This is a genomic window from Nostoc sp., from assembly GCF_036917315.1.
Taxonomy (GTDB): domain Bacteria; phylum Cyanobacteriota; class Cyanobacteriia; order Cyanobacteriales; family Nostocaceae; genus Nostoc.
The window spans coordinates 1-57,671 of sequence record NZ_JBALDR010000008.1 but is presented as its reverse complement, the minus strand read 5'-3'; the positions used below and the strand labels follow the sequence as shown (position 1 = coordinate 57,671).

At 41.6% G+C, this 57,671-nt stretch carries 53 protein-coding genes, 1 tRNA gene and 2 pseudogenes (1 of these 56 running past the window's edge); 32 read left to right on the top strand and 24 right to left on the bottom strand.

Annotation, left to right across the window (positions count from 1 at the left end; translation table 11 throughout):
- The 4 genes from V7K84_RS03740 to V7K84_RS03725 all read left to right on the top strand — a co-directional run.
- Positions 1–113, top strand: the end of a protein-coding gene (locus tag V7K84_RS03740) for a ligand-binding sensor domain-containing protein (protein ID WP_334836506.1). The gene continues 994 nt to the left of window position 1, outside the view; 113 of the gene's 1,107 nt are visible here — the last part of the coding sequence; its start codon lies beyond the left edge, outside the window; the stop codon is at positions 111–113.
- 102 nt (positions 114–215) lie between these two features.
- Entirely contained in the window at positions 216–995 is a 780-nt protein-coding gene (panB, locus tag V7K84_RS03735) for a 3-methyl-2-oxobutanoate hydroxymethyltransferase (protein ID WP_334836505.1), read from the top strand.
- 490 nt (positions 996–1,485) lie between these two features.
- Complete coding sequence (gene dapB / locus V7K84_RS03730) at positions 1,486–2,322, top strand: 4-hydroxy-tetrahydrodipicolinate reductase (protein ID WP_334836502.1); 837 nt, start codon at positions 1,486–1,488, stop codon at positions 2,320–2,322.
- A 17-nt stretch (positions 2,323–2,339) separates the two neighbouring features.
- Positions 2,340–3,026 (top strand): phosphate ABC transporter permease, encoded by a 687-nt coding sequence (locus V7K84_RS03725; protein ID WP_334836500.1) that lies wholly within the window; start codon positions 2,340–2,342, stop codon positions 3,024–3,026.
- A 193-nt stretch (positions 3,027–3,219) separates the two neighbouring features.
- On the opposite strand, the gene V7K84_RS03720 is transcribed toward V7K84_RS03725, so the two are convergent.
- The 3 genes from V7K84_RS03720 to V7K84_RS03710 all read right to left on the bottom strand — a co-directional run bounded on the left by V7K84_RS03720 (position 3,220) and on the right by V7K84_RS03710 (position 6,275).
- The gene (locus V7K84_RS03720) at positions 3,220–4,632 is read right to left on the bottom strand and encodes a right-handed parallel beta-helix repeat-containing protein (protein WP_334836498.1); all 1,413 of its coding nucleotides are present in this window, start codon (positions 4,630–4,632) and stop codon (positions 3,220–3,222) included.
- A gap of 101 nt (positions 4,633–4,733) precedes the next feature.
- On the bottom strand, positions 4,734–5,363 hold the full coding sequence (locus V7K84_RS03715; protein WP_334836496.1) for a precorrin-8X methylmutase: 630 nt from the start codon (positions 5,361–5,363) through the stop codon (positions 4,734–4,736).
- 105 nt (positions 5,364–5,468) lie between these two features.
- Complete coding sequence (locus tag V7K84_RS03710) at positions 5,469–6,275, bottom strand: TPM domain-containing protein (RefSeq protein ID WP_334836494.1); 807 nt, start codon at positions 6,273–6,275, stop codon at positions 5,469–5,471.
- Positions 6,276–6,635: 360 nt separating this feature from the next.
- Between V7K84_RS03710 and V7K84_RS03705 the strand changes: the two genes are divergently transcribed.
- From V7K84_RS03705 to V7K84_RS03695, 3 genes are all read left to right on the top strand, one after another.
- Positions 6,636–6,956: a DUF2281 domain-containing protein gene (locus tag V7K84_RS03705; RefSeq protein WP_334836492.1), complete on the top strand. Its 321-nt coding sequence runs from the start codon at positions 6,636–6,638 to the stop codon at positions 6,954–6,956.
- A 124-nt stretch (positions 6,957–7,080) separates the two neighbouring features.
- Complete coding sequence (locus V7K84_RS03700; RefSeq protein ID WP_334836489.1) at positions 7,081–7,266, top strand: hypothetical protein; 186 nt, start codon at positions 7,081–7,083, stop codon at positions 7,264–7,266.
- 17 nt (positions 7,267–7,283) lie between these two features.
- Positions 7,284–7,394, top strand: a complete 111-nt coding sequence (locus tag V7K84_RS03695; RefSeq protein WP_334836587.1) for a hypothetical protein — start codon at positions 7,284–7,286, stop codon at positions 7,392–7,394.
- Positions 7,395–7,428: 34 nt separating this feature from the next.
- Here the strand turns inward: V7K84_RS03695 and V7K84_RS03690 are convergent, their stop codons facing one another.
- The 3 genes from V7K84_RS03690 to V7K84_RS03680 are packed head-to-tail and all read right to left on the bottom strand — an operon-like array spanning position 7,429 to position 9,010.
- Complete coding sequence (locus V7K84_RS03690; RefSeq protein ID WP_334836488.1) at positions 7,429–8,112, bottom strand: hypothetical protein; 684 nt, start codon at positions 8,110–8,112, stop codon at positions 7,429–7,431.
- Positions 8,109–8,648 carry a DUF948 domain-containing protein gene (locus V7K84_RS03685; protein WP_334836486.1) on the bottom strand — a complete coding sequence of 180 codons (540 nt, stop codon included), beginning with the start codon at positions 8,646–8,648 and terminating at the stop codon, positions 8,109–8,111. The genes V7K84_RS03690 and V7K84_RS03685 overlap by 4 nt, the downstream gene beginning before the upstream one ends.
- 11 nt (positions 8,649–8,659) lie before the next feature.
- Positions 8,660–9,010: a YtxH domain-containing protein gene (locus V7K84_RS03680; protein WP_334836484.1), complete on the bottom strand. Its 351-nt coding sequence runs from the start codon at positions 9,008–9,010 to the stop codon at positions 8,660–8,662.
- A gap of 687 nt (positions 9,011–9,697) precedes the next feature.
- On the opposite strand from V7K84_RS03680, the gene V7K84_RS03675 reads away from it, so the two are divergent.
- From V7K84_RS03675 to V7K84_RS03650, 6 genes are all read left to right on the top strand, one after another.
- Positions 9,698–11,089, top strand: coding sequence for a malic enzyme-like NAD(P)-binding protein (locus tag V7K84_RS03675; RefSeq protein ID WP_334836482.1), 1,392 nt, complete (start codon positions 9,698–9,700; stop codon positions 11,087–11,089).
- 371 nt (positions 11,090–11,460) lie between these two features.
- A complete protein-coding gene (locus V7K84_RS03670; protein WP_334836480.1) occupies positions 11,461–13,749 on the top strand; it encodes a PhoD-like phosphatase in 2,289 nt (762 codons plus the stop codon).
- An 80-nt stretch (positions 13,750–13,829) separates the two neighbouring features.
- Positions 13,830–14,303 (top strand): hypothetical protein, encoded by a 474-nt coding sequence (locus V7K84_RS03665; RefSeq protein WP_334836478.1) that lies wholly within the window; start codon positions 13,830–13,832, stop codon positions 14,301–14,303.
- 100 nt (positions 14,304–14,403) lie between these two features.
- Positions 14,404–14,637 (top strand): hypothetical protein, encoded by a 234-nt coding sequence (locus tag V7K84_RS03660; protein ID WP_334836476.1) that lies wholly within the window; start codon positions 14,404–14,406, stop codon positions 14,635–14,637.
- Positions 14,627–14,806: a hypothetical protein gene (locus V7K84_RS03655; RefSeq protein WP_334836474.1), complete on the top strand. Its 180-nt coding sequence runs from the start codon at positions 14,627–14,629 to the stop codon at positions 14,804–14,806. The genes V7K84_RS03660 and V7K84_RS03655 overlap by 11 nt, the downstream gene beginning before the upstream one ends.
- Before the next feature lie 151 nt (positions 14,807–14,957).
- A complete protein-coding gene (locus tag V7K84_RS03650) occupies positions 14,958–16,499 on the top strand; it encodes an ArnT family glycosyltransferase (protein WP_334836472.1) in 1,542 nt (513 codons plus the stop codon).
- 221 nt (positions 16,500–16,720) lie between these two features.
- Here the strand turns inward: V7K84_RS03650 and V7K84_RS03645 are convergent, their stop codons facing one another.
- Entirely contained in the window at positions 16,721–18,754 is a 2,034-nt protein-coding gene (locus V7K84_RS03645; protein ID WP_334836469.1) for a DMT family transporter, read from the bottom strand.
- Positions 18,755–18,798: 44 nt separating this feature from the next.
- Positions 18,799–20,106: a mannosyltransferase family protein gene (locus V7K84_RS03640; RefSeq protein WP_334836467.1), complete on the bottom strand. Its 1,308-nt coding sequence runs from the start codon at positions 20,104–20,106 to the stop codon at positions 18,799–18,801.
- A gap of 1,081 nt (positions 20,107–21,187) precedes the next feature.
- On the opposite strand from V7K84_RS03640, the gene V7K84_RS03635 reads away from it, so the two are divergent.
- Positions 21,188–22,384, top strand: coding sequence for a 1-deoxy-D-xylulose-5-phosphate reductoisomerase (locus V7K84_RS03635; RefSeq protein WP_334836465.1), 1,197 nt, complete (start codon positions 21,188–21,190; stop codon positions 22,382–22,384).
- Between the two features lie 444 nt (positions 22,385–22,828).
- Positions 22,829–23,026 (top strand): hypothetical protein, encoded by a 198-nt coding sequence (locus V7K84_RS03630; protein ID WP_334836463.1) that lies wholly within the window; start codon positions 22,829–22,831, stop codon positions 23,024–23,026.
- Positions 23,027–23,092: 66 nt separating this feature from the next.
- Here V7K84_RS03630 and V7K84_RS03625 read toward each other — a convergent pair whose 3' ends face one another.
- Positions 23,093–23,593, bottom strand: coding sequence for an acyl-CoA thioesterase (locus V7K84_RS03625; RefSeq protein ID WP_334836461.1), 501 nt, complete (start codon positions 23,591–23,593; stop codon positions 23,093–23,095).
- Between the two features lie 116 nt (positions 23,594–23,709).
- Here V7K84_RS03625 and V7K84_RS03620 point away from each other — a divergent pair, with 116 nt between their 5' ends.
- On the top strand, positions 23,710–25,779 hold the full coding sequence (locus tag V7K84_RS03620; protein WP_334836459.1) for a CHAT domain-containing protein: 2,070 nt from the start codon (positions 23,710–23,712) through the stop codon (positions 25,777–25,779).
- Positions 25,780–26,072: 293 nt separating this feature from the next.
- Here V7K84_RS03620 and V7K84_RS03615 read toward each other — a convergent pair whose 3' ends face one another.
- From V7K84_RS03615 to V7K84_RS03605, 3 genes are all read right to left on the bottom strand, one after another.
- A complete protein-coding gene (locus V7K84_RS03615) occupies positions 26,073–26,417 on the bottom strand; it encodes a DUF1815 family protein (RefSeq protein WP_094350113.1) in 345 nt (114 codons plus the stop codon).
- A gap of 1,034 nt (positions 26,418–27,451) precedes the next feature.
- A complete protein-coding gene (locus V7K84_RS03610) occupies positions 27,452–27,667 on the bottom strand; it encodes a DUF2839 domain-containing protein (protein WP_289796446.1) in 216 nt (71 codons plus the stop codon).
- 173 nt (positions 27,668–27,840) lie between these two features.
- Complete coding sequence (locus V7K84_RS03605) at positions 27,841–29,397, bottom strand: ATP-dependent DNA helicase (protein WP_334836456.1); 1,557 nt, start codon at positions 29,395–29,397, stop codon at positions 27,841–27,843.
- A gap of 146 nt (positions 29,398–29,543) precedes the next feature.
- Here V7K84_RS03605 and V7K84_RS03600 point away from each other — a divergent pair, with 146 nt between their 5' ends.
- Complete coding sequence (locus tag V7K84_RS03600; RefSeq protein WP_334836454.1) at positions 29,544–30,506, top strand: M48 family metallopeptidase; 963 nt, start codon at positions 29,544–29,546, stop codon at positions 30,504–30,506.
- Between the two features lie 110 nt (positions 30,507–30,616).
- On the opposite strand, the gene V7K84_RS03595 is transcribed toward V7K84_RS03600, so the two are convergent.
- Together V7K84_RS03595 and V7K84_RS03590 are read right to left on the bottom strand one after the other, a co-directional pair.
- The gene (locus V7K84_RS03595; RefSeq protein ID WP_334836452.1) at positions 30,617–31,495 is read right to left on the bottom strand and encodes a CPBP family intramembrane glutamic endopeptidase; all 879 of its coding nucleotides are present in this window, start codon (positions 31,493–31,495) and stop codon (positions 30,617–30,619) included.
- Positions 31,496–31,659: 164 nt separating this feature from the next.
- Positions 31,660–32,097 (bottom strand): AbrB family transcriptional regulator, encoded by a 438-nt coding sequence (locus tag V7K84_RS03590; protein WP_094350106.1) that lies wholly within the window; start codon positions 32,095–32,097, stop codon positions 31,660–31,662.
- Between the two features lie 148 nt (positions 32,098–32,245).
- Here V7K84_RS03590 and V7K84_RS03585 point away from each other — a divergent pair, with 148 nt between their 5' ends.
- Together V7K84_RS03585 and V7K84_RS03580 are read left to right on the top strand one after the other, a co-directional pair.
- Complete coding sequence (locus tag V7K84_RS03585) at positions 32,246–32,407, top strand: hypothetical protein (protein ID WP_289796451.1); 162 nt, start codon at positions 32,246–32,248, stop codon at positions 32,405–32,407.
- Between the two features lie 1,161 nt (positions 32,408–33,568).
- Entirely contained in the window at positions 33,569–34,573 is a 1,005-nt protein-coding gene (locus V7K84_RS03580) for a succinate dehydrogenase/fumarate reductase iron-sulfur subunit (RefSeq protein WP_334836586.1), read from the top strand.
- A gap of 107 nt (positions 34,574–34,680) precedes the next feature.
- Here V7K84_RS03580 and V7K84_RS03575 read toward each other — a convergent pair whose 3' ends face one another.
- The 4 genes from V7K84_RS03575 to psbX all read right to left on the bottom strand — a co-directional run bounded on the left by V7K84_RS03575 (position 34,681) and on the right by psbX (position 37,177).
- Complete coding sequence (locus tag V7K84_RS03575; RefSeq protein WP_334836585.1) at positions 34,681–35,205, bottom strand: TolB family protein; 525 nt, start codon at positions 35,203–35,205, stop codon at positions 34,681–34,683.
- Positions 35,206–35,280: 75 nt separating this feature from the next.
- Complete coding sequence (locus tag V7K84_RS03570; protein ID WP_099100803.1) at positions 35,281–35,841, bottom strand: TolB family protein; 561 nt, start codon at positions 35,839–35,841, stop codon at positions 35,281–35,283.
- Positions 35,842–35,888: 47 nt separating this feature from the next.
- Positions 35,889–36,809, bottom strand: coding sequence for a Ycf66 family protein (locus V7K84_RS03565; protein WP_334836449.1), 921 nt, complete (start codon positions 36,807–36,809; stop codon positions 35,889–35,891).
- A gap of 248 nt (positions 36,810–37,057) precedes the next feature.
- Positions 37,058–37,177 carry a photosystem II reaction center X protein gene (gene psbX, locus V7K84_RS03560; RefSeq protein ID WP_099100805.1) on the bottom strand — a complete coding sequence of 40 codons (120 nt, stop codon included), beginning with the start codon at positions 37,175–37,177 and terminating at the stop codon, positions 37,058–37,060.
- Positions 37,178–37,484: 307 nt separating this feature from the next.
- Here psbX and V7K84_RS03555 point away from each other — a divergent pair, with 307 nt between their 5' ends.
- Positions 37,485–37,778 (top strand): YggT family protein, encoded by a 294-nt coding sequence (locus tag V7K84_RS03555; protein ID WP_094350101.1) that lies wholly within the window; start codon positions 37,485–37,487, stop codon positions 37,776–37,778.
- A 78-nt stretch (positions 37,779–37,856) separates the two neighbouring features.
- Here V7K84_RS03555 and accC read toward each other — a convergent pair whose 3' ends face one another.
- Positions 37,857–39,200 carry an acetyl-CoA carboxylase biotin carboxylase subunit gene (gene accC, locus V7K84_RS03550; RefSeq protein WP_334836447.1) on the bottom strand — a complete coding sequence of 448 codons (1,344 nt, stop codon included), beginning with the start codon at positions 39,198–39,200 and terminating at the stop codon, positions 37,857–37,859.
- A 437-nt stretch (positions 39,201–39,637) separates the two neighbouring features.
- Here accC and V7K84_RS03545 point away from each other — a divergent pair.
- The 8 genes and pseudogenes from V7K84_RS03545 to V7K84_RS03510 all read left to right on the top strand — a co-directional run bounded on the left by V7K84_RS03545 (position 39,638) and on the right by V7K84_RS03510 (position 46,700).
- Positions 39,638–39,718, top strand: a tRNA-Leu gene (locus V7K84_RS03545).
- Positions 39,719–39,915: 197 nt separating this feature from the next.
- Positions 39,916–40,539, top strand: coding sequence for a chorismate lyase (locus V7K84_RS03540; RefSeq protein WP_334836445.1), 624 nt, complete (start codon positions 39,916–39,918; stop codon positions 40,537–40,539).
- 268 nt (positions 40,540–40,807) lie between these two features.
- Positions 40,808–40,906: pseudogene (locus V7K84_RS03535) on the top strand (Uma2 family endonuclease); the annotation flags it as partial.
- A 31-nt stretch (positions 40,907–40,937) separates the two neighbouring features.
- The gene (locus V7K84_RS03530) at positions 40,938–41,501 is read left to right on the top strand and encodes a Uma2 family endonuclease (protein ID WP_334836443.1); all 564 of its coding nucleotides are present in this window, start codon (positions 40,938–40,940) and stop codon (positions 41,499–41,501) included.
- 752 nt (positions 41,502–42,253) lie between these two features.
- Positions 42,254–44,023, top strand: a complete 1,770-nt coding sequence (locus V7K84_RS03525) for a DUF3352 domain-containing protein (protein WP_334836441.1) — start codon at positions 42,254–42,256, stop codon at positions 44,021–44,023.
- Positions 44,024–44,219: 196 nt separating this feature from the next.
- On the top strand, positions 44,220–45,281 hold the full coding sequence (gene ccsB / locus V7K84_RS03520) for a c-type cytochrome biogenesis protein CcsB (protein ID WP_334836439.1): 1,062 nt from the start codon (positions 44,220–44,222) through the stop codon (positions 45,279–45,281).
- A 276-nt stretch (positions 45,282–45,557) separates the two neighbouring features.
- On the top strand, positions 45,558–45,866 hold the full coding sequence (locus tag V7K84_RS03515) for a KGK domain-containing protein (RefSeq protein ID WP_322638021.1): 309 nt from the start codon (positions 45,558–45,560) through the stop codon (positions 45,864–45,866).
- 152 nt (positions 45,867–46,018) lie between these two features.
- Positions 46,019–46,700 (top strand): annotated as a pseudogene (locus V7K84_RS03510) (Uma2 family endonuclease).
- 417 nt (positions 46,701–47,117) lie between these two features.
- Here V7K84_RS03510 and V7K84_RS03505 read toward each other — a convergent pair.
- Both V7K84_RS03505 and V7K84_RS03500 read right to left on the bottom strand, forming a co-directional pair.
- Positions 47,118–48,800: a tetratricopeptide repeat protein gene (locus tag V7K84_RS03505; RefSeq protein WP_334836437.1), complete on the bottom strand. Its 1,683-nt coding sequence runs from the start codon at positions 48,798–48,800 to the stop codon at positions 47,118–47,120.
- Positions 48,757–50,109: an ATP-binding protein gene (locus V7K84_RS03500; protein WP_334836435.1), complete on the bottom strand. Its 1,353-nt coding sequence runs from the start codon at positions 50,107–50,109 to the stop codon at positions 48,757–48,759. The genes V7K84_RS03505 and V7K84_RS03500 overlap by 44 nt, the downstream gene beginning before the upstream one ends.
- A gap of 168 nt (positions 50,110–50,277) precedes the next feature.
- On the opposite strand from V7K84_RS03500, the gene V7K84_RS03495 reads away from it, so the two are divergent.
- On the top strand, positions 50,278–50,862 hold the full coding sequence (locus V7K84_RS03495) for an Npun_F5749 family FMN-dependent PPOX-type flavoprotein (RefSeq protein WP_334836433.1): 585 nt from the start codon (positions 50,278–50,280) through the stop codon (positions 50,860–50,862).
- A gap of 114 nt (positions 50,863–50,976) precedes the next feature.
- Here the strand turns inward: V7K84_RS03495 and cysE are convergent, their stop codons facing one another.
- The 3 genes from cysE to V7K84_RS03480 form a co-directional block, all read right to left on the bottom strand.
- Complete coding sequence (gene cysE / locus V7K84_RS03490) at positions 50,977–51,741, bottom strand: serine O-acetyltransferase (RefSeq protein WP_334836431.1); 765 nt, start codon at positions 51,739–51,741, stop codon at positions 50,977–50,979.
- Positions 51,742–51,900: 159 nt separating this feature from the next.
- Positions 51,901–52,392 carry a hypothetical protein gene (locus tag V7K84_RS03485; RefSeq protein ID WP_334836429.1) on the bottom strand — a complete coding sequence of 164 codons (492 nt, stop codon included), beginning with the start codon at positions 52,390–52,392 and terminating at the stop codon, positions 51,901–51,903.
- A 322-nt stretch (positions 52,393–52,714) separates the two neighbouring features.
- Positions 52,715–54,376: a DUF3352 domain-containing protein gene (locus tag V7K84_RS03480; RefSeq protein ID WP_334836427.1), complete on the bottom strand. Its 1,662-nt coding sequence runs from the start codon at positions 54,374–54,376 to the stop codon at positions 52,715–52,717.
- Between the two features lie 158 nt (positions 54,377–54,534).
- Between V7K84_RS03480 and V7K84_RS03475 the strand changes: the two genes are divergently transcribed.
- The 3 genes from V7K84_RS03475 (at position 54,535) to V7K84_RS03465 (ending at position 57,257) form a co-directional block, all read left to right on the top strand.
- Positions 54,535–54,867: a rhodanese-like domain-containing protein gene (locus V7K84_RS03475; RefSeq protein WP_334836424.1), complete on the top strand. Its 333-nt coding sequence runs from the start codon at positions 54,535–54,537 to the stop codon at positions 54,865–54,867.
- Positions 54,868–55,333: 466 nt separating this feature from the next.
- Positions 55,334–56,458: a heat-inducible transcriptional repressor HrcA gene (gene hrcA / locus V7K84_RS03470; RefSeq protein WP_334836422.1), complete on the top strand. Its 1,125-nt coding sequence runs from the start codon at positions 55,334–55,336 to the stop codon at positions 56,456–56,458.
- Positions 56,459–56,582: 124 nt separating this feature from the next.
- Positions 56,583–57,257, top strand: a complete 675-nt coding sequence (locus tag V7K84_RS03465) for a DUF2834 domain-containing protein (RefSeq protein ID WP_334836419.1) — start codon at positions 56,583–56,585, stop codon at positions 57,255–57,257.
- Positions 57,258–57,671 lie beyond the last annotated feature (414 nt).

The window sequence follows — 57,671 nt, the reverse complement described above, 5'->3', positions numbered from 1 at the left end:
CACCTGATATCGGCAATAAATTATGGATTGGCACTAGTGAAGGTCTAGCTTGGTTAATGCCCAAAACCGACAGTGCAAAACCCCATATTGCTTTCAGTCGCGCTGTTAAATGATTAGTCATTTGTCCTTTGTCTTCTGTCCTTAGCAAATGACTAACGACTTAATGACAAAGGACAAAAAATCCAAAATCCAAAATCTAAAATCTAAAATTGGCAATGGCAATCACTACCCAGCAATTAATTCAATGGAAACAACAGGGACGTTCAATTGTCGCGTTGACCGCTTGGGATTATGCGATCGCTCAACTCCTCGATGCAGCTGGTGTAGACTTAATCCTCGTGGGTGACTCTATGGCAGTAGTTCTAGGGTATGAAACAACACTGCCAATTACTTTGGATGAAATTATCTATCATGCAAAATCTGTGCGCCGTGGGGTTAAACGGGCATTAGTAGTTGTAGATTTACCTTTTTTGACGTATCAAGAAAGTCTGCAACAAGCCATGCACTCAGCTGGGCGGGTACTAAAGGAAACCGGCGCTCAAGCGGTAAAATTGGAAGGTGGCTATCCAGCAATGGCCGAAACTGTGGCTCGTCTAGTACAAGCTGGAATTCCGGTCATGGGTCATGTAGGTTTGACACCACAATCAATACATCAACTGGGTTTGCGCCAACAAGGTAAGACGCAAGAAGCCAGTGAGAGGATTTTACAAGAAGCGATCGCTCTCGAACAAGCTGGTGTATTTTCTCTAGTGTTAGAGCATATACCCGCAGATTTGGCAATGCAGATTTCGCAAAAATTAAGTATTCCCACAATTGGTATCGGTGCGGGAATTCACTGCGATGGACAAGTTTTAGTTACTTCAGATGTCCTTGGACTGGCAGAAAAGCATCCACCATTCGCCAAAGTTTACACAAATTTGCGCGAGACGATTACCAAAGCTGTGCAAGATTATGCCGTGGAAGTGCGAGAGCGAAAGTTTCCTGAGAAAAGTTAAAGAAATGAGCTGCTAATCGAGAACATAAAAAACCCCGACTTGATAGCCGAGGTAGATGGGAGAAGTCCAAATGTCGATGGGATATTTTAAAACCGAAGTCTGTTTTTCTTAGTTAACACCCAATGCAACCAAAACTAGATAGGTAATAGATAAGGTGCAATTTTAAATATGCAGCTTACTTTGGGGCTTTGATAAGTTATGTAAATAAATATAACAATAATATTACAAATAGTCAACTAGACTTGACAAACAAAGGTTGATATATTTGATAAGGAATACTTATCAAAGCAGTACATCAGCAAATGAAACGGGTTACTGGGTAAGATAGTGCAATGAAAAGGAGAACCGATCTTTTGGTGAGTATAAAAACTAAGCTATTAGCTGCACAATTCAGGGTAGGTGGAATTAAGCCAGAGATTTGAGAAGCTAGCTACTAGATCGCGAAAGTCTTTACAATTCCCTTGTTGACTCAAAAAGTATTTCTCGACCTATGACGAATCAAGCTCCTATCCCGGTTATTGTCAACGGTGCTGCTGGCAAAATGGGCCGTGAGGTGGTTAAGGCGGTGGCACAAGCGCCTGACTTAAACTTAGTGGGTGCAATTGACTACAGTTTAGAACATCAAGATAAAGATGCCGGGGAGTTGGCGGGTTTAAGCGAACCTTTGGAAGTGCCGATTACCAATCAATTAGAACCGATGTTGGGGTATGTGGCTGGTGACAGACAGTCTCCTCCAGGGGTGATTGTAGACTTTACCCATCCCGATTCAGTTTATGACAATATTCGCAGTGCGATCGCTTACGGTATTCGTCCAGTAGTCGGCACCACTGGCTTAAGTCCAGAACAAATTCAAGACTTGGCAGATTTTGCCGACAAAGCTAGCACTGGTTGTCTAATTATTCCTAATTTTTCCATTGGGATGGTGCTATTGCAACAAGCTGCGATCGCAGCCTCAAAATATTTTGACCATGTGGAAATTATCGAACTGCATCACAACCAAAAAGCTGATGCACCCAGTGGTACTGCAATTCAAACGGCGCAGTTATTAGGAGAATTGGGTAAAACTTTTAACCCTGCTGTTGTAGAAGAAACGGAGAAATTAGCAGGAGCGAGGGGAAGTATCGCAGATGAAGGGATTAGAATTCATAGCGTGCGCTTGCCGGGATTGATTGCCCATCAAGAAGTGATTTTTGGCGCAGCCGGACAGATTTATACTTTACGACATGATACGAGCGATCGCGCTTGTTATATGCCAGGAGTGCTAGTAGCGATTCGCAAAGTCTTAGCGCTAAAGTCGTTAGTATATGGATTAGAAAAGATACTTTAAACACACTCTCAGCACTAATGTTAGTACCACTGACTCGCCAGAAATTTGAACAAGTTGTCCCCCTAATTGCCACTGGTTTGCAGTATAAGTACTACTGGGGAAAGTTCTCAAATTTTTTGCAACGGCTGTTAATTTCTGTAGTTGCGGTAGTTGTTATTTTAATTGCAACAGTTGTTTTCAAGCTTGAGTTTGCTTCAATAGTATTTGTGCTAGGGGTAATTAGCGCTTTTTTTTGGCTGTGGTATCCAGTGTTTCAAGCAAGTATGCGGAATTTACAATGCCGCCGTTACAAGTACGGCGGCTTTTTCCGTGGTCGAGTCCTAGATTGGTGGATTACAGACCAGTTGATGGGTAAAACCGAAACAGTCAACAACAAAGGCGAATTGGTGATTATAGAAAACCGAGAAAAACAGATAAACTTAGAGATAGGTGATGACACAGGATTTACCATTGAATTTGTAGCACCATTGCGTCCTGCCCACAAAGTTATTACTCGCGGTCAAATTGCAGAAATGGTAGTGATGTCAAATCGCCCAGATTTGAGCAGTATTGATGAATTCAGCGATATATACTTTCCCAATCGTAACTTGTGGGTTAGCGATTATCCTTATCTGCGGCGGGATTTCTTTAACGAAGTCGGTCGCCGCTTGCGTGAAGACCAACAACAAAAGCCGCGTCGGCGGCGTCGTAGAGTAGAGGATTGAAGAGGTAATCAGTATAAGCTTCTCTTTCAGAAACGTGCAATAGATAGGCCTACACCCTGCATTTACGCAGGGTGCGAGTAATTTAATAATTACGAGCCGAATATCGCAAATATCTCGGCATCGCAAAACTTCTCAATGGTCGTCCCGGAGCTTCGAGCATTTAGATTCGGGATAAATCTCTCCTGCTTTCTTGCTAACGAGAGCATCCCACTTGGATGAGTTTTCCTTGCAAACGATAAGTCACTGTCCCGCAGGCAAAACCTGCCGACTTAGGTTCTACATAAGGTCGTGTTGGCGGATTTTGTTTATCTAACCGCGATTTCCAATCGCCGGATATTTTTTCTAGAGTAGGATACTTGCTTAAAAATTGTGAGCCTGCAACAATATCGTGAGAGCCTTTAACATTTATTTTAGAACTATTAATGTAGATATTATAATCATAAATAACATTTTTATTTTTAGTCTTATTATTAATATTTTTTCCAGGAAAAGCATAAAGAATGTTCCTAAGAATTCTGACATCAGATGATGTATGAGCAAATATTTGCCCGCCATTAAGTTCTGGACTCTGGTTATTTAAAACAGCTGTGTTATTTACAATATCAACATGTTCGCTTAAAAATGCATGAATACCCGATCCACCATTATTAAATGCAAGATTATTTTTAACTAAAGTGTATCCTTTATATACACCCAGTTTTGGGTTTTCATCATTTTTTGTACTATCGATAATAATGCCATTACCATCTGTGATCTTTCCAACTGCTATCCAAGGGATGTACATACGATTGTTGTAGGTTTTGTTGTTAGTAACAAACACTTTGTATCCCCGCTTGTTGTCAAAATTCCAACTGCTCAATACCGAAATGCCACTGTTACCATAAACGCTATACCAGGCATTATTGAACACTTCGTTATTATCTATTGTCACATAGTCCGATTGAATAGCGGAAATGCCTGCTCCTCCACACCCATGTACCTTGTTGTTGACAATACGTATATGGTGACTATGACCATCTTTTCGTCCATCTACGTTAATGCAGTTTCCATTCGTTAGCGGGTTTAATTTGTTAGTTTTCTGACTTATCGCATAATCAAGGGTTATGTTGGCATTGTTTCCTATCACCTCCAACCCATTTATCTCAATATATGACGCTCCCTTGTGAATAAAAATTCCCTGCCATCCATTGTGTTGAATTTTCGGTTGATGTCCAGGATATGCTTTAAACTTAATCCATGCATTTGCTGTTCCAGAGCGAGTAATAGATACTACGTCCCCACTTGATTTTGCATTCCTGTAGACTCCGTTCATAATCAATACTGTATCGCCGGGGTTAGTCAGATTTGCTGCCTTTTGAATTGTTCTAAAGGCGGATGAAGTAGAGACTCCGCTATTTGTGTCATTTCCAGCACCACTAACATAGTATGTTTTTGGAGTTGCCCTAATACTGATTAGCTCGCGGCTGGATAGGAGCATTTCCTTGTGAGTAGATACCTGATGAACATTTTTAACTAAAGATACTTTTATTCCTTCTCCATCAGTTAGAAGACTTAATACCACAGGAATTGCAAGATATGCGCTTAAACTGAAACCTTGAATTACCACAAGAAAAGGCTCCTTGAACGGCACGACTTAACAAAAATATCAGGATATTCAATGATTGATGAATACTCTTTTGGATACAAAATACAATAGAGCCGACTTTCCTAGCTCCCCCGATTTCCATCTTGTCCATAGGCTTGCCAAGCTAAGTCTACCAACCCATCAACGATCGCAGCTGCTACAACTGCATTACCTTTGCGGTTGTCAATTATAATGTGAGGCACTAGAGAGTCTTGTAAACGCTCTTTAGCTTCATCAACATTTACAAATCCCACTGGAGTTGCGATTATTAAAGCAGGTCTAATTTCCTCAACTTCAATTAAATCCACCAGTGCAGTCAGTGCCGTTTGCGCTTGACCCACCACAAAAATGCCCTCTGGATAACGCTTTGCTAAGGTTTCTATTCCCCATGCTGCGCGAGTTTTTTCTTTTTGAGGGCGTGTGAGAGCTTCCATGCTGCAATACACTGGATTCGCAAAGGTATTTTGAATATCGTAAGCAATACCTACTTGTACCATCGGGACATCTACCACAATCGTGGTACGTGCGGCTAGCGCTGCTGCTCCAGCTTGCAAGGCACGCTCAGAAAAGCGAATCAAAGACTTATACTCAAAGTCAGCCGTGGCGTAGATTACCCGACGCACAATCTCATACTCTGCGGGTGAAAAGACATGATCGCCAATTTCACTATCAATGATTGCTAAACTTTGAGCATCAGTTACGTGCCATTCCATTTTTGTTGAGCTTCTCAAATATTAGCTTTCAGCTTATCAGCTTCAGAGAGTTAAGAGTTAGGAGTTAGGAGTTATAAGTTAATTAAACTACTCACTCCTAACTATTCACTCATTACTAGAAGAAGACCGACTGAAAATAGGAGATAGATAAGCAACCAAGACGCCAATGAGAAACCCAGAGATATTGCGAACCAAAGGCAACCAGTCGCTTGTACGTGTCACAACTGGCCCAATGCCGAAGGCAATAAACAAGATTCCCCACAAAGGTGAGAAAATTAAAGCCCATTGCCAAGCAAAAACTTGGCCTTTATCGCGGGGTTGAGCTGCAAATCCACAAATCACCCCACCAATAACTGAGCTAATCAAGGTGAGAATCCATTGCTCTCGTGGCAGTCCGGGGACAACATTGCAACCCCCTTTGAGCAAACAGCCTTTAACCGATTCTAAGGCTTGCAGAATGGCTTGGTCTTCGCCTTGTTCGCGGACAAAATACAAATTACCGAAGCGGGTTTGCAGTTCTATCCAAAAAGTCCGGGGTAAAAGTTCATAAACAGCATCGCCGACGCTAAAACTGAGGATGTTACCGCCACGAGAATCGGCAACTAGTAGAATACTTTTGTCATCCAAACCCCAATATTTGATAACCGCACGACCTGGGGTGCGGTCATATTGGGTCAATACTCGCAGTTTCCAGCCCGTATCAGATTCAAACTGCTCTAAATCTTTGACAAGCTTTTCTTCTTGCAGTACAGGCAAAGATTTAGCTAAATCTACAACTGGAGTAAAGGTGTCAGGAAGTAACTCAGGATTGTCATAAGCCAGTGCTGGGGGAGAATGCATCACCCAAATTGACCCAGCCAGGAAAAATACTGCAATAGATACTAGAATTCGTCGCCAAAAACAAGATTGCATGGACGTTTTTATACAAATATTAACGGTAAAAGCGAACAAGTTGTTTTAAAAGAGTACTAGAAAAATGATAGTTCTTTACACTTGTTTACTTTACTCTAATCTAGGGGATCAAAGCAAAAGGTTTTTGGGGAGTGTGGAAATCTCGTAAAGCAAAACGCGATTTTTGTCAACTAGTTAAAATACTCAAAACATCCTGAATTAAAATGATAATCGTGTCTGGGGAGAGGGGAGGAGGCTATAGACACTAGAATCATCTACCCTCTTTTTAATTATTATCGTCAAAGTTTTTAACAACTCAAAATTGACTAAGCCATAGCAGAGTTCCCCATACAATAAAAGGGGAATAATTAGAGGTGAGAGATGACTAACAAAGAATTATTAATCCAAGAAATAGAAACTTTACCGCCGGAGTTGCTAGCAGAAGCACTCGATTTGATCCGTTCTATTAAGGTTAAATATACACAAAAGGACTTAGAATCAGATACGCTTAAACTTATCCCTTTAAGGGATTCTACAGAAACTTCTACTGATAAAGAACAACTTACATACCGTCCTGCTTCTGGACGCTCCATCCTTCGACACGCTGGCACTTGGGAAGGTGACGACTTTGAAGAATCCCTTCAAGCAGTATATAATAACCGTGGTAAAGCTAAATTTGATGACGACAACCTATTTGAATAATCTATTTACTTGATATTATTGTAGTGCGATTATTTTAGGTGAGCCAAATGTTATCCGTCGCGTGAACGAAGTTTGAGAAAATAACATTGCTACTTGCGTAATTGTCCAGGGTTAAATGACATTCATGATGGAAAAATCCCAACGCAAGGAAAATAATCTGGTTCGCTTGACAGAATTTTTAAAAGATATTCGTGTATACCACATAACAGAAGAAACAGCAACAATTTACGGTCAAATTAAAGTAGCTTTATTCGATAAATTTGCACCCAAAGATAAAAATAAGCAGCGAAAAACTAAAATTGTTGATTAGGTTTTGATGAAAATGACATTTGGATAGCTGCTATTGCACTTCAAAATAATTTAACTGTTGTTTCCAGTGATAGTGACTTTTTGCGAATTCAACAGGTGAGAAGCTTTTCGCTGTCATCTTGGGTTTAATGTATAGCATAGAGTAATAGCTGCATAATTACCTTTACAGTACCCATCGTTTAGCTATAGTTAAAATACAGCTATCTCCAATTAAAATATATGGTGCAAAGGCTGTGTTCTCATTCCGGTCATTAACAAGAGAATAAAAAGTAATTTCATGATTGGATTTGTGGAACATTCTTTGTATTATTGTCTCAAAGAAAATTTTAAAATCAGGCTCGTTCCTAAACCTAGAATTTATGAACTCCTCAAATTTATCTTGACTAAAATATTCTGCTCGACGATAAATGTCTAATTCATCCCAATAATGTGTATCCAGTATATTTCCTACCTCTGGATATAAATATTTACCAAAATCACACAAATTGACAACATTACGAGTGCGAATGCAGCCTTTATCAAAACTGCAATATCGGCTAGGTTTTGCAAATACAAATAAATCCCCTATCGAACTGTCCCAAGATTTATATTGGCTATTCACGCTATTTACAAATTTGCAAACAACCTCGTATGTCCTTGGTTCATGACAAAAATTTGGAAACAAGCACATTTCTCCTAAAAAGACCGCTTGATTCAAATATGCTTCACCCGTTTTCCCAAATTGCTGAATACAATGCCAAAGTTTATCCATAAACACAAATGGCTTTTTTAAACTGATGAAATACCACACTTTAACACCGCAACAAGGAAGATAACAATGGCCAATGCCCTTTTTTTGTTTGGTCAATCTTCCTCATCAAAATTGTTTTCCCAGCTAGCAGCCTCGTTATAACCGTCATTAGCGCGGTACACTTCTGCTTTGCTCCGACGATTTTCATGCCTCAGCACTTCTCGTTCTCGCAACGTTAGTGGTGGTTTTTCATTGTTTGGCAAGCGATCGCTCGTCCGCCTTACGGGTTTTTGGCGCGTGAAGTTTTTCCAAGCAGCTTTCGCGCCAATAAAGATGCTGCGCGTACCTACTTGTAGATTTTGAGCCTGTTTTCTTGCACTATCAAGACTTTGGTCAACTTGCTTCACGACTTGACCAGCACTTTTTACACCTTCACTGACATCATCAGTTAAGTCAGTGATTTCTAAGCCAGTCACGCGGATAGCTTCTAAGGTGGGTGGTAACTCCCGCGAGAGAGTATCAAATAGCTTTTCTGCACTGCGAGCCGCGCGTGCTAACTCCTGCAAAGCCGGTATCGCCGCCACTAAAACCGCAGTCAGGCTTGTGGCGACTAAAAGTAAAGAAAGTCCCAACCAAAACAGGGGTTCAATCACGGTTATGTCATTTATGAGCGTTCTAATGGCTGGGGAAGCGAATCTGAGTCTTCAACAGATGTTTGTCGCTTCAAGACTTGGCTTTCTCGCTGACTGGCATCTACACCTGCTGCGATCGCTTCCCGTAATCTATCTAAAGTCTCATCCCAGTTTCGCAGTGCGCTAGCAGAGAGACGATCTGCCTGAATTTGCACACTCATTGATAAGTCTTCTGCCAATTCTGGGATAGCATTAGCAGATTTTTTCAAAATTTTACGCGTTTCGCGCCCTGTGCGTGGAGCCACCAGCAAACCGGTTAAAGCACCGATAGTAGCTCCCAGCATCAAACCGCCAATAAATACTCCAGAACGGTTATTAGACATCTTATTGTTTCTCTCCTTACACCCATTTTAGGTGGGTTTTCTCCCCTTGTAAGACTCAACTGATTTTATTCAGTTAATCTATGGTGACAAAATATCAGCCAGAAAAGTTGCTTTTATTCATTAATACCAATACCTGAGCCAATTTCGGTATAGAAGTAATCCACGAGCACAATGCTCATAATTTCCCGCTGGATTTGGCAGCCGGTGAGGCAGTACCAGTAGCAATGATGTCTACAACGGTCACTCACTAAGCGCAGCCGTACCACTTGCCTACGGCACGCTCCGCGAACGTGGAAGCAAGCTACGCGCAGCGTCTCCAAGAGTTGTGCGGGCTACGCCTACGCACCTGTAATTAACGGTTAATTGTAAGTTAAAATTCACTGCGCTCTCCGTATAGAGGGCGCTGTTTTTATCATGAAGCTATAGTTATATAAATATTTACATAGATAAAATATAAAAAAATATCTGGTGTATTTGGGTACAATTACTAAATTGTTACTCATTTATATTAGTAAATGCATTGGTATAAATAAAAATAATTATCAAAACTGTAAGCAGTGGGTAAACTAACTACTGATGATTATCCCAAAAGTTTACATACATTGTGTTTCTACAGATTACAAATCTCAGATTTTAGTTTTTGTCTCAATTCAATATAAAATCTAAAACTTAAAATCCAAAATCAACATGGCAGACCTAACTCCTAATTCTAGTTTTAGTTTGACACTGCGCTTGCAGATTCCCAATCGTGTAGGGATGTTGGCGTCGGTAACACATGCGATCGCAACCTGTGGTGGTAATCTCGGTCAAATTGATTTAATCGAGCAAACCCGCAAAGAGTCCACCCGCGATATTACTGTGGATGCTGCTAGTACTGAACACGCTGAAACCATTGTGCAAGCAGTCAAAGCATTGCCAGATATTAAGTTACTCAGTGTTTACGATCGCACCTTTAATTTGCATCGCGGTGGCAAAATCAGCATTACCAGTAGAATTCCCCTGAAGAGTGTGTCTGATTTAGCAATGGCTTACACGCCCGGAGTCGGTCGAATTTGTACTGCGATCGCTCAAGACCCAGAGGAAGTTTACAAGTTAACCATCAAACAAAACACTGTTGCCATTGTTACCGATGGTAGCGCCGTTTTGGGTTTGGGAAATCTCGGCCCAGCTGCCGCCTTACCAGTCATGGAAGGCAAAGCAATGCTATTCAAGGAATTTGCAGGGCTGGATGCTTTTCCCATCTGTCTCGCCACCCAAGATACAGAAGAAATTATCCAGGCAGTTAAGAATATCGCTCCAGTATTTGGAGGGGTGAATTTAGAAGATATCGCTGCACCTCGCTGCTTTGAAATTGAAAGAAGATTGCGCGAAGAGTTAGATATCCCCGTTTTTCACGATGACCAGCATGGTACAGCAATTGTCACCTTGGCTGCGTTATTTAATTCTTTGAAACTGGTACATAAATCCTTAGCAGAAATCAAGATTGTGATTAACGGTGCTGGAGCGGCGGGAGTGGCGATCGCTCGGTTACTCCGTAAAGCTGGGGCAGAAAAAATCTGGATGTGCGATTCTAAAGGGATTATCTCTAACAATCGCACCGATTTGACAGAAGAAAAACTTGAGTTTGCTGTGAAAGGTCAGGGTACATTGGCGGGTGCAATGCAAGGGGCAGATGTGTTTATTGGAGTCAGCGCACCAGGAGTTTTGACACCAGAAATGGTGCAATCGATGGCCAAAGATCCAATTGTGTTTGCAATGGCAAATCCGATTCCAGAGATTCAGCCAGAATTAATCAGTCAAGATGTTGCTGTCATCGCGACCGGTCGCAGTGATTACCCAAATCAAATCAATAACGTCCTTGCTTTTCCTGGGGTATTCCGTGGTGCTTTAGATTGTCGGGCACAGACAATTACCATCAAAATGTACCTCGAAGCCGCAAGTGCGATCGCCTCTTTAGTCAAGCCTTCAGACTTGAATCGGGAACATATTATTCCTTCAGTCTTTGATGAGCGTGTTGTCACTGCTGTTGCTGCTGCTGTGCAACGTGCCGCGCGTGAAGAAGGTATCGCGCAAAATTGATTAAAAGAGAATTCAGAATTCAGAATTCAGAATGCTTTTCCATTGGAGACTTAGACCAGTCACTACTAAATTCAAAATTTGGTGCGATGTTTCACCGTTTATTCAAACGCTCCAATTCAATTCTGTAGCTTGCTTCCCTGAAAGGGTATTCTGGCTTCTGACTCCTGAATTCTTTCTTTTCAACTAAAATAATTACTCTTATGGGATGGGCATCTTGTCCGTCCCTGAACTTTTAGGCTGCAATCAATTTGCGCTATAAACTGATGTTAAACAGATGAGAATTGATGCATGATTGGTGATTAGATGAGTTGGGGCTACCAATTTAGGAGCAAAGTAACACATCTAAAACACCATCATGTCAACTGTTTGCAATGAAGTATCAAGTTGGGGACGAGTTTTTACAAGAACTACCACTGATTTTAGCCGGGCCAATCCTCAAACATACTGAGCCAGAGTCGGTGACAGTATGGGTGGCACTAAAACAATCTTGTCAGGTAGAACTTAAGGTTTATGACACAACAAATGATGGTGAAGCACTAGGAAATTGCTTATTGTCAGGGGAACGTTCTAGTGTTGCTTTGGGTAAGTATCTTCATATAGTTGCGATCGCGGCTCGGTCTACAATTGGACATCGCCTAACTGGAGATCGCATCTATGCATACGACCTCCAGTTTACTGTTGCTGACCAAACCACGGAAACTCTGCAACAAGCATTATGTTCAAACTCCTCTCCTACAGTTAGCATCAGCTACTTCGATCATCAAAAACCAACCTTTGCTCTACCGCCAAACCGTCTTCAAGATTTGCAAATTGTCCATGCTTCGTGCCGTAAACCTCATGGTCATGGGTTTGATGCATTGCCAATTCTCGATACTATGATTCAGGCATCAGCAAATCAACCCCAGCACCGACCTCACCAGCTGTTTCTCACGGGAGATCAAATTTATGGAGATGATGTAGCAGATCCGTCGTTGTGGGTTGCCACTACGCTTGGTGATGTCCTCTTGGGTTGGGAAGAACAACTTCCGGTGAATGGAGTGTACTGTACTCCCCAGCAGCTACCCCCGGGAGAACGGGCTGATGCTGCGACAAATCAAGCTGGTTTGACCGCAGGATTACATAATAAAGCTGAGAAAGTCAACAGTCATCTTTTCAGTCTGGGTGAATATTACGCTACTTATTTACTAGCTTGGTCGCCAGTGTGCTGGCCGACAAAATTTCCCAAAGGACAACAAGTAACACGCGATCGCCATGCTATCAAAGACTGGAATCGCGCAGTCAAGCATTTGCGACAATTCATTTATACGCTTTGGAAAGTGCGCCGCGCCCTTGCCAATATCCCCATGCACAGCATCTTTGATGACCATGATGTTAGTGATGACTGGAATTTGAACCAAGCTTGGTGTTTGCGAGTGCTGGGGCGGCCATTAGGGCGAAGAATAGTCCAAAATGCATTGTTAGCCTATACGGTATTTCAAGGATGGGGCAATACACCAGAGCAATTTGCAGAAGGAAAACCAGGTGAAAAGCTGTTGGCGGCTGCACAAGCTTGGTCAGCTTCTCAAGGAATGGATGCAAAGGCTGATGAGGCGATCGCTCGTTATGTAGGAATGCCAGCCAACGATCCCCACACAGGTTTACCTGTTTTAGTCCGAGACGGTTCAGTATTTATTCTGGATCGAGATCCTGAAGCGCTGACTTGGCATTACATAGTCCGCAGCGATTGCCATGAAGTAATTGTGCTGGATACACGTACATGGCGAGGTTATCCAGCCGATCAAAAACCAATTGCCCCACCGATGCTGTTGTGTCCCAAAGCCTTTGAGCAACAACTACTTTTACCTTTACAAGAAATAGATGAACAAACTCAGATTAAAACTACATTTGTGATTGCGCCCACAAATGTATTTGGATTACAAGTGATTGATTGGATTCATCATTGGCACTTAAAACAGGAGAAAGTTTTTTCAACAGATGTTGGAGATGCCTGGAATATTAATGTTGAAGCATTGGCGAAATTCCTAACTACTTTGTTTGAGGAACGTCAACAAGTCGTGATTCTATCTGGGGATATTCACTACAGTTCTGTTGCTCACTTATCTTATGCACGCACCCATTCCAAATTACAATCTGTCTTAGTACAGTTAACCGCTAGTGCATTGAAGAATGAAGAGATGTTGACGCGGCTGATTCATACACGATTGAAAGATTGGCTCCTCCCAGAACAGGTACGACATTGGATCGGCTGGAGCAACCCACCCAATATGGTAGAAATTTCCGATAAACAATTACACCATAATCGTCAGCTGCTGAATGACTCTGACTGGCATTGTGTACTAGAGTGGATACCTCGAAACAGCGTTCGGACTTCTACCTACACAGCAGATATATTATCCTTGATAGCTCCTTGGAAACGGGCCGAAAATGCCAAATGGAAATGGTTACAACCCCTGATTTTTTGGAAATCTCGTTGGTTTCAAGAGGGACGAGAGGTAGTTGGATTGAATAATTTAGCTCTGGTTCACTTTGAGTTAGCAGATGAGAGTAATTCTTGCAAAGTTATTCAAGATTTGTACTGGTTTTCTTGTTGGTATCCAACCCAAATTGTTTACAGCCGTTTTGAGAGCCAGTTAACGCCCAATCAGTCATTGTTAAAATGACCAGCTTTGCTCTGCGAATGAAAATTTTGATTGTATATGTGGGCACTCTAGATGAAAAAACTTACTAGAGAGTGATTTCTATGTCTACGACCCCAATTAGTGCAACGTTGGCACAAACAGACAGAGATGCTGTATTGCAAGCGATCGCCACGATTAAAGAAAAGCTATCATTTTTGGTTGATTTGAGTGCCGACGATCGCAAGACTTTACCCAAGATGGGAGATAAGAGTCGAGCCTTTGTCAGCAAAGCATTAGAGGTGGCGGCGCAGAATCCAGAGTTTTTACCGCGATCGTTTGACTTAGAAGAGATGCAGAAGGACGTGCAATTATTTGAAGCGTTGTATCCGGTGTTGTTGTCGTTGACGCAGTTACAAGAGTTGGTAGATGATACATCTCTTGCAGTCGGTAGTGAAGCTTATGCAGCCGCGTTACAGGTGTATAACTACGCAAAAGCCAGTGGACAGGGCGCGGGTTTAGATGCAGTAGTTGTAGAAATGGGACAACGATTTGCTCGTAAACCTGGAAAATCCAAGTCTCAAAAAGCAGCGTTGTAGAAAATAGTTGACTATTTGCACTTAAAATGTGCAACGTTGAGGCTCAGAATTTGGATGTTGGAGTTAAAAGCACGACATTCCAAGTTCTGAGCTTTATTTTTTGAGTTCAAAGGCTCAACGTTCAAGCAAAAAGGTGCAACTTCCGAGTTCAAAGGCGCAACGTTCAAGCAAAAAGGTGCAACTTCCGAGTTCAGAGGCTCAACGTTCGAGCAAAAAGGTGCAATTTCCGAGTTCAGAAGCTCAACGTTCGAGTAAAAAGGTCGAAGTTCCGAGTTCAGAGGCTCAACGTTCGAGTAAAAAGGTGCAACTTCCGAGTTCAGAGGTTGAAAGTTGAGACTTTGAGAGCGATCGCAGATCGAGGCAGTAAACGTATTCAAGAATCACAGGTATTACCTGGGTTGGTAATTGCAATTTTAGAAGAAGCCTTACGCCGAAGTCGTGAAATAAGTCAGTCTGAAGTTTGCGCTTGGTTACTAAGCCAGTTTCAGCAAAATGAGGGTTGAACTTTGGCAGTTTGGAGCATTGTTAATTACTCACAGCTTCCATCAGATTTACGATTGGATTCCGAGTATTATCAGCCTGAGTATCTATTTTAGGAGAAGAAAATCTCAAATCTTCATCCAAGATACTTACAAAATTTAGCAATTTTTAGATATGCGTCTATTCCGAGAAAAAGAATGGTTATTTAGCCTACTGGTAATATCTCTATTTCTATGGCTGATATTTTTGGGAAACTCCCCCTTGCGAGATTGGGATGAAGGTACTGTGGCACAGGTTGCCCGTGAAATTTGGCGTGCCCCATTTGGTTCAATGCATTGGCTTTATCCCACATTGGGAGGAGAACCCTATCATAATAAGCCACCCCTGATGCACTTATTAATTGCTTGGACTTACTCGATCGCAGGTGTGAATGAGTGGACAACGCGTCTACCGGGTGCAGTGTTAACTGCCTTGGGAGTGCCTTTGCTTTACTTAGTGGGATGTTTGCTTTTTAACCAAAGTTTACCAGCTCTGTTTAGCGCTTTAGTTTACCTGACAATGTTGCCTGTGCTGCGTCATGGAAGGCTAGCAATGCTAGATGGTGCAACTATTACCTTTTTCTTGCTGCTGTTATTTTGTTTGCTAAAAGCACGTCATAATCGTCGGTATGCTCTAGGTGTGGGATTTTGTCTAGGGTTAATCATTCTCACGAAAGGGATGATAGTTTTACCGCTAGGAGCGATCGCTTGTTTATTCCTGATTGCAGATCGGCAGTTTGCTTTGTTAACAAGCCCCTATTTATTAGTGGGAATGTTTTTAGGAAATGCACCTGCGATCGCTTGGTTTGTTGCCCAATGGCAACATTATGGCGAAACTTTCTTCCAAGTGAACTTTCAAACACAAACCTTTGATCGCCTTACACAACCTGTTGAAGGTCATAGGGGGCCACCTTGGTACTATTTAATTGAGTTAATTAAGTATAGTTTTCCCTGGCTATTATTTTTACCAGGAGGTTTTTATCTAGCTTGGAAAAAACGTCATACTTCCTGGGGTAGTTTAATTATTATTGGCACAATTATTTACTTAGGAACTATCTCTTTAATGACAACTAAGCTCCCGTGGTATGTTATGCCTGTATATCCATTTTTAGCTTTGGCAATAGGTGCTAAACTTAGCGAAATTTGGCAGTACGATCATTTTAAGGTGCGAAGTTTGACAATATTTCTGGCTATTATTGCTGTTGCTGGTTTAGGAGGTTGCGTTTACTTTATTCTTGCAAAGAAAGAGCCTACTTTAATAGTCATGAGCATTGTTTTGGCAATAAGCATGAGCATCACAGTATGGCTAATTAGACAACGCGATCGCAACTTTATTCCAGTGTTATTTTCTGGGATGTACTTAGTTTTAGCACTGTTAATGAGTTCGCAATCATGGATTTGGGAATTAAAGGAAGCTTTTCCAGTTAAACCAGTAGCAGAATTAATTCGGGCAAATGTTTCAACAGGAACACAAATTTATACTTCTTTTGCTTATGGGCGTCCCAGTTTAAACTTTTACTGTGATTGCAAGGTAACTACTGCACCTGTGCCAACTTTACAACAAATGTTATCTAATAAATCTTATTTACTGTTAGACAATGGGGCTTTGCAGCAAATTAATTTAACTGGTAGTAAAATTATCGGATCGGCTCAAGGATTTACACTGATTTCACCATAGTGTAACAGCTTATCTTTGTTTACTACCCCCGGATTTCTCACCACACCTTGAATGGAGGAGTAATAAGTAGTGAGTAAGGAGTAATGAGTAAGAATCTACAAGTTCTTGCACTGGTATTGCACCTGTTGCAATATGCTTATTACTCATTACTCATTACTCATTACTCATTACTCATCATCAAACGCCTGAAGCTTGTGAGAAATGCGGGTACCGTCATTCTACTACGAGCCTTCGTTTGTTACTTGAAGAATCGATTGACTAGATTGGGCTAGATAGATACCCGCTAAAACTACGGCAAAAGTAGCCCAGTCAAACAAACCTACTTGTTCTGCAAAAATGAACCAAGCAAAAATGGAAGCTAGAACTGGTTCTAGAAGAAGTGTGACGGCGACAACGCCTGAAGATATTCTACTGAGGCTATAAGCTAAAAGTCCCTGACCCAGCACTTGACAGAAAAGAGCTTGGAAAATGATGAAAAACCAACCCGTCCAGGAATAGGGGAATAGTCTATTTTCGAGAAATGGTAGCACTGGTAGTAGAAACATTGTTGTCACTCCACAGCGCCACAGCATGATAGTTGCAGTACTAAATCTGGTTCGGAGTCTTTCTATCAGCAGCATACACGCAGCCATGAAAACCGCAGTTAGCAATGCTAATGCATCACCTAGTATTTGATCGCTTGCAAATTGCACCTTATTGAGTTCAAACGCGATCGCTCCTCCCAAGGCTATGACCAGACCAATCACGAATCTGTTGTCGAAACGCCGACCAAATAACAAATACCCAGCCAAAGCAACAAATAAGGAGTTCAAATTAGACAGTAAAGCCACGTTGGCAACACTAGTTTGACTCAGCGACCAAGCCCACAATAGAAGGTAGGTTCCAGCAGAGGTTCCCATTGCCAACAATAGCCACACTTCTTGACTTGTAAAAGGCTTTTGTTCTATAGATTGGTTATCAAGCAAGTCAGGAGTAATACTATATCCTGCCTCACTTTGACTTCTTTCGACTTCACTCAAGGCAAGTTGCTCAGTGACCACCTGACTCCTGCCACCTTCAATAGATTTTTGGTAGCGGAAAGCCTCAAGTCCATTCCACAAACCAAAGACAACTGTCGCAATCCAACTGCGATGAAATACTACAGCATTTGCACCAATTTCTTGTTGACACAATTTGGTCAGAGATGGTGCTAAAGATATGGGAATTAGAGCAAACAATAATGAGACAGTTCCTAATAAAGCTGGTGTTTCAGAGAATTGTTGCTTTAGTAATGACAGTTTAATCGTCATACTTTTAACGAAAGTGTTAACTATATTTTTGACTGATTCCTGGAACGGGTAATTAACAGCAGCTTGGCTAGATACGGCTAAGTATAAACCCATTAAAACTACAGCGAAACCTACCCAATTCGAGAAAGTTAATTTTTCTGAAAAGATTATCAGAGCGAAAATGCCGCTAAAAACTGGCTCTAACAGATGTACCAAGGAGACAACTACAGAGGAAAACCTAGCAAGGCTATAGGTCAAAAGCCCATGACCTAAAACTTGGCAAGTCAGCGCCAGGAAAATTACCCAGATCCACCCACCGACTGTAGAGGGGAAAAGCCGATCTTGAGTTAACAAAAGTATGGGGAAAATAGCTAGAGCCGCGATCGCGCAGATCCACAATTGAATTGTAGCTGGAGAAAATTTGGTTCGTAATTTCTCTACAATCAGCAGGTAGGCACTCAATAAAATCGCCGAAACGATCGCAGCCAAGCTTCCTTGAACCTCATCTGTGGCAATTTGCAACTCCTCAAATTCAATAGCGATCGCTCCCCCAAGGGCGATGACCATGCCAATCAGGAATTGCTTCTCAAAACCCTGACGAAATAACAGCCACACTCCTAAGCTAGTAAATATGGGAGCCAAATTATGCAACACACTAGAAATTGCAACGCTAGTTTGAGTCAGCGACCAAGCCAACAAAACTAAGGTGGCAGCCCAAAGAATACCAGCACCTAGCAATAGCAAAATATCCTGACTGGTGTAGGGCTGCTGTTCTACAGGTTTGTCTCCAGAAAATCGCTGCCATATTGCCTTGTATCCATGCCAGAGCAAGAAGACCACACTAGCAAGCCAAAGGCGATTAAATACAGTAGCACTGGGGCTGAGTTCAATTTCGCTCAATTTCATAAAAATAGAGCCAAAAGATATGGCACCTACACCTAGAAATAATGAAGCGATCGCTATCTTCGTTTGATTAAATACACTCATTAGGAAATTTAAATGCAACTTCTCATAGATATGGATCGAACCCTCTAACCAACCCAATGCTCTTGGGCAAATCCTACAGCTATTTTGGCTAGTAGTGTCACAAAAGCGCCCAATATTAAATATCCCTGACGAGGATGACGAGATAGCAGCACACCAATTGCTATGTTCAAAGGCACAATACCGTAGGCAAGACGGCTTAAGGAGATAGTGCCTCCAGAAGCTAGCAGCAAACCAATACCACAAAAGCCATAAATAACTGTAACTGGGGTCAGTTGCGTGTGTAAGCGCCACAACATATAGCCACCACCTAAGACCATGAACAAATTGAGGAAGTTATTGATCCACTGTTCGCTTGCCAGAATCAACAAAAATAAGACTAAACCATAAAACCCATAAAATAATTTTACAGAACTAAAACGTTGACGGAAATGCCATAAAAGATAGCCACTAGAAACGATCGCGCCAAATAATAAGAGATACCAGGGGTCTTGAATCGCACCAGAGGAGTTTTGAACCCAGCCAAATTGCCAATTTTTACTGCCAACGGCAATTTGCATAAACATATTTAACCAACCCTGCCAATCAAATCCTAGAGTTGGTCGCCATCCCCGCTGTGCTTCAATAAAAGCTAAAGGGTCGCCAAAATAAATCGCACAATACAAACTGAATAGAAGTATGCCAATAGCAGTAGTAAAAGCAGCTATATAGGCAATGGGTGGTCGGCGTTCTTTCCAGGCTGCGATCGCCAATGCTGGAATTAGTGCCATACCTGTAGGACGTGTTGCTGTCGCCATCGCTCCCCAAATGGCAGTCCAGCCATACTGCTTTTGATCGAACGCCCGCAAAGCCGCTGTACTCAAAAACAAATACAGCCCCTCTGTGTAAATCACTCCCGTAAACATCGAAGCTGGATACAAAGAAAGCACAGCAGTTACCCAGTGCGCTGCATTGATGCCATAATGCTCCTTGACCCAAAAGTATAAACAGTAAAGCGCTGCAAAAAATGCCAAGTTGTTGACTAAGGTGCCTGCCAATTCAAACGGTAAGCCCAACTTCATCAAAAACCAGATGCTTAAGGGAAATAGGGGAAAGAAGGCTAGATTATGTTGCTTGCCGTCATTCACAAATTCATAACCAGAAGTTGCGATCGCACGGTAATGTATACTATCCCAGGCATCAAAAACCCCCCAGCTAAAACGAGGCAAAAATTCTTCTGCTGGTAACGGTAGCTTTGGCGCAACCAGCAACATAGCTGTCCAGATGAATATTCGACTGGCAAGCCATATTGCTGCTGGAAACAGGAAATCATTTTTCCATAAAACTTTTTTTATAACTATCTGAACTTTGGCCATAAGGTTGAGTGCTTCAACAAACTCCTTTGTGCATCCTTTTACCTATGGCTGTAACACAGCAATTTTTGAGTAATATTTTGCATATTAAATCCTCCACCAACACAATCAACAAACTGGACAGATTAAAAACTACTTAAAAGTATTCACTATCTAGTTACTTTTGCCAATTTTATCGAAGTTTATCTTTAAAATATACTATTTATAAATACAATTTTTGTCTACCCGTATGAAAATTGGACTGCTTTAGAGCGTATTTTAAAAGCTGATGAAATAGTTGATGATTTACGCATTATACACAATACATGTATATGATAATACCTAGCACTGAATACACTTATTACTCCTCAACTATCAAGACGGTTCGGTTAAGCCCAAAAAATGAAAATGTCTAGGTTGGATTGAGGAACTAAACCCAACATATTGTGAGGTTTATCGGGTTTCACTACCTTCAACCCAACCAACAAATACGCTTAACTGAAGCGTATTGCCTAAACTATAGAAAGGGCTTTTAGCTCTTTTTGCATATATTCCCTGCTCTCATCTTCTTGAATTTGTAAACTCCAATCACGAATTATATTTCCTTCCTTTTATCTTCTTGGAAAATTGGGATGCTAGCGTGCTTAAACCTAATTTTTTAAGTAAGAAATATTTAAAGCTATCCCACTAATCATTTTTGTGTTACAAAGCTTAAGTTTGTTAAAGAATGAAAACGAAAAATCAAGATTTTCAGGCATATTTTACAAAGACAAGTAGGGATTTTTCAAATAGTGGGATAGGTTCAAGAACACTCAGATGATTGCTCAACGTTGACGGTTGATCGAGCCGCCATTGTTCGGCGAGCGGACAGTCCACCAGTATTCGTGAGATTTTAAGATAAAGTGCCTTTTGTCAATCAGTTTAAATACTCAAAACATTGATAAGAAAAATGATAATCGCCACTTTGGAGGAAGATAGAGAACAGGGGGATATTTTATTTCTTTGCGTTTCTCCTTTGCATCAATGTATCGATTATAGTGATTGCTGTGATTAAAGAGTCCCCAGCAATTTATAGTGAGAGTTGTCTGTAAATCCTTAAGCAATTGTGAAAGCGATTACTCTCGTTGGTTCTACTGGTTCTATTGGGACTCAGACTTTAGATATTGTCACTCAGTACCCAGACCGGTTTCGGATTGTGGGATTGGCAGCTGGGAGCAATGTTGAAATGTTGGCTGCTCAAATTCGGCAGTTTCGGCCAGAAATAGCAGCAATTTGCTCAGAAGAGAAATTACCAGCGCTCAAAGAAGCAATCATTGACCTCGATCCCCAACCGATTCTACTGGCAGGTGACGCCGGAGTGATAGAAGTCGCCCGTTACGGCGATTCCCAAACCGTTGTCACTGGTATTGTTGGTTGTGCTGGTTTGCTACCCACGATCGCAGCGATTGAAGCTGGTAAAGATATTGCCTTAGCAAACAAAGAAACCCTGATTGCTGGGGCCCCTGTGGTTCTACCCTTAGTCGAAAAACATGGTGTAAAATTACTCCCTGCCGATTCCGAACATTCCGCAATCTTTCAATGTCTCCAAGGTGTTCCCAAGGATGGCTTGCGGAAAATTTTGCTGACTGCATCTGGTGGGGCTTTCCGCGACTGGGATGTAGAAAAGTTAGCAGATGTAACCGTTGCTGATGCCCTCAAACATCCTAATTGGTCGATGGGGCGGAAAATCACGGTAGACTCTGCTACTTTGATGAATAAAGGACTGGAAGTAATTGAGGCTCACTTCTTGTTTGGCTTGGATTATGACAATATCGAAATTGTCATTCATCCCCAGAGCATTATTCACTCACTAATTGAACTGCAAGATACTTCCGTTTTAGCTCAACTTGGTTGGCCAGATATGCGCTTACCCTTGCTGTATGCTCTATCTTGGCCCGATCGCATCTACACCAACTGGGAACGACTAGATTTAGTCAAAGCTGGAAATTTAACCTTCCGCGAACCAGATCACCAAAAGTATCCTTGTATGCAGTTGGCTTATGCTGTGGGTAAAGCTGGTGGTTCGATGCCAGCTGTGTTAAATGCTGCCAATGAGCAAGCTGTAGCTTTATTTTTAGATGAAAAAATTCGGTTTTTAGATATTCCTCGGTGTATCGAATTGGTGTGCGATCGCCATCAAAATGATAACCGTGCTAATCCCTCTTTAGATGACATTTTGGCAGCGGATAAATGGGCAAGGCAAGAAGTTTTAACAGCGACTGAAAAGTTAGAAACTCACTCGCGGATAATTTCTCTGCGATAAAAAACTTCAGTTCACATTGGACTGAGGATTAGAAATTGATGCCTAGTCCCCAATCTCTAATCCCCAGCCTCTTATCCAATTAATATGGAAATCATTTCACTTGATAGCAAAGACATACTCACCGAACTATCAAAAGTAAACCAATTGAAGATAGTCGGTGGCTTCCGGATCGGCCATAATTTTTATGTATATCTATAATATTGATATTCAAAAAAAAATTAAAAAATTTACAAAAACTTTGCAAAAAATCAGCATAGTACGTAAATAGTTATCTCATTTTTAGGTAAGATATCCCCAGGCTAATTATCACAAAAAACCATTTTAGTGAATATTAAAAATTGGTTTTATTATCTTTTATACCAGTGATTCTTACCACAACAAAATCTTACCCTTTCTGAATGGGCCCACTCTCAAACAAGGGCAATTATTAAGGAATTAATATATATGATTATTACGTTGATTATAGCTTGGATAGTCTTCATAATATTATGGAAGTTGCTGAAAGCAACCGTGAGCACTGCATTAACTCTTGCGGCAATCCTTGTTTTATTAAATATTAGTTTTGGCATTACTCCCCAACATATTTGGCATTACGTAACGCAGTTTGCTCAAAATCTGTCGCAGCTTTCAACTGGAAAGTAACAATCTATACTTCACTTTTGCTAATCAAAGGTGAAGTATAAAACATGAAATGACAACCTTTCTTGGTCAATCATTATTTAATGCTAAAATCTTGGCTAAGGCATTCTTAAAACTCGGCGGCAACTGACGCATAATCTTGCCTCTTTCGCGATCTAAAGCCACTAATGTCACCTTAGCCGTGACGTATAATTGTTGTCCATCAGTTGAGATAATGGCGTAATCCCAATTGATTCGCACACCAGTCACCTCAGCCATGCGAGTTTTTACCAGCACTGCCATACCCAATTGAATTGAACGGTGATAGCGCACCGACAGTTCTACAACTGGTAAATCGCAGCCTATAGCGACTAAATCAGCAAATTCAATCCCTATAGATCGCAAACATTCAATCCGCGCTTCTTCCATCCAAGCTAGATAGGAACCGTGCCAGACAAGACCGGCATAGTCAGTATGGTGGGGTTGCACTCTGACAAGATATTCAAACCAATTCCCAAACTCGTGACTGGATGGATTGTCAAGGGCGCTGGTTGGTGGCAATTTTGGTTGGCTGGGTCTTTCTTCTGACATCTTCAATTTTCTCAGTACCTATAAATTTTCCAAATTATTGAATAGCATAAAAATTAATTGCGTTGCTGGACTTATTGATTTAATATTTACCTTCCGAGCATAGGGAGTGTTTTGTTATGCAGCCTAATCTCCGGCATGTGAGTGTTGTTACTTTATCTCTACTTAGCTTACTAGGTTTTGGGATGGCATACCCAAACAATAACCAGGTAAACACAAATGCAAGGTTAAGGTACGAATCTGGAGAAAAAGCTCAAGCTTTACCCAAGAATAATCAACTCTCAGAAATTGCAAGGCTCAACGAAGAAGCGATCAAAGAATCTCGGCAAGGTCAATCGAAAGAAGCGTTGCAGAAATTACAAAAAGCATTAGCCATCAGCAGAGACTTTGGAGAGCGCTCTTGGGAAGCGGTAACATTCAACAACATCGGCAGAATCTACCAAAGTCAAAAAAAGTATTCTGAAGCACTTCGATCCTATCAGCAAGCCTTATTAATTAACAAAGAACTTGGGGATTTAGTTCGACTTGGAAAAACTTACAGTAACATAGGTTACTTATTCGATATCCAAAACCAGCCAGAGTTAGCAATTTTTTTTTACAAGCATTGCTTAATTAATCGTGAGAAAGCTCGCTTGAATCCATCAGCACTGAGTGCGCCGCAACCAGATGCTTACAACATAACTGTTAGCCAGACGTATCGCATTTTGGGTGAGCGATTGCTGAAACAGGAACGTGTTGTTGAAGCACAAAGGACGATGGATTTACTCAAAGTTGAAGAACTAGAGGAATATCTCCAGAATGTGCCAGGTAATCAACGTACTGTCAAAGGTATTAATATAGCGGCAACAGAAAAACCAATAAAACAAAAGTTGGATCAAAGTGTGGATAATGCTGTTGTACTGGGTAAAGAACTGACAATACTACGGAAAATTTCTCCCCAACAGCGATCGCTCGAACAGAAACAACGCATTGAGCAATTAGTCTTAAATCAACAGCAACTTTTAGATGGATTTAACCAATTTATCAATAGTCCTTCAGTGAAAGCACAGGTAGAGCAAATTAGCCGTACAGCTAGGCGGCAAAATTTGGATTTAGAGAGTCTTAACGAACTTCGAGATAATTTGGCGCGATTACCGCAAAAATCGGCATTGCTCTACCCACTGATTTTAAAAGATAGTTTGGAATTGGTATTGGTAACTCCTGAATCCCCACCAATTCATCGCACCATTGCTGTAAAGCGCGAAAACCTCTATCAAACAATTGATGCTTTCCGCGAAGCTTTAATCAATCCCAGTCGAAATATCAAAGCACCTGCACGCCAATTGTATGACTGGCTAATTAAACCGATAGAGAAAGACTTGAAACTATCTGGTACGCAAACTCTGATTTACGCTCCAGACGATCGCTTACGCTACATTCCGTTAACTGCTTTATATGATGGCAAACAATGGCTAGTGCAGCACTTCAATGTGAATCACATTACATCTGCTAGTCTGACTAACTTAAACACCCCAAAACAATCTACTTTGCGGGTTTTAGCGGGTGCTTTTACTAAAGGTAATTATCAAATTAAAGTTGGGAATCGACAGGTTGCTTTCGCTGGCTTACCCTTTGCAACGCGGGAAGTGGAAAATCTAGCAGCTGCGGTTCCTGAAACTACGAAGCTTTTAGACGATGCCTTTACCCCTAGAGTCGCTGTACCCCAAATGGATGATTACACAATTGTCCATTTAGCGACTCATGCAGCCTTTGTGGTTGGTAAACCAGAAGATTCGTTTATTTTATTCGGGAATGGCGATCGCGTTAATTTTAGAAATGTCGCCACTTGGTCACTCCCGAATGTAGATTTGGTAGTGTTGAGTGCCTGTGAAACCGGCTTGGGAGGCAAGTTAGGTAACGGTGAAGAAATTTTGGGCTTTGGTTATCAGATGCAACAAACCGGCGCTAGAGCCGCGATCGCCTCTTTATGGTCTGTAGATGATGGTGGTACGCAAGCACTTATGAGTGCTTTTTATGGTATTCTCTCAACTGATAAGCTGACCAAAACTGAAGCTTTACGCCAAGCTCAAGTCTCATTAATTACTGGAAACTGGAAGGAAATAAGTCATAATGCACCCGTAGCAGCAGTTAATGACTTTAGTCATCCGTACTATTGGGCACCCTTTATTTTAATTGGCAATGGACTTTAGATATTCGCGCAGTGTCTCGTAGAGAAGTTATCGCGTTTTGATGAAATTATGGCAAAAGAGGAGCGATCAACTAACTAACCCTGACTTTGCTGTGTTTTAACACCTTCTAGCTAGAGCCTGAAAATCAAGATCGTGAGGGTTTGGCAGATACAAAAAAATATGCGATGGGCCAGCCATAGCCAATCACTTAATGGTAATGGAGAAATAGGTAAGCGCGATCGCTAACTAAGCCACTGTTACCGATTAAGAGTTACCGATAAGCAATTTCTAATTTGCTATCGATCTCTAAAATCTTAATACTTCTTGGCAAGAGTTTTAGAGCCTGTATCACTTTGCATAGATTGCTTGACAAGATCGGCCAATTCATCTAGTTGGCTAATTGCCTCTGCACCCTCTAGCTTCATTAATTCGCGGTCATCCCGCATTTCCGTCCAAGTAATACCGTAATCGGACACTAAAAATCGAATCAGATGGTTATCGCCCAAGCTAACCATAAATGATGCACTATTCATTTGGTCGCCACAGGTATAGCAAGATGCAGGATACCCACGCCGCTCTAATACAATTGCCAAGGCTTGCAGGTTCATTACTAAGTCTTGGACGAATTGTCGATGTTGATGTGCTAGTCTCAGAAACACTTTTGTCCTCCAGACACCACAGTAATTTGAGTTTCTTTTATATTTTCTTTAGATTTTCTCACCCATTGGTATTGTAAACTATTCATTACAATTACCAGACAAATGATATTGAGTCGTTAATTGACTACCTTGTTTAGGGTAGTAGATCGGGATTTTGAGGGCCGTATCAAACTATTCAGTTTGTAAATTCAAAATCTCGGACAGAATTGCTAAATTTAACTATATCTTTATACATTTCTGTCAGGGTAGATTCTTAGAGCAAGAGATCCGCTTTAAGAGTAACTTAAATTTAGCACTAGTCAACTACAGAAAAGCTACATATTTGGTTTTGATTGGCTATGTGCAGTCAAATACACTGTTATTAAACGCCATGATGTAGTTTTCCATCGTTATACTGTCTCTAGCTTAAATGTTTAATCTGTTCTGTTTTTAACGTAGATTTTGGTATAGACAAATGATTAGTTATACCAAATTCCTTTCTCCTATATATATAAAGTTAAGCAGATGACAGTGCGAATTATAGGTTAAGTAGTTGGAAAAGGATAAATACAATAGTTTATACAAAGCTAACGTACATAGTAGACAAGTATGAGTGTAGAATCCACAATGGGAAAACTTAACACTGACAATACCTAAACTCAGCAGAGCAATGTTGCCATTTAGGCAATATTTGCAGGTATTTTCGGATTATTTTCAAAAACTTGTACAAACCAAAGCACGATGAATTTAGAAGGATTCTTATCTTAATTTGGTTTGGCCAAATTTAATGTATATATAATATATTTCGATTATCTATCCAAAATAAGTAATTATTTTTTATTAATAACTCAGTTAAATAATTCGTAATTCGTCATAATGCTTTCTACAAGGGGCTACGCCTAGCTTGCTTTTCCATAGGGTACGCAAACTCCCCACCGTTGCACTAACCTAATTCATAATTATTGGCGAGACACTTGGGCGTTATTGTCTCTTTTTTCGCAGTCTTGAATTAGTTGGAGCCTAGATATCCAACTAATTCAATTATGAATTAAGAATTAATAGACTACTTGCCACCAACCGAAAGCTGGGCCGATAAAACGGATTGTTGCCCATCCTACAACCATAAGACCAATGCCTATCCAAGCACCACGAGTAGTCCAAGCGACAAATTGTTCGCCTTGAGTTTTTGTGATCGGAACCCAAGACAAGATCCGAGTCTCTTGACCGTATGTTTCCCCTAGTGTGGTTTTACGACGTTTTGCTTCACCCATAATCAGCAACTCAAATTCTACTTAGGTTCTAAATTTATTTTGCCAGGAATCATGCCTACAGAAAGGCGATGAATTGCATCACCTTCTATAAGCTGATAATAATGCTTGCTTTTAGGCGATCGCGCTTTGGTTGACAAAATTTAAATTGGTCATTGGGCATTAATAACTGAATTTTAAGCAGAATTTTCCTCATCGGTATTGGAAAACAGGCTGGGATCGAGATAGTTAATGCGTGCCAGAGGACTTAAAGCTGCGAGAATTTGAGCGCCGTAGCTGCGGTTAACTACACGACTATCAAGCAAAGCTACAATTCCTTGACTTTCTCGTACTGGGGCGATCGCCCGTTGTAATTCATTTAAAGCTGCTGGCAACAAGTACAAACGGAACCAATCTTGATGCGATCGCTTATAAAGAGCTACCCTACCAGCTACCAGAGGATTTTCTAAAGATGGTAGGGGCAAAGTCGCGATGATTAATAGATGGGGTGCTGGCAAGACTCGTTGATGTTCTCGCCAAAACTCCCAACCGCTAATCAAAATACCATTTTCATCTAAACAAGTTTTTTCTACTTGCACCCGCGAACCAAACTCTGAAGCTAGAATTGCCGCTACTTGAGCTTTTAGTGGTACATCTCCCACTAAGACAACAGTTAATCCTGGTGCTGTCGCACTTAGACAAACTAGTGTGCGGACTTTGTGAATAAAGGCCGCTTGAAATTCTGGCGTGTTGGGTAAGGGCAACTTATAGGGTACATACAGTTGAATTGCTTCCGCTTGACTTTCCGAGGAGAACTTCAGGCAAGTTAAATCGTCCAAACCCAAGCGCTGGCGAAAAAGGGGAGCCTCAGTTTCCGGTTCGATAGCGCTGCCAATTAAAACTACTGGTTGTCGCTGCCAAATAGGTGAGAGTATTTCCCCCAATTCCATTGGTGCGTAGTGCAAAGAAAATAAACCTTGTCTATGGGCAATAGTCGCCCAGAAGAGAGGAGGGGAAGTAGGGGGGGAAAGATTTTCATCAAGGGTTTGAAATTGTTGCCAAAAATTTTTCCACTTATCTGGGAGGTTTGCTCGATCTAAAGCTAAATACAGGCGATCTAAAATTTCTATTTCTGGCTGGGAAATTAGATAGCACTGATATGGATTAGCAGGATGCTGAAAGAGTTCGTGTGTTAGTTGTATCCGTGCTTCACGAATTGCCTCAGCTTGGTTGGGACAAGCCAGCATAAGTTGATCCCAATCATCGGGTTGAATATCTTGGGTAAGTTGATGACGCACCCAATCTTCGAGATCGTCTACCCCATCAATAATTGTGGGGATGCCTTGGGGAAAGCGATCGCCACCAGCCAATTGTCCTTTTAACCAAGCTTCTGGGGAAGTCAACAGTAGCCCTTGGAACTCAGCATCAGGCCAAGCATCACCTGTCCTAATCGATTTATTGGTTGGTAGCCACTGCTGTAGCCGGGGAATTTCCACCCGCAGTAGAAGTTGCTGCACTGTTTCTTGAGCAACAATAATTACAGGACCATGCCACATCAGGGCTGATGCCACGAAACTAGTACGATACCGCCCTTGATAGCCACTAACTGCCCCTACTTGAATTAGGGCGCTACGTCCCAGGCGCAAGGCGCGTGCTACCAACCGTGCCATCGTCAAATGATGGGGCCAGGAAGGGAACCCCGCTTGCGATCGCAAAAAGTTATGTAGTGACAAATGAACTTCTGCCTCAATCACACGCTTTCAATTCCATACAAAGTGACTTTTACTTCCAATTGCCCCATTTCTATTATCTTGTTATTTGTCATTTGTCATTTGTCAGTTGTCCTTTGCTAATGACCAATGACTAATGACCAATGACCAATTACCCAATACCCTAAATTATGCCAACTTACACAGGAATTTCCAGCGAAGCCTTCAGGCATCCACTAGATCGCCAAGCCGAGCAAGCTTTACGAAATTTGCCAGGATTTGATTTAATCGCTCGTAAATTTGTGGAATTTATCTACGAACGCCCTCAATTAGTCTATCTAATGGGTAACAGCATCCAAGTCGGGCCGCGTCAATATTCCACTATTTACCAGATGTTTCGGGAATGCGTCCGAGATTTGGACATTTACCCAGAACCAACACTGTTTGTCTCACAAAATCCCCAAGTAAATAGCTATGCCTTAGGGCAAGAAAATCCTTACATAGTCATAAATACAGGGATACTAGACTTACTAGACGAAGCTGAGATTCGGACGGTGCTAGCCCATGAACTGGGGCATATTAAATGTGGTCATACTATTTTAATTCAAATGGCGATGTGGGCGATGAGTGCTGCTTCGGCCTTGGGAGAATTGACCTTCGGCATCGGTAATATTGTCACACAAGGCTTGATTTACGCCTTTTTTGAGTGGCGGCGCAAAGCCGAGTTATCGTCAGATCGCGCTGCACTACTAGTGATGGATGACTTGAATCCCGTGATGTCAACGATGATGAAACTCTCTGGCGGCAGTAACAAATATGCCAATGAATGTAGTTTACAAGAGTTTATCAAGCAGTCAGAAAATTATCAGGCATTGGATGAAGATGGACTGAATCAGATATATAAATTCTTGATCTACAATGGCGCTCAGGGTATGATGTTGAGTCATCCTTTCCCTGTTGAACGCTTGCATTACTTACGCGCGTGGGCTGTATCCGAAGAATACCAGCAAATTCGCCGAGGAAATTATCAGCGATCGCCTGCTTCTGGATCGGTAAATGTCGCAGCAGAATCTTCTACAAATGAAACAGAAATTTTACGCCGTCAAATTGAAGAATTACAACGAGAAATCGACAGAATGAAAAGGTCTGAGTAGTTTCGAGTACTAAATAAAGATTAGTAGGGTGGAATGGTGCCTACTAAATTGTTGGATTTAGATCCCCGACTTCTTCAAGAAGCCGGGGATCTGCGTTAACGTACATCTCTCTATGGGAAATTAAAATACTTAGGAAAAAACCAGATAATTACTCCAGTTCCCAATACACAAATAATTCCCGCCAAGCCAGCCAGGGGTTTTTTATTTTTACCTGTGAACCAGTCAGAGACTTTACTTGTGTAAGTAATTAATTCTGCTGTATCTATGGTAGCGATCGCCCATACCCATCCGGCGTGCAATCCCCAAGCTAAACCCAAATTACCGCTAGAGGTAAAGCGTGCTAACACCAGTACCATTCCCATCAGCCATAATCCAGGAAGTTGGGGTGCAGTTTCGCGTTGCTCCCAAATCAGGTGTAAAAAGGCAAAAATCAAGCTAGAAATTGCTGCTGCTACCCAAACTGGGTAATCCTGCGCTAATTCTGTGAACAGGAAACCGCGAAAAACTAACTCTTCTATCCCACCGACTAACAACGCTATCAAGAAAATCGGTAGCAATATGGGTAGTAGTAACTGGAAATTAGACTTTTCAAAAAAACACCAACCTAATCCGAATTGCCCAATAAATACAATAGCGAGACTCAACACTCCCAAACTAAAACCTAGTGCTAAAAAACCAAGAGTTGAAAAATTGCCAACAAAGCCGTAATCTGAAAAAGATTTATTACTCAACCAAACAACTCCCCAGAGGATCGGGGGAGCTAATAGGTAAAGTGACACCAATAACGGCATTTTTTGCTCTGGCTGCAAAGGTTTAGGAGGTTGCCAATTAAGCAATATTGCCGATACTGTTGCTACTGGCAACCAGCAAACTATCCAGCAAACAAAAAATGCCGTCACTATAACTAGTGGCGGTGCATTTTCTATAAACGCCAGTAAGGCGTTGACCGAAAACTCAAAGAAAGTTATCAAAATAAACAAAAAAAACACGATAGACTTCTTGCATTATAGATTTCTTGCTGATTAATCAAGACTCTACTAAATTTGCTGAATTCTGCAAGGGGTCTAATCGTATTTTTTATCTGGCTACCAATTGGCTGTCGGGGTAAGGACAAGTTATCATCAACTGAAACTTATCTCTACCATCAGCAAATTTACTCTTCGTCTTCCAAATCTTCGTCTGATTCGTCAGAATCTATATCTTGTGAGGTTAGTTTTTTATCGCTTTCACCTAGTTGAATCAGGTGAATATGTTTGTATCCCAGCCTAATTTCAAACTCATCTCCAGCCTTCAAGCCCATTGCTTTGGTATATGTAGCACCAATTACAATCTGACCATTTTGATGGACGCTAACCCGATATGTCGGTTCGCGACCACGACCATCTTTAGGTGCTTCTGGACTTAGAGGAATTCCCCTAGCAGACAGCAAAGCGTCATAAAAATCGGTGAGATTGACACGAACTTGGTTATTCTTAGTAACAGTGTAATAGCCGCACTGTTTAGCTCTTTCTCGGCGTGGTAATGTGGAAAGTTCTTTTACTTTAGCAAGTAGTGCTTTTCCAGTTAATGGCGCGGTTGCAGTTTCAGTCATTATGCTCAAATTTTCCTTACTCTCTCCAAACTGATAAACTATGTAGTCTCATGCCAGCATTTAATTTTTTAGCATTAGCATAGAGCTACTGAAGACCCTAGTGTAACGGGTGAATTCCTGCCGATAGGAGCCAAAAGCACTTCTATATATGGTTGTCTACAACCAACTAGAGGCCATAGTTGCCACAGACATTAATTTTGGTGATGTTACGGCACTTTTAACCATTATTCGCCATCAGAAAGAAAACTATTTTCTTCTTTGGCGCTACTGTAGCGGTGTAACTTTCAGCCACCTTTACAAATGGGGTTAGGTTCTACTGCAAATAAGTCGTAGACCCAAAAAATTGCAGGTTTTTCACTTTCAGTGCTTGCCTTTCTTGGCAATGAGCAAGTAGAGTTTTCTCCACTCGTCCTCTCAAGCTTAGGACAGCATAGTATTTCAATAGAGTCCTACGGGCATACACCCTTTTGTCCTACCAGTAGAGACGCGAATTTTCTTGTCTCTACATTACGAATCAACAAAGCAGTAGTAACCGCGCTGATACGGCTATTGATTCTGGTTTTGCTACTTCGTAATTTTATATTAAATACTAGCATGGACTAATAATAGCAAAATAGTTGTTTAATTTTGAATTAAAGTTGCTGGTAAATTTTTATTTAAATTCCTGGACTAAAAGAAGAAAAAAGCAGTGACGATTTTCTTAACCCTTTCTTGCAAGCGCGAGTATTGCTATCTGGCTTTTATAAAAATTTATATAATTGAGACGAGCAGTTTTGACCAATGAGTTCAATCCCATATTTTCTTGATTGAGAGCAAGCCAAAAAGCGAAAAGTCTCTCACCTCCGGGTTTCGCGGTGCTCTAACTTTTCTTTGAAAGTGGTGGGGATTTTTCCTCGGTTTATTATCTTCAGGTCAAAAGCAGTCAGAGGATTTTGCACGTCTGTCTATGGGAAGAACAAATCTCTTAACATCTGCCTAGTGCTTGATTGCCACTACTATATATTAAACATGGGCTTTCACACTTCTATATAATCCAAAAATCCCGCCTTCGCTACCAATTGACGAAATTTTACTGTCAGGACTGCTTGACTCAAGTTGACATCAAGACATGTTGCTAACTTCACATACATTTCATTTGGATACGATCGCTAGGTCAAAGATCAACTTAAGTTACTTTTTAAGCAAACCCTTTTTCCTTTACATTCCCAAACAGAGAAATTTAATGCAAAGCTGCAATTACATTTTTGGCGTTTTAACTCAGAATTTGACGAAAATCTTGCCTACAACGCTACTACAAGTAAAATTTTAATGGTTATCCTTAAACTAGAATCAGTCGCCCTTGAATCGTCAGCCTATTAACACCAGGGTTTGAATTAGGGGCGAAAAAGTATAACTCACTTTTCGCAACTACCTGCTTTGACTCATGATTGTTGAGGCTGGTGAAGTAATTTTAAAATTTTGGTTAGTAGTTATGGAAGTTATTTTTAAGGTCATTCGACAGCAACAAAATTCCTCCCCTGTTGTGCAAACCTACCTTGTGGAAGCCGAACCAAGTAATACAATCTTGGATTGCCTCAATCAAATTAAGTGGGAGCAAGATGGAACTTTGGCGTTTCGCAAAAATTGCCGCAATACTATTTGTGGTAGCTGTGCTATGCGAATTAATGGGCGTTCGGCTTTAGCTTGTAAAGAAAATGTTGGGAGTGAACTTGCCAGATTACAACAAATACCATCATCCCCAAGTAAAGTAAATGCTATGGCTGAAATCACGATCGCGCCTCTTGGCAATATGCCCGTGATTAAAGATTTGGTTGTAGATATGAGCAGCTTTTGGAATAATCTAGAGGCAGTTGCCCCTTATGTGAGTACAGCAGCACGACAAGTACCAGAAAGAGAATTTTTGCAAACACCACAAGAGCGATCGCGTCTCGATCAAACTGGTAACTGTATTATGTGCGGTGCTTGTTACTCTGAATGCAACGCTCGTGAAGTTAATCCAGACTTTCTAGGCCCCCATGCCCTTGCCAAAGCTTACCGAATGGTAGCAGACTCCCGCGATAGCGATACCGAAAATCGTTTAGCAAGCTACAACGAAGGTACTAAAGGCGTATGGGGTTGCACCCGTTGTTTGTACTGCGATTCAGTTTGTCCAATGGAAGTTGCACCATTAGAACAAATTACCAAAGTTAAACAAGAAATTCTCACCCAGAAACAAGCCAGCGATAGTCGCTCAATTCGTCACCGAAAAGTATTGGTGGATTTAGTTAAAGAAGGTGGTTGGATTGATGAACGTCAATTTGGCGTACAAGTAGTCGGGAATTATTTTCGGGATTTGAAAGGATTACTCAGTCTTGCACCCCTCGGTTTGCGGATGATTGTTCGGGGTAAGTTTCCTCTATCATTTGAAGCTTCAGAGGGGACGGAACAAGTGCGATCGCTTATTGAATCTGTGCAACAAGTAGAAAACAAAAGTTAGAAGTGAGGAGTTAGGAGTGAGGAATTTTAACTCCTAACCCCTAACTCCTAACTCCTAACTATTAACTTCTAACTATTAACTTCTAACTATTAACTTCTAACTATAGTTCAACGCGGTTCTTGAGGTATATTCAACGGTTGTCCGTAACGGTCATATACTAAAACATCCCACTGACCATTATTACTAGACTCAAAAGCGATTCTGCTACCATCAGCGCTAATTGTAGGGTTGCGGACTTCGGCTTGCAGGTTGTTGGTCAAATTCCGCGATTGGCGTGTTTCTCTGTCGTAGAGAAAAATAGCCGATCGCCCCTGACGGCTAGCAGCAAACACAATATAACGACCATCTTGTGAAACGCTCGGATGATTTGCGATCGCATCAAAGGAATTTAAACCTGGCAAATCAACCAAATCACGATTTACCGTATCAAACATATAAACATCTTGGCTACCGCGCCGGTCAGTAATAAAAACAATGTATCTCCCAGAAATTTGGGGGTTTAATTCCGACGCTAAACTATTGAGACTCCGACCCCCTGGATCAAAGGGATAACTCAAAAGGCGAGGGTAGCCAAAACATCCAGTCAATAAACTTAAACAGAAAAATACAGGTATAAAAAAAACACGTTTCATATAATTAGTCATTAGTAATTAGTCAATAGTCTCACAACTCCTAACTCCTAACTCCTAACTCCTAACTCCTAACTCCTACGGAGGTGAACCCACAGTTGCACCGTTGGGAATATCTAACTCAATATTTGGCCCCCGGTCTAAGACTTCAATATCCCACTGACCACGAGTGGCAGTTTCAAAGACAACATAACGTCCATCTGGACTGATATTTGGTTTTCTAACCCAGCCGCGATAAATTGGTGTGACAATTTGCGACTGTTGCGTAGCGCGATCGTAAAGTGCCACTACAGGTCTACCTTGATCGCTAGTAAGATAAGAAATATAACGCCCGGTGTAGCTCAAACTTGGACTTTCGGCAATTGTCTCCTGTCGGTTTATCCCCGGAGTGCCAATAAATAGTTGCCTCTCCAAATCGTACACTAGTAGCTGCTGATTACCATTGCGATTAGATACAAACGCTAAAAAGCGCCCATTTCCACTCAAAGCAGGTTGCTCTTCGGTGTAGCGACTGTTAAGAGAAGTAGGCCCTATGGGAATATCGTTAGTACCACAAGATACAAGCAAACTTGTTAAACCAAAAACCAGGCTCCAATGAATTGGTCTTTGGAGCCAAAATGTAGGCGTAAATTTTTCCACCTCAACTGTTTTCCGTCGCCTCTAAACTTACTAGCACGCCAACTGTTTTAAATATCATCATCAAAATCGGTCAAATTATCTGGCCCCTCATTTGGTTTTTCCATTGGGCTGTATGGCACATAATCAGTTGGGATCGCATCATCATCTTCGCGCGGTCTTCGAGGAGTTGAGTCAGTGGGTGGACGACGCCTTCTCGGTCTGGGAGAAACATCATCTTCACGACTTTCGGGACGCTGTGACCCGTTATTACTACGGCGAGAAGGTTTTCTAACTTCCCCACCCGAATTTTCCCAATCATCAACTTGCCTAGATGAAGAACCCCAATTTTCATCTTCAGAGCTTTCAGAAGGGCGATTCACGGGACGACCAGAAGTCCGCCGACGCGTTCTATCAGATGGAGCCTGTCTTTCACTACTACTGTTGTTGCGGCGTTCTGTGCGACGGGGGGGTTGTTCCTCGTAGTAGTCATCACGAGTTGAAATCTCATCTCTGCTACCGCGAATGCGGGCACGCACTGGGCGTTCTTCCTCGTCTTCATAAGGCAATGGATCTAAGTCTGCCTCCATCTCAGCCCCATACCTCTTGCGGTTGCGGTTCATTGAATAATTTCCGCTTACCTCTCGCTCATCGTCCACAATCGGAGTATTACGCTTTGCTTGCTGGGTAGCTATACTCCGCAAGCGAATACTTTCAACTGCAAAAAACACAGTTGTACCAACTAAAAGCAATTGACCAAATTGTAAAATCGGGTCAAGCCGCCATCCTTGAAAGACAAGAATGAAGCCGCAAAGCAAGCCGACTGCTGCAAAAAAGATATCTTGATCTCGTGACAATTCTGGGCGCACAGTGCGGAGAAAATACAGTGCTGCCCCAGCCACAGCCAGGAAAATTCCTAGAATACTGGCTGAGTTTGCCCCAAAATTTACCTGAGCCAGAAAACTGGCTGAGTTCAGCCCAAAATTTATCATTGCTGTTTTCCCAATATCAAATCTATGTTAGCGAGTCACAATTAAAATCACTACTCTAATTAGTCACGATATATTGAAGCTTCAAAGCCTCTGGCAAAGAAGCTCTGAAGCTATTCACCGAAAAGTAAAAACACCTATGTCTGTCATCTATAACTGCCACCAGCCGCAGTTTATGCTGCTTTTGGTGAAATAAATGTAGATAGCTGACAGACAATCGATTACGAGAGTTAAATTAACTCTCATAAGCATTATGAACGCTGTATTTTATCTTTTTGGCTAATGAAAACTAGACCAACTGTAACGGGTATTACAACAATTGCTGTACCCCATAGCAGACTCCAAAGAAAATTTGCTAAAGAAGGCGTCATACTTCTCAACCTTTTTTTACACAGTTCATCCTAATTTTAATAGTGTATTACTTTCTTGAGAAGCCTCTAACTCTGAACTGCTAAACTTGGTAACTGCTTTCAGCATTTGTTGAGTTAACCACGTGGGCGAGTTCACTTTTCTATTTCAGAAGGAAGTGACAGCATTTGGTTAAAATGAGGATCGGAGTGCTTTACAAAGCTTAAAACTTGTTAGCGATGTCTACGATGGGCTAATCGGCGTCGCAAAATGCACATAGCCGTTGCCTAAGTTTTTTCTTTCTTTACAGATAGATAGTACCTGAAACCGATGACTGGTGTTAACCTGACTGCTTGGATTCTTGGCCCTGTGTTAGGGGTGATGACATTCTTATTTATATTTCGTATCATTCTCACTTGGTATCCGCAAGTGGATCTGAATCGTTTGCCCTTTAATTTAATAGCTTGGCCCACTGAGCCATTTTTAATCCCCTTGCGAAAGCTGGTGCAACCTATAGGCGGGGTAGACATTACACCGATTATTTGGGTTGGTATATTTAGTCTCCTGCGAGAAATTCTACTAGGTCAACAAGGATTGCTGACTATGCTATCTCGTGTAAATTAGGTTAAAGAATATAGGGTACAGGCTATAGCTTTTGAACCCTGTTCCCTGTAACCTATACCCTGTAACCTTCCCACTCCTCTAACCGTTCATTTCCTGCACAAAATTTGTATAGACGTTACCCTGTAAAAACTGTGGAGTTTCCATAATTTTTTGATGAAACCCAATGGTGGTAGGTAGTCCAGTGATGGCACATTCTCTCAGTGCGCGTTTCATCCGGTTAATCGCAGTGGGCCGGTCTGGCGCCCAAACAATTAACTTGCCGATCAAGGAATCGTAGTAGGGCGGGATTTGGTAATCTGTGTAAACGTGGGAATCAATCCGCACACCAGGCCCTCCGGGGGGCAGATAGCTACTGATCCGTCCAGGAGAAGGGCGAAAGTCATGGTCGGGATCTTCGGCGTTGATTCGGCATTCGATCGCATGACCTCGTAATACTACTTGCTCTTGGGTCAGCTTGAGTCTTTCACCTTGAGCAATGCGGATTTGTTCGGCAACCAAGTCAATCCCAGTAATCATCTCTGTTACAGGATGTTCTACTTGAATCCGGGTGTTCATTTCCATAAAGTAGAATTTACCGGATCTATCCAAGAGAAACTCAATAGTACCAGCCCCACTGTAGTTAATGAATTGGGCAGCTTTGACAGCAGCTTGTCCCATTTTCTCACGTAGGTCTTGGTCGAGAGCCGGACTAGGAGCTTCTTCTAACAGCTTTTGATTCCGGCGCTGAATTGAACAATCCCGTTCACCCAAGTGGATGACATTACCGTAGTTATCCGCCAAAATTTGAAATTCGATGTGGCGGGGACGTTCAATAAATTTTTCTATGTAAACGCCAGAATTCCCAAAAGCTGCTCCTGCTTCGCCTTGGGCTGCGAGAAAAAGTTTCACAAATTCGTCTTCAGAACGAACTAGGCGCATACCCCGTCCACCGCCACCTGCTGTAGCTTTGATCATCACTGGATAGCCGATATCCTTGGCGAATCCTAATCCTTCTTGCTCGGATTCTACCAATCCCTCAGTACCTGGTACTGTCGGTACGCCAGCTTTTTGCATGGTTTCTTTGGCAGTGGATTTATCGCCCATCCGTCTCATAGCTTCTGGAGTTGGGCCGATAAAAGCAATATGATGGTCGGCACAGATTTCCGCAAACCGGGCATTTTCTGCCAAAAAACCATAACCTGGATGAATGGCAGTAGCATTGCGCGTCAGTGCAGCAGCAATAATATTGGGAATATTCAAATAACTTTTACTGCTAGCGGGTTCACCAATGCAAACCGCTTCATCAGCAAGTTGGACGTGCAGAGCATTACGGTCAACGGTGGAGTGAACCGCAACTGTGGCAATTCCCATTTCTTCACAGGCGCGGAGAATGCGAAGGGCGATTTCTCCCCGATTGGCAATTAATATTTTGTCAAACTTCATTTTTTAGTTTCGATATCATTACCAGTAGATTGACATTTTCTCCGATCCAACTTGAAACAACGCTTCCGCATTATTTCAAATTATTGCAGGAGATTCGCCACCCTGATCCTAAGCAAACTTGCATATTACGGGCTTGCTGCCTCTACGGGTCTTACTACACTAACAACATTGCTGCTGTAAGTCTTGGCTAGACTAACAAGCTGGGCTTTTGCATAGGCGTAGCCCGTCGTAGACATCGCCTACCGAGACGGATACGCGATCGCACCCCGCCAAACACACAAAATAGCTCTACCCTTTTCAATATCACTTGTACAGCTGCTAAATTTCTGTCAGTCTGATACCGCCTTGAGAAAATTTATATTTTTGAGCAACTGAATTTAGATATCACCTTACTATAATTATTTTCTTATGCTATAGTCTATTCTTAGAGAAACCATGCGGATGTGGCGGAATTGGTATACGCGCACGCTTGAGGTGCGTGTGGCTTTGCCTTGGGAGTTCGAGTCTCCCCATCCGCATTTTTGCTTGTTTAAGCATAGGGTCAATAGTCATAGGTCAAAAAACCTTAGACTATTGACCCTTAAATATTAAGTTTGTAGTGAAGACTTTAGTCCTTTTCGGAACCACTCAGTGCTTACTACATATTAAGCATTGCCTTGTCAAAGTACTAGTTTTTTATGCTTTTATAGAAATAGGTGAAGTTTTGTAAAAAGCATTGACTATTTCTTTTCCGCCGACAAACAACCTAACATCGCCACCAGCTTGGCATCGCCTCACTCCGATTTGGCAAGGAGGGGAGGAAATAATTCAACAAAGTTTACCTCACACTCAGCTAGCACCTGCATGGCAGCTAATGCTTTTGGGTGACGGCTCTCCAACACGTCACTTAGAATTGCTCACAGGTGAGCCTGTAGAAGTAGATGTTATTGATATGTCATTGATTGGCATCGACTTGGATGGTGCTCCTGAGTTAATCCAAGCTGTCCCAGAACCGCGATTACGACGACAAGTATGGCTGCGTACCGCTTCTGGTCAAAGATTAGCCTATGCTACTTCGTGGTGGGAAGCCAGTCATGTCGATGAGTATTTGCAAAACCGTTCATTACCAATTTGGGCAAGTTTAGCTCGTCTTCGCACAGAATTGTATCGGGATGTTCGAGGAATTTACTACGGTGACTCATTGGCATTAGAATCCGGTTTTGGTGTAACTGGGCCTTTTTGGGGTCGCCACTACTTGTTTTGGCATCATGGGCAACCACTGACATTAATTTATGAAGTTTTTTCACCTTATTTGACCAAATATTTGGGGGCTATGCAATTAAATTCCAAAAATCAGTAATAAGCCATGATGTAGGCCGATCGCTATCGAGTAAAACTAAGTAGCTGAAATCATGCAATGAAATTATCAAAGGAACGTTGAATTATTGTTGCAGCGATCGCTTCTGGTAGTAGTGCCGTTAAACTAATGAGTTTTCGGTGATGGTTTGCCGTTGTTTAGCGATCGCATCCTCTTTAAAATAGAGTCATTCCCCAAGATCAACTATGATTCAACTCAAAACCCAACTCACCCTCAAAGAATTTATCGCACTTCCTGAAGGTGATATCACCAAACCAAACGCGATACTGATAGTTTAGAAGATTCATTATTTGAAGGGCTACAAATTACACCTCAACAAATCTTCCAACAAGCAATAATTTCTTACTGATGTTAGCAAGAAAGACACGAGGAAAGGTTTAATGAATACTGTTGTGCTAAATCTAGAACCGATTGCTCATTTAACCGATGAGCAATTTTATCAATTGTGTATTGCCAATCGTGATGTCAGCCTGGAAATGAACGCATCTGGAGAATTAATAATTGTGCCACCAGTAGGAGGAGAAAGCGGAAATCAAGAAGCAGATTTAATTACAGACTTAAATAATTGGAATCGTCAAGCTAAATTAGGGAAAGTTTTTAGTTCTTCAACTATCTTTATACTTCCCAACGGTGCAAAACGTTCTCCTGATGCTGCTTGGGTAAAATTGGAGCGGTGGGAAGCTTTAACACCAGAACAACGAAAAAAATTTCCGCCACTTGTACCCGACTTTGTGATTGAACTGCGTTCGGACACAGATCGCCTTGCACCAATTCAAGAGAAAATGCAGGAATACATTCAAAATGGTCTGCGCTTGGGTTGGCTGATTAATCCTCAAGATCGCCAAGTTGAAATTTACCGACTTTTAAAAGCTGTAGAAGTTGTACAAATGCCAGCGATTGTTTCTGGAGAAGATATACTACCTGGATTTGAGTTGCAAGTATAGGCGGGCGATCGCTACCGAGCAAAGACAAGTAGCTCAAATTGGCTTGCAGCTTTGTCCAGTTAGTTATATCTATCTGTACGTTCGCTTATTTTGAGATGGCAAGAGGCATTAATGCCTTGAGAGGAAAGCAATAGTGGGACTTAGACAAAAAATACCCAAAAAAGAGTTTCAAACCTATGTAAAGAAAGTCTTTGACATCGTTTTGCTTAGTTACTTGATATATCTGGCTTTGGGCTGTTTTTGAGTATTTGGTGTATTTTCCTTACCCTACATGGGTTTAAGGCTTGTTTCTGCCTCCAAAGTGTTTAAGTCCCGATAGGACGATTTTCCAACCAAATTACATAAAAATAGAGTTCTTAGAGCGGGGTAATACTTTAAGGAGAATAGAGAGAAATCGCTAAAACCATTACAATACCTAGAGTTTTCTGATTGTATATAATTTCTGTAACTCCGAAAAAAATGTTATATTCTCTGAATTGCTTGGAATAACAGATTTACTTGTGGAAACTTTCCGACAGAGGAATTAATCTCAGGGAAACGTCCTACTAAATTCAACAAAGCGTGTTAAAAATGGTAACTGAGCCAAAAACATAGCTTTTAAAAGACTACGGAAAGTTGATTATCAAAGTACCATCAACATCTAGGGTAGAAAAATTTAATATAATTAACTGCTCTAAAGAATGGGTAATACTGTTGGTGTACTTGACTAATCAAGCAAGTAATAAGTTTGCAAGTATAAGGTACAGGTTTCAATGGCACCGCCTCTTGTGTCTGTTCAGATGAAGAAAAATAAGAAACCGTCTCTGGTGCTGACGCTCTCGGCTGCTGGGTTATTGATTGGTGCGGGGAGTGTGGCCTACTGGTTGTTAGCCCAGAGACAAATATCTTCTAGCGATTTGCTAGTAGGTGCAAATATTATTCCTGGTGATGCTCTGTTTGCGGTTTCCTTAACAACAGATCCCCAGCAGTGGCAGAAATTGCGGCAGTTTGGGACAAAAGAAACCCAAACAGAACTGGACAAAAATTTAGTCCAGTTACGCGATCGCTTTCTCACTAATAATGGTTACGACTTCCAAAAAGATATCGCTCCTTGGGTAGGCGATGACGTGACGATCGCAATTCTTGCCCCAACAACAGGGAATAAACCTGCACCCAAACCAGTTACCACCAATGAAAATACTGCTAGCGATCAGCAGTCGATGGTAATGGTATTGCCAGTAAAAAATCCAGAAATCGCCAAAAGCATTTTGGCACAACCCAAAACTCTTAAACAAGGCAAATGGAGCGATCGTACTTATCAAGGGATCGCCATTAAACAAAGTGAGGGACAAGCAGGGCAAAACTTCTCGGCTGCATTACTAGATGGGCGCTTTTTAGTCATAACTGATAGTCCTAAAGCCACAGAACGAGCGATTGATGCTTATAAAAATAAAACATCCCTAGCCACAACAGGAGGCTTTAGTGAGAATTTCCCGAAAATTGCCAATTACCAACCCTTTGGACAATTTTATATCAATGTGCCAACAGCAGCGAAAATAGCTGCGGCTTCTCCAAACCGTCCTTTACCTGCTCAAGTTTTAGCTCAACTGCAAAATAACCAAGGTTTAGCCGGGACAATAACCTTAGAGTCAGAAGGAATCCGCTTTAAGGGCGTTTCTTGGTTAAATCCTAATAGTCAACGTGTGCTGGTGGTGGAAAACAAAGCTGGGAAAATGCAAAGCCGCATACCAGCGGAAACCTTAATGATGCTTACTGGCGGTAACTTACAGAGGTTGTGGAGAGACTATGTTTTAACATCTCAGGGAAATCCTTTATCACCGATCGCACCAGAACAGATTAGAGGTGGAATAAAATCCCTTACCGATCTTGATTTAGAGAAGGATTTGCTTAGTTGGATGAAAGGGGAGTTTTCGTTATCAGTAATTCCTGCCACTCCAAAAGAAGGTTCACCAAATGATTTTCGTGCTGGTTTGCTGTTCATGGTACAGACAAAGGATGCCTACAGCGGGCAAAGCTTACGCAAATCAGCGGAAGCATCCATCAGTCAGCTGGATGAAGTGATGAAAAATCAATACCAGTTTCAAGTGCAACCGGGGAAAGTTGCAGGTCAATCCGTTGTTAACTGGGTATCACCTTATGGTACGTTAACTGCTACTCACGGTTGGTTAGATGGAGATGTCGCCTTTTTGATAGTGGGCGCTCCGATCGCGGATAAAATTGTTCCCAAACCTAACTACACACTAGCTAGCACTCTTCCCTTCCAACAAACAGTTCCTACAGAACCCAATCCGACAAATGGTCAATTTTTCCTGGATGTGGAACGAACTGTGAAAAATTTCCCTTTACCAACTCTAATTCCCAATCAACAAACTTTGCTAGATGCAACGCGCTCAATTGGGATGACATCTGCTGTCAGCGACAATCGCAGTAACCGTTACGATATTTTTATCGAACTTAAAAAAGTTACTAACGCTACTACATTACCTAGTCCAGAAGGGAGTAAGAGTAACTCTGTTAGATAGGGAGTGGGCAGGGGAGCAGGGGAGCAGGGGAGCAGGGGAGCAGAGGAGCAGAGGAGAAGTTACAGTAAGTTTTTCCCCTCTGCACCTCTGCCTCTTGTGCCCAATCCCCAATGCCCCATTCCCGATTCCCCTCTTAACATATAGGATCAAAACAGTCAGAATCGATATTTTAAATCATCCACGGAGAGAACACTTTATGAATTTGGTTGTACTCCAGAACTGGCTGGACAATGCGTCCTTTGCCATATTATTCCTGACAATGCTGGTGTATTGGGGAGGAGCGGCTTTTCCGAATCTGCCTTATCTAGCCGCTTTGGGGACAGCTGGAATGGCGATCGCAAATTTGGGCATTGCGACTCTATTAGGGGCACGATGGATCGAAGCTGGTTACTTTCCCTTAAGTAATCTCTATGAATCCCTGTTTTTCTTAACTTGGGGAATTACCGCCGTCCATCTGATTGCTGAAAATAGTAGCCGTAGCCGCTTAGTAGGAGTTGCGACAGCTCCGGTGGCAATGGCTATTACTGCTTTTGCTACTATGACACTACCATCCCAGATGCAAGCGTCAGAACCGCTAGTACCTGCCTTGAAGTCAAATTGGCTGATGATGCACGTCAGCGTCATGATGTTGAGTTATTCTGCTTTGATGGTGGGTTCGTTATTAGCGATCGCTTTCTTAATTGTCACTCGCGGTCAAAATATCCAACTACAAGGCAGTTCTGTTGGGACTGGTGGCTATCGCAGCAACGGCTACCGCTTGCACAAAGCATCTGAACTAATTTCTCAATCACCAGATCCTGCTGTCGAAAATAACGGTTTTGCCCGTTTTGAAACTAGTAGCAACGGCAACGGTAACGGCAATACTGCTGTTTTGAATTTAGTAACTACCCCTGAATCTCAAGTCGTTGCATCTGCTGAACCTCTTTCACCCCAGCGCCTTAGCCTTGCCGAAACCCTCGACAACATCAGCTATCGCATCATTGGATTAGGATTTCCCCTACTGACAATTGGCATCATTGCCGGTGGCGTTTGGGCTAACGAAGCCTGGGGTTCTTACTGGAGTTGGGACCCGAAAGAAACTTGGGCATTAATCACCTGGTTAGTATTCGCCGCCTACCTTCACGCCAGAATTACTCGCGGTTGGCAAGGGCGCAGTCCGGCAATTTTAGCCTCTGCCGGCTTGCTTGTTGTTTGGGTTTGCTATCTCGGTGTGAATCTTTTGGGTAAAGGTTTGCATTCTTACGGTTGGTTTTTCTAAGAACCTCACTAAGACAGTACTGAGTGTTGAGTATTTTACTTTTACTCATAACTCAGCACTTAGTAATATCTCGCGTAAAACGATGGTGAGTTAAGTGTTTAAGTTGAAACGCAGAGGGGTGAAGAGTTTTTCTTCGCCCCTTTCTTTGTGCAATACATAAATTATTACGCTAATAACCAATAACCAATGACCAATGACCAATGACTAAATTATCATTTTATTTCGGATGAACTGTTATATCTCTGGAAAATATAAATTGATTAACAGGAGATTTTTATGGAAGATGGATTCGAGATACTAAACCATGATGAAGTTGTGTCTATAGAACCGGACACTTTTAATAAATTAAATATTGCTAAAACTTTTAAAGTCCGCGATTTGATTACAGCAATTAAGGAATATGTTGGAGCAGAAGAAACAGATGAAGTAAATTTGTATACCCAAGGATTAAATTGTGAAGTTTTACAATTTAGTACTTTGGGATGGAAAAAAGGGAAAGTTAGACTTGCTTTAGAATTTTGTCCCGATGAATCTGAGTCACCACTTGATGAAATTTTTCAAAAACTCAAACAAGTGGAAAACTAATACCCAATGAGCAAAAGATCCCCGAATTCTTAAATAAGTCGGGGTTCTAAATCTCTCGATGTTTGCAAATAAAATTAGGATGTGCTGAATTGCTATCAAAATTCATTAATAAAATAAAGATGTACTAATAACAGAGGAAGAGTAAACCCATCATGCTAAAGTACGATCCATTAGCTTGTTTACCTTCATCTGAGGAGCTACCTGACTCTGACGATGCCCCTGTGGATCAATGAATTACAAGATTTGATTCCCGGTTTACTTAAAGTGCTTCTAGCAATGGCTTGGCCAGAACGCATGGATTGGTTTTTTGGCGTAGATATGGGTATTTATTATGACCCAGACTTACCGCCAATAGTACCAGATGGATTTTTGAGTCTGGGAGTTGAGCGATTTTATGATGAAAACCTCCGCCCCAGTTATGTGCTTTGGGAAGAAAAGAAACTACCGATATTAGCGTTGGAAGTGGTATCTCAAAACTACCGTGGCGAATACTCAACGAAGAAAGCAGAGTATGCAAAACTAGAGATTTTGTATTATGTAGTTTACAATCCATTTCGTAGGCGTAAGCCACGGTTGGAAGTATACAAATTAATTAATAGTAGTTACACTGCATTAGAAGATGGTAGTCCTGTTTGGCTACCAGAGATTGGTTTAGGAATTGGCATGGAAAGGGGAACTTATCTAGGCATTCCCCACGAGTGGTTGTATTGGTACGATCGGCAAGGGCAAAGGCTTTTAACACCACAAGAACAAGCACAACTTGCCCAACAACGCGCCCAATTGCTAGCGGAACGGTTACGATCGCTCGGCATAGACCCTGATTCTATCACCTGAATTCCTGTCAAAGCTTATCAACGAAGCTCCGAGGTTCATTAACGAAGCTCTGAGGTTCACGAATGAAGCTCTGAGGTTCATCAACGAAGCTCCGAAGTTCATCAACGAAGCTCCGAGGTTCACGAATGAAGCTCAAAGGTTCATCAACGAAGTTCTGAGGTTCACGAATGAAGCTCAAAGGTTCATCAACGAAGCTCTGAGGTTCATTAATGGAGTTCAAAGACTCATTCACGAATATAAAAGGCTCGTCCGCGAGTATAAAAGACTCGTTCACGAGTATAAAAGACTTATTACAGCAGTTTTCATTTACTGAAATTACAGTCTTGTCTTCTTCTTTGCGCCTCTGTGCCTACCCTGCGGGAACGCCTAAAGGCGAATGCGTGAGACAAAAATCTTTCAGTAATTACGAATTACGAATTACGAATTACGAATTACCCTATCAAGACTTACACTCACACTTTCAGCATTCGGTGACTTCAATCGCTGCAAAATCTCTAAAGCTGGTTGCAAATAGGATATCGCTTTGGTGTATTCACCCTGCTGTTCTGCCAAATGTCCTAAGCACCACAGAGTTATTGCTTTGCCTTGGACATCTCCAATGCGTTCTTCTATTTCCAAAGACTGATTGAAAAGTGCGATCGCTTCATCCACATCCCCTTTGTTGGCGTAGATACCTGCTAGTTGGTGCAACGTCACCGCTTTGCCTTGGACATTACCAATGCGTTCTTTTATTTCCAAAGACTGCTTGAAAAGTAAGATCGCTTCATCGACTTCCCCTTCGTTAGCGTACATACCTGCTAGATTGTGCAATGTCGCCGCTTTCCCTAGAACATTACCAATGCGTTCATTTATTTCTAAAGACTGGTTATAGAATGCGATCGCTTCATTTACTTCCCCTTTGTCGGCGTAGATAATTCCCAGTTGGTGCAACGTTGCCGCTTTCCCTAGAACATTACCAATGCGTTCATTTATTTCTAAAGACTGGTTGTAGAATGTGATCGCTTTATCCACTTCTCCTTTTTCGGCGTAGAGAATTCCCAGTTGGTGCAACGTCGCCGCTTTGCCTTGGACATTACCAATGCGTTCAGTTATTTTCAAAGACTGATTGAAAAGTGCAATCACTTCATCCACTTCCCCTTTGTTAGCGTAGATACGTCCCAGTTCATACAACGTCACTGCATTGCCTTGGACATCACCAATGCGTTCCGTTATTTCCAAAGACTGATTATAGAGTGCGATCGCTTTGTCCCATTCTCCTAAATCATGATACGTGTAACCTAGTTGGTGGATAATACTGGCTTTAATTCCTGCTAAATTTTCATCTTCTTCAGTTAACTTTAAAGCTTTGAGTAAAAAATCTTCTGCTTTTTTCGCCTCACCAATACTCCTGTAAGCAACCCCTAACTCTTTTGAAATAGTAATGCGAGTGCGTACATCAGTTGATTTTTCCATTAGCAAGCGCTCAAGTAAATCAATCCGCTCTTGCCTTTCTGGTAAATCTAAACTTCCTAATATTCTCTCCGACTGAATAGTTTTTTCAATAGCCAACTCTTGAGTAGACTCGACTGTTTTGAAATAAAATACTCCTTTTCTCCATGCCCAAAAATCTGGAGCATACTTTGCCAAACGTGTTAGGGCATGATCTGGCAGAAATATTAGTATAGGGTGAGGAACAGTATTAGTAAAAGCGTCTCGGACAAAGTTCAAGTCTTGCAGTACAGGGGGATATTCCCCAGACAAGCCAATAGACTTTTCTAAACCGATAACAATTAAAACCAATTTTTTATCTGGTTCTAAATGAGTTTCTTTTAAATCACGAATAATCTCATCCCTTAAAAAATGCAAATTAGGATCGGCAAAATTGAGAATTTCAAACTGAATCTCACGACATTGAGGATGATTCTTGAGGATTTCAATTAAAGTATTTCTATCTTCTGCAAAGTTAACAGCAACGAACCCAATCGTTAACTGAGTGTCAGCAAAGTCAATAAAGGTTAACAGTTCTGCTAATGACTGCTGATTTATTTGCACAAAAGTTTCTTTTTCTAAATTCAACTCAGAGGTTGTTCGTGGCTGATTTGACTGCTTCTTGAAAAGCATGGATTTGCCTCACAACTGGATTAACATAATTCCAGCGATTTTTGCCGTTGTACTCAAAAACCCAAAGACTGAACAGCATTAACCTGCCGATTTCATCTTTAGAAACATCTTTGTTGACATATACCGCAGCCAAAGCAGAATAGTATTCTGTTGATATACTCCGCTCAAAATTAAACTGCTCTTGCTTAATCGCATAAGTGATATCATCCGCAGTAACTTTCTCGCGATCGCGAGTTGCTGCTGTAATAAATGCTTTTGATGCTATTTGCATCAATTGACGGATGTGGCCGCCGCTTGCTTTGGCTAAATCTACCAATAGCTGACGCGATTCAAACACTGCGTCTACTTCAACTCTTTGTTCAATTAAACTTGTAATTGCTGTTATACCATCATCATTATAATCTAGCTCGTTTTTGTCTTGTTCAAACTCATATATGTTGACCATCGGCACAATATTGGGTGTGTCGAAGGTATTAGCCAAATTATTTTCAGAATAGACTATAGAAATTGGCGCTGTATAGATAATCGTACAATGTAGACTTTGTAATTGAAATGCGTAATCACAAAATAAGTGTTTAGCTACATTTGGAGGCACTCTATCTAAGTTATCAAAAATAATTAAAAATCCTTTTTCATATTCAGGATATTTTGATTTAAGCTTGACAAAGGCATCACCCAGTAAAAGATTTATATCTGCTTGTAAACGACCAATATCTTTTTGTAAATTCTGACGAACTGTCTTTCTTTGTTTGTCAGCGCCTTTAATTTGAGCCTGGATTTTACCCAACAGCTTTGAAAGAAAGGGAATTTTTATTCCTGCTTCTGCCTCAGCACCGATACTTACCGATCTTTCAACTGTTTGTTCAGTTTCTTGAGTAATTTCTTTAAACCAAGACTCAAAATTATTTAAAAGTTGGACATCAAAATTTAATCCCGATGTGTATAAGACATCAGCAACTTTTTTAATAATTACCAAATATAAATCTGTGTATTCTGCGTCTAATATATCTAGTTCAGCGTCGGCTTCTATATAAATAACCTTATATTGAGATTCCCATTCTTGCTGAATCTTCCTTAATTCTGTACTTTTACCGCATCCCCGATGTCCAGTAAATAGAAGGCTACAAAATTCTGCTGGTTCCAGAAAATCTAAGCGTTTTTTAACAGTATTAATTGCCTCTGTCTTACGAACCTTTGATAAATCAACATAATAACGTTCAATATCTCTATTACTCACTAAAGGAGCTACATCACAAACACGAAAAGCAGCTTTGAGGGTATTAGCACGATTAGCAGGTAAGGAACTCATCAGGTGTTATTTATATGAATAATTTATGTATGCATATTTTACAGCACCGGAATCTTAAAGCTTCTTGGCGTTAGAGAACTTTTAGGAATCACTGGCGCTCAACCAAGAGTATTGAAGTGGTAGTATGTTCAAGAATACCTGGCGCTAAATTACCAACAGAATTGTATAATGTCTCTTGCTCCTTGGCGAGGTGCGATCGCTCATGCACTCCATCACAACCGCAGCCTTGTTTATGCCCGTTACCTGCAATTGGCAACAGTACAGGCAAACGGTCGCCCCGCTAATCGTACCCTAGTCTTTCGCGGCTTTCTAGAAGATACAAACCAGCTAAAATTTATCACCGATAATCGTAGCGCCAAAGCCGACCAGATACAGCAACAACCTTGGGCAGAAATTTGCTGGTACTTTCCCAATACACGAGAACAATTCCGCATTGCTGGCTGTTTGACCCTGGTAAGCGGTGATGATTCCGATCGGGATCTACAGCCAGCAAGGATCGCAATGTGGCAAGAATTGAGTGATGCGGCGCGTTTACAGTTTGCTTGGCCGCATCCTGGAAAACTCAGAGTTGAAAACCCAGAAGCTTTTGCACCACCAGCACCCGAACCCATGCAGCCAGTGCCTAATTTTTGTTTACTGCTACTCGATCCGGTGCAGGTAGATCGCTTAGAATTACGCGGTGAACCACAAAATCGATGTCTTTATCACCGTAACGATCGGCAAGAGTGGTCTAGCCAAGCGATTAATCCTTAAAAATTGGAATAGAGACGCGATTAATTGCGTCTCTACAGGAATTAGGAGTTGGAAACTGCAAACCTGCATTTATGATTTTTATTCCTCACTCCTCACTCTTCACTTCTCACTCTTTTAAATGCCAGCACCATCTAGAAATTCCTGGATAGTCTTATCCTTGAGGTTGCACCAGCGAGTATCGTGGATTAGTTCATCCTCTTTAGTTGCTAAACCACCCACTAAAACAGGAGTTTTTTCTGAAGAATTGGTGCGCTGAAGAGTTTGTATTTGTTCTTCCAACGCTTCAATCCGGTCTACTAAAGCACGAATTACTTGAGCTTCTGAATCTGGTAAGTTATTGTGTTCAAGAGGTGAAACCCGAACTCCAGAACGATACATAATGCGCCCAGGCACACCTACCACAGTACAGTCTGAAGGCACATCTCTTAAAACAACAGAACCAGCACCAATACGGACATTATTGCCAATTTGGATATTGCCCAGTACCTTCGCTCCCGCTCCGACTACGACGTTTTCACCCACAGTAGGATGGCGCTTACCACATTCTTTACCAGTACCCCCAAGGGTGACACCTTGATAAATTAGAGCATAGTCTCCCACGATCGCAGTTTCACCAATTACTACACCCATCCCGTGGTCAATAAACACACTTTGCCCAATTGTTGCACCAGGGTGGATTTCAATTCCAGTCAAAAACCGAGCCAAGTGAGAAATCAGGCGCGGAATAAAGGGAAGACCAACACTATACAGCCAGTGAGCCAGCCTATGGAATAACAAGGCTTGCAAACCAGGGTAACAAAATAAAACTTCCAACCAGTTACGGGCAGCTGGGTCACGTTCAAATATGATACGAAAGTCAGCACGCAGTATAGATAGCACGAGATAGCACCCTCGGAAAGCACAACAAGCTACTCTCCCATATTATCCTCTCATGTGTTACACCTAAAAATTGGGAATGGGGATTGGGTATAAGAGGCAGAGGGGCAGGGGGAAGGGTGCAGAGGAGAAGAATTTTCCCCCTGCTCCCCACTCTCTAATTCACTGCTGCTCCACGTTGAGAGTATAATCCCGCTTGACTCCAGGATTAAATGTACCTACCCAAATCCGATAGGTGCCCCTTTTCCAGTCGCGATCGCTAACACTAGCATCTTTACTTTTGCCAGTATCATCGCCGCAACGAATTGTTGTTTTATCTGGGCCTTGGATGATTAAAGTGGTGTCGTTGTTGTTGCTATCAACTTGTATTGTTAGCTGGGAAAAGTCTTTTTCCAAAACCATAATGTGATCTGGTTGGGGATCGGCAAAGCCAATACAGGCTTTTTGATCGCGATCGCGGTTACTTATGGCAGACAATGAGTAAGAACCACCTGTAAATCCCTGCACTGTTCCTTGTGCTGGATTAAAGTTTGTTGATAAATTGAAAGTGCCAAAGTTTGCTGTCTGTGCGATTGCAGGGGTAGCGGTGATGGCGGTAAGTATAGCTAACAGCCAACCGCCGCGAAACTGAAGTCGGGGGCAACAGTATTTCATAGTAGCCCTCCAACAGGCTTTTAAATTAGTGATGATATATACATATTCTAGTGAAAAAATTCCAGTGAAATTTCAGTTGGTTGTGCCACATTAAAATGTGCCACAGTTGATGTTTTAGAAAGTAGACAGCTAATTGCTAGGTTCTTTCTGGATCTCGACAGCAGCACAAAATCGCATCCAAGTGGGGAATTTTGGCAATCAAACTATTAGCTAGCAAAAATTACATAAAGCCTACGTAAATATGATGAAATAAGAAAGCACAAAAGGTAAAGGTAAAAGAATTTTTACCTTTACTTTTTGCACCTAAGCTTCTATGAAAATCTCACGAATTATGGAGCTTGAAGAAAACACCACCTTTGAGCGATCGCGTGTCAGTTCCATAATTACTAACTGTGAGCGATCGCAGGTTGTTAAAAAATGGTTTACCTAAGACTTCCACTAGTTTGAGAATCGGTACTTGACGCTCTAACAAATTCTGGCTCTTTGTCCAGTCAAGATATACATAACCTTGGTTTGGTAGCGGAATTGCAGCGATACTATCTTTGAAATTGGGATTGTCAATTATGGAATTATCCTTGATTGTAAGAATTTCATCCATCGTTTCTAAGTCAGAGGTGAAAATTTCGTAATTTCCTAAAGTTGTATGCAATCCCTGTACTTTTGTTTCAATGCTGAAAGATGTTCCCTCTTTAACATCACTTTTTTTTGTCGCTGTGGTTAACTCTGTCCAAGCGGAGATTTTTTGCTGATCTATAGTCAGGGGATTAATGCTGAGTCCATTTGATGAGGCGATCGCATCTAAACGAGCAACACCTTTTTCCACACCCTCGGATTTTTCTACCACAAAAATCCAATGGGGGTTTGTTTGCTCTTTATCAGGTAACAATCCTATGGCATATTCTCCTTGTACCCAGCTAAAAATATCCTCTGGTAAGTTTATACCCCAGCCTTTTTGAACATCTGCCAAAGGTTTTGCTAACCGAGAAACCACATCTTCCCCAGAACCATATATAGTAGCTGTGGCTTGTCTCCAGAGTTTGGCTAGATCGCTGTCAGCCAAATTACTCAAATTTGAGCCGGAAATTGCTAAACCTGCGGATGCTGGAACATACTGTAATGCTCCCACAGGTTTAGATAACGGTGCAGATGGAGGGACAATTTCCGATGAAGTCAAAAAGGTAGTTTCTGCCAGCAATCCTTTAGGATTTAACAGCAAAGATATAATTTGGCTGTTATAAAGTTGTTCTGGTAACTCTAAGCCTTGCCATTTTGCCACGATGGGAAGATTCAAGAAAGCTACAGCTAATCCCCCTTTGAGCCGTTCTTTGGTAGCTTTTTGGTATTCGGGTGAGCTAGTTAAATTCAAATCGGGCGCTTGGACGTTATTGATAGCATCTCGTAGTACTTTCGGATCGTTGGCAAATAAGACGAAGCCTTCACCGACAACAGCACCAGCAAGCAAGTCTTGTTCTGGTTGAGAATTGTCAGAAATCAGTTTTACACCTTTATATTGTTCAACAGCTAAGGTTGCTCCGGCTAACGCTCGTTTAGAAAACAACAATTCGACAAACTCGCGGCTTTTCTCCGGTTGCTTGGTTGCTAGTGCCAACAAATACCCTGGCTGTTGTCCGTTTTCTGGATCGCGATCAATATCTAAGGTAGCGATCGCTAATGTAATTTCGTCCCCTAACCAGGGTTGAATGTCTTGCTTGTAATCTATGCCACTCTTGGCGAATAAACTGGTTTTGAGTTTAGATAGTTCCTCTTCCCGATCCAACGCCTGCAAACGATCGGGATTTGCCAGTAATGAAACCATTGCAGGGGAAAGTTTCGACACGAATATGGCTGCACCAGGCCCAGAGCTAGAAGCAATGAGGTTAGCCGGACTTTTAGCGAAAAACCAGTAAAAGCCTGCGATCGCCATTACTAGCAGGGCGATCGCTCCAGCGACGATAAAACCGATAAATGAACGTTGCCTATTCACATTAAACCTATTAAAAAAGACGGTTTACAGCCATTTAAGCAGAAAGCCTAGCAGAATTAATCAACCCCCTTGAGAATGGATACTCATGCAAAGGCAGAGATTTTCTGCCACCATAAGTAAGATTAGGACTGTTTATAGGGAATTCTTTTAGTCAACCCATGAACCAAATTAGTGTAGAAGAACTGGCGCAACGTCTTTCTTCTAGTGATGCAAGTATTCAGCTAGTAGATGTGCGTGAACCAGAAGAATTGGAAATTGCTAGCATTGAGGGCTTTGTCAACCTACCTTTAAGTCAATTTGCCGAATGGGGAGATCAAGTACCTACCCTCTTCAATCCCGAAGCCGAAACCTTGGTGTTATGCCACCACGGCATCCGCTCTGCCCAAATGTGCCAGTGGTTGATTGCTCAAGGTTTTACAAATGTGCAAAATATTTCGGGTGGTATTGATGCCTATTCCCAATTAGTAGACCCTTCAATTCCCCAGTATTAGCTTCTGCTCGGATAGATCATTCAGATGGAACTTACTCTTCCATCTGACTTTTGCTATGCTAAAGATAGAAGTACATCAATTTAAAGGCTTGCCGGAGAGCTTGAAATTTGGGCATCAAGTACATCTGCACAAAAATGTTGGATTGCTCTAAATTACAGTTCGGTAGTAGCGCATGAAGAGAATACGTATCTAATAATACTGTTGCAAGCAGAAATTTATGCAAAAGTACGGTTAGAAAAAAGCATCGTAAGGGTACATTATAACTAGCAGCTTTTGCAAAAAAATTGAGCTACTAGTTTAACCCTAATCTTAAAAAATGCTTTGTACATAAACTTTAAAAATACTTATCATAATATAGTTATATAATTTGATACCTTAATAAATTATTAATATTTTCTGTTTTCGATTAAATCTACAAATTTCTTGAGAGTTTGATTAAAATTTGCCTTCAGCAAAACATACCATAATGGAAGTTCACTTAACAAATCGACAACAGCATATACTTTGGGCAACGGTACGTCACTACATTGCTACGGCAGAGCCAGTTGGTTCAAAGGCTTTGGTTGAGGAGTACGACCTGGGTGTAAGCTCGGCGACAATTCGCAATGTAATGGGTGTTTTAGAAAAGTCTGGATTACTCTACCAACCACACGCTTCTGCTGGACGTGTACCTTCAGATTCAGGCTATCGCATTTATGTAGACCAGCTAATTACACCTTCTCTGCGTTCGCGCAGCGTGTCGCAGGGAAGTGGTGCTGAAACTTTAGGGCGAGAAGTAGAGGTAGCACTGCAAAAGCATCTCCAGTGGGAAGATCGGAGTTTAGAAACCTTGCTGCAAGGAGCCGCGCAGATTTTAGCAACCTTGAGTGGTTGCATTAGCTTGATCACTATGCCGCAAACGACTACAGCACTATTGCGACATCTGCAATTAGTACAAATTGAAGCTGGGCGGATCGTGCTGATTGTCGTAACGGATGGTTATGAGACACATTCTAAATTGATGGATTTGTCGCCAACACCAGAAGAAACCCAGCGGGATTCAGAGGTAATCGATCGCGAGTTGCAGATTGTTTCTAACTTTTTGAATAGCCACTTGCGGGGGCGAAGTCTGTTGGAATTAGCCAACCTCAACTGGAGCGAACTAGATCAAGAATTCCAACGCTACGGGGAATTTTTGAAAAACTCAGTTGCCGAATTGACTCGTCGGACTCTTGCACCGACTGCAACCCAAATTATGGTTCGGGGTGTGTCAGAAGTTTTGCGCCAGCCAGAATTTTCCCAGTTACAGCAAGTACAAACAATTATCCACCTGCTGGAAGAAGAACAAGACCAATTGTGGCGATTAATATTTGAAGAACCAGAACCAGAGGATGGTGGAAAACCAAAGGTAACAGTTCGCATTGGCGCAGAAAATCCATTAGAACCGATACGCACCTGCACCTTGATTTCTTCTAACTATCGCCGAGGTTCGATACCCGTAGGAAGTGTGGGAGTTTTGGGGCCAACGCGCCTAGATTATGAAAGTGCGATCGCAGTAGTAGCATCTGCTGCTGATTACCTCTCAGAAGCTTTCAGTTATTTCAATCCTTAAATCGTGTCAGGTGATATTTTAGGGATATAGCTACTACGGGTCTAACCGAATAGACAATATAATAGCAGGCAGATAGCCCAATTTATAGCGGCAAAATCAATAATTAATACTACCAAAATCTTTCATGGTTAGAAAAATTGCCTTTGGCTTGCTGTGGCTGGGATTTGTTGTCTATGCTTTTTTCCTCGCGCCTCCTGAGCAACCTGGTACATTCGAGTTAATTAAAAACCTTTCTATTGGCCAGTGGCAAGGCGTTAACCCGTTAGTCATAGCACTATTCAACCTCATGGGCATCTGGCCTCTTATTTACAGTGCAGTAGTATTTATTGATGGTAGAGGACAAAAAATACCTGCTTGGCTGTTTGCTACTGCCTCTTTCGGAGTTGGTGCTTTTGCCTTGTTGCCGTACTTAGCCTTTAGAGAACCAAATAATCAGTTTGTCGGTAAAAAGAATATCTTGCTCAAATTACTAGATTCTCGTGTAACTGGTTTTGTATTGACAGTAGCCACGGTTGTTCTAGTCACCTACGGTTTAAGAGGTGGAGATTGGGGCAGTTTTGTGCAAGAGTGGCAAACTAACCGCTTCATCCATGTGATGAGTTTAGATTTTTGCTTACTCTCCCTATTATTTCCAACATTACTGGGGGATGATATGGCGCGTCGCGGTTGGAAAAATCCCCAGTTGTTCTGGTTAATAGCCTTGATACCGCTATTCGGCCCATTGGTTTATTTATCTGTGCGTCCACCTTTACAAGAAGTGGGTATAGAGTCCATATCCAAGCAGCCAGCAACGAATTGAACTAGGGATTGGGGACTGGGGACTGGGGATTAGGGAGATTTAGATGGAGATTCAGATCCGCAACCAAATTTTACTCATAAATTTTAATTATACTTTTCTTGCCCAGTCCCCAATCCCCAGTACCCATTTTTCACAATCCAAAATCTAAAGTCCCCGCTTTTTCAAAGGTTTGGGGATTTTCTGTGGGTGCGTAAATCCCAAGAGAAAGTTTTTTCTGAAAGTACTTTACAAAACGCAATAAATTATTTAAGATGTGTAACAGGTAGTCAAACCTACCTAAATTCATCTGCAAATAATCGCATTTATAAAACAATGACAACAACCTTACAACGTCGCGAAAGCGCCAACGTATGGGATCGATTCTGCGAATGGATCACCAGCACCAACAACCGGATCTACATCGGTTGGTTCGGC

Bases quoted from the DNA above. Each gene is read 5' to 3' on its own strand.
- panB (WP_334836505.1), top strand. From the start codon at position 216: ATGGCAATCACTACCCAGCAATTAATTCAATGGAAACAACAGGGACGT.
- dapB (WP_334836502.1), top strand. From the start codon at position 1,486: ATGACGAATCAAGCTCCTATCCCGGTTATTGTCAACGGTGCTGCTGGC.
- V7K84_RS03725 (WP_334836500.1), top strand. From the start codon at position 2,340: ATGTTAGTACCACTGACTCGCCAGAAATTTGAACAAGTTGTCCCCCTA.
- V7K84_RS03715 (WP_334836496.1), bottom strand. From the start codon at position 5,363: ATGGAATGGCACGTAACTGATGCTCAAAGTTTAGCAATCATTGATAGT.
- V7K84_RS03710 (WP_334836494.1), bottom strand. From the start codon at position 6,275: ATGCAATCTTGTTTTTGGCGACGAATTCTAGTATCTATTGCAGTATTT.
- V7K84_RS03705 (WP_334836492.1), top strand. From the start codon at position 6,636: ATGACTAACAAAGAATTATTAATCCAAGAAATAGAAACTTTACCGCCG.
- V7K84_RS03700 (WP_334836489.1), top strand. From the start codon at position 7,081: ATGATGGAAAAATCCCAACGCAAGGAAAATAATCTGGTTCGCTTGACA.
- V7K84_RS03680 (WP_334836484.1), bottom strand. From the start codon at position 9,010: ATGTCTAATAACCGTTCTGGAGTATTTATTGGCGGTTTGATGCTGGGA.
- V7K84_RS03675 (WP_334836482.1), top strand. From the start codon at position 9,698: ATGGCAGACCTAACTCCTAATTCTAGTTTTAGTTTGACACTGCGCTTG.
- V7K84_RS03670 (WP_334836480.1), top strand. From the start codon at position 11,461: ATGAAGTATCAAGTTGGGGACGAGTTTTTACAAGAACTACCACTGATT.
- V7K84_RS03665 (WP_334836478.1), top strand. From the start codon at position 13,830: ATGTCTACGACCCCAATTAGTGCAACGTTGGCACAAACAGACAGAGAT.
- V7K84_RS03650 (WP_334836472.1), top strand. From the start codon at position 14,958: ATGCGTCTATTCCGAGAAAAAGAATGGTTATTTAGCCTACTGGTAATA.
- V7K84_RS03645 (WP_334836469.1), bottom strand. From the start codon at position 18,754: ATGAGTGTATTTAATCAAACGAAGATAGCGATCGCTTCATTATTTCTA.
- V7K84_RS03640 (WP_334836467.1), bottom strand. From the start codon at position 20,106: ATGGCCAAAGTTCAGATAGTTATAAAAAAAGTTTTATGGAAAAATGAT.
- V7K84_RS03630 (WP_334836463.1), top strand. From the start codon at position 22,829: ATGATTATTACGTTGATTATAGCTTGGATAGTCTTCATAATATTATGG.
- V7K84_RS03625 (WP_334836461.1), bottom strand. From the start codon at position 23,593: ATGTCAGAAGAAAGACCCAGCCAACCAAAATTGCCACCAACCAGCGCC.
- V7K84_RS03620 (WP_334836459.1), top strand. From the start codon at position 23,710: ATGCAGCCTAATCTCCGGCATGTGAGTGTTGTTACTTTATCTCTACTT.
- V7K84_RS03610 (WP_289796446.1), bottom strand. From the start codon at position 27,667: ATGGGTGAAGCAAAACGTCGTAAAACCACACTAGGGGAAACATACGGT.
- V7K84_RS03600 (WP_334836454.1), top strand. From the start codon at position 29,544: ATGCCAACTTACACAGGAATTTCCAGCGAAGCCTTCAGGCATCCACTA.
- V7K84_RS03590 (WP_094350106.1), bottom strand. From the start codon at position 32,097: ATGACTGAAACTGCAACCGCGCCATTAACTGGAAAAGCACTACTTGCT.
- V7K84_RS03585 (WP_289796451.1), top strand. From the start codon at position 32,246: ATGGTTGTCTACAACCAACTAGAGGCCATAGTTGCCACAGACATTAAT.
- V7K84_RS03580 (WP_334836586.1), top strand. From the start codon at position 33,569: ATGGAAGTTATTTTTAAGGTCATTCGACAGCAACAAAATTCCTCCCCT.
- V7K84_RS03575 (WP_334836585.1), bottom strand. From the start codon at position 35,205: ATGAAACGTGTTTTTTTTATACCTGTATTTTTCTGTTTAAGTTTATTG.
- V7K84_RS03565 (WP_334836449.1), bottom strand. From the start codon at position 36,809: ATGATAAATTTTGGGCTGAACTCAGCCAGTTTTCTGGCTCAGGTAAAT.
- psbX (WP_099100805.1), bottom strand. From the start codon at position 37,177: ATGACGCCTTCTTTAGCAAATTTTCTTTGGAGTCTGCTATGGGGTACA.
- V7K84_RS03555 (WP_094350101.1), top strand. From the start codon at position 37,485: ATGACTGGTGTTAACCTGACTGCTTGGATTCTTGGCCCTGTGTTAGGG.
- accC (WP_334836447.1), bottom strand. From the start codon at position 39,200: ATGAAGTTTGACAAAATATTAATTGCCAATCGGGGAGAAATCGCCCTT.
- V7K84_RS03530 (WP_334836443.1), top strand. From the start codon at position 40,938: ATGAATACTGTTGTGCTAAATCTAGAACCGATTGCTCATTTAACCGAT.
- V7K84_RS03525 (WP_334836441.1), top strand. From the start codon at position 42,254: ATGGCACCGCCTCTTGTGTCTGTTCAGATGAAGAAAAATAAGAAACCG.
- ccsB (WP_334836439.1), top strand. From the start codon at position 44,220: ATGAATTTGGTTGTACTCCAGAACTGGCTGGACAATGCGTCCTTTGCC.
- V7K84_RS03515 (WP_322638021.1), top strand. From the start codon at position 45,558: ATGGAAGATGGATTCGAGATACTAAACCATGATGAAGTTGTGTCTATA.
- V7K84_RS03505 (WP_334836437.1), bottom strand. From the start codon at position 48,800: ATGCTTTTCAAGAAGCAGTCAAATCAGCCACGAACAACCTCTGAGTTG.
- V7K84_RS03500 (WP_334836435.1), bottom strand. From the start codon at position 50,109: ATGAGTTCCTTACCTGCTAATCGTGCTAATACCCTCAAAGCTGCTTTT.
- V7K84_RS03495 (WP_334836433.1), top strand. From the start codon at position 50,278: ATGTCTCTTGCTCCTTGGCGAGGTGCGATCGCTCATGCACTCCATCAC.
- V7K84_RS03485 (WP_334836429.1), bottom strand. From the start codon at position 52,392: ATGAAATACTGTTGCCCCCGACTTCAGTTTCGCGGCGGTTGGCTGTTA.
- V7K84_RS03475 (WP_334836424.1), top strand. From the start codon at position 54,535: ATGAACCAAATTAGTGTAGAAGAACTGGCGCAACGTCTTTCTTCTAGT.
- hrcA (WP_334836422.1), top strand. From the start codon at position 55,334: ATGGAAGTTCACTTAACAAATCGACAACAGCATATACTTTGGGCAACG.
- V7K84_RS03465 (WP_334836419.1), top strand. From the start codon at position 56,583: ATGGTTAGAAAAATTGCCTTTGGCTTGCTGTGGCTGGGATTTGTTGTC.